General features: G+C 69.9%; 51 protein-coding genes (1 of these 51 running past the window's edge). 35 read left to right on the top strand and 16 right to left on the bottom strand.

What is annotated here, in order from left to right:
- The 11 genes from AB0M73_RS28880 to AB0M73_RS28830 form a co-directional block, all read left to right on the top strand.
- Positions 1-681: the 3' portion of a 3-dehydroquinate synthase II gene (locus AB0M73_RS28880; protein ID WP_363896761.1), read on the top strand. It extends 399 nt beyond the left edge of the window; only the last 681 of its 1,080 coding nucleotides appear in the window; its start codon lies off the left edge, out of view; its stop codon occupies positions 679-681.
- Positions 682-684: 3 nt separating this feature from the next.
- Positions 685-2,067: a class I adenylate-forming enzyme family protein gene (locus AB0M73_RS28875; RefSeq protein ID WP_363896758.1), complete on the top strand. Its 1,383-nt coding sequence runs from the start codon at positions 685-687 to the stop codon at positions 2,065-2,067.
- A 14-nt stretch (positions 2,068-2,081) separates the two neighbouring features.
- Positions 2,082-2,360 (top strand): phosphopantetheine-binding protein, encoded by a 279-nt coding sequence (locus tag AB0M73_RS28870; protein WP_363896755.1) that lies wholly within the window; start codon positions 2,082-2,084, stop codon positions 2,358-2,360.
- On the top strand, positions 2,357-2,587 hold the full coding sequence (locus AB0M73_RS28865) for a phosphopantetheine-binding protein (protein ID WP_052394443.1): 231 nt from the start codon (positions 2,357-2,359) through the stop codon (positions 2,585-2,587). The genes AB0M73_RS28870 and AB0M73_RS28865 overlap by 4 nt, the downstream gene beginning before the upstream one ends.
- Positions 2,584-3,702 (top strand): beta-ketoacyl-[acyl-carrier-protein] synthase family protein, encoded by a 1,119-nt coding sequence (locus AB0M73_RS28860; RefSeq protein WP_363896750.1) that lies wholly within the window; start codon positions 2,584-2,586, stop codon positions 3,700-3,702. The genes AB0M73_RS28865 and AB0M73_RS28860 overlap by 4 nt, the downstream gene beginning before the upstream one ends.
- Positions 3,699-4,199, top strand: coding sequence for a hypothetical protein (locus AB0M73_RS28855; protein WP_363896747.1), 501 nt, complete (start codon positions 3,699-3,701; stop codon positions 4,197-4,199). The genes AB0M73_RS28860 and AB0M73_RS28855 overlap by 4 nt, the downstream gene beginning before the upstream one ends.
- A complete protein-coding gene (locus AB0M73_RS28850; protein WP_363896744.1) occupies positions 4,196-5,863 on the top strand; it encodes a class I adenylate-forming enzyme family protein in 1,668 nt (555 codons plus the stop codon). The genes AB0M73_RS28855 and AB0M73_RS28850 overlap by 4 nt, the downstream gene beginning before the upstream one ends.
- Position 5,864: 1 nt before the next feature.
- Positions 5,865-6,353, top strand: a complete 489-nt coding sequence (locus AB0M73_RS28845; RefSeq protein WP_043717164.1) for a hypothetical protein — start codon at positions 5,865-5,867, stop codon at positions 6,351-6,353.
- Positions 6,354-6,355: 2 nt separating this feature from the next.
- A complete protein-coding gene (locus AB0M73_RS28840) occupies positions 6,356-7,303 on the top strand; it encodes an NAD(P)-dependent oxidoreductase (protein ID WP_363896740.1) in 948 nt (315 codons plus the stop codon).
- On the top strand, positions 7,300-8,640 hold the full coding sequence (gene pcaB, locus AB0M73_RS28835; RefSeq protein ID WP_363896737.1) for a 3-carboxy-cis,cis-muconate cycloisomerase: 1,341 nt from the start codon (positions 7,300-7,302) through the stop codon (positions 8,638-8,640). Before AB0M73_RS28840 ends, pcaB begins: the two co-directional genes overlap by 4 nt.
- A gap of 266 nt (positions 8,641-8,906) precedes the next feature.
- Entirely contained in the window at positions 8,907-12,947 is a 4,041-nt protein-coding gene (locus AB0M73_RS28830; RefSeq protein ID WP_363896734.1) for a carboxypeptidase regulatory-like domain-containing protein, read from the top strand.
- 57 nt (positions 12,948-13,004) lie between these two features.
- Here the strand turns inward: AB0M73_RS28830 and AB0M73_RS28825 are convergent, their stop codons facing one another.
- Positions 13,005-13,808 carry a lysozyme gene (locus AB0M73_RS28825; protein ID WP_363896731.1) on the bottom strand — a complete coding sequence of 268 codons (804 nt, stop codon included), beginning with the start codon at positions 13,806-13,808 and terminating at the stop codon, positions 13,005-13,007.
- A gap of 169 nt (positions 13,809-13,977) precedes the next feature.
- Here AB0M73_RS28825 and AB0M73_RS28820 point away from each other — a divergent pair, with 169 nt between their 5' ends.
- Positions 13,978-14,178 (top strand): hypothetical protein, encoded by a 201-nt coding sequence (locus tag AB0M73_RS28820; RefSeq protein ID WP_363896728.1) that lies wholly within the window; start codon positions 13,978-13,980, stop codon positions 14,176-14,178.
- Position 14,179: 1 nt separating this feature from the next.
- Here AB0M73_RS28820 and AB0M73_RS28815 read toward each other — a convergent pair whose 3' ends face one another.
- Positions 14,180-15,220: a hypothetical protein gene (locus AB0M73_RS28815; protein WP_363896725.1), complete on the bottom strand. Its 1,041-nt coding sequence runs from the start codon at positions 15,218-15,220 to the stop codon at positions 14,180-14,182.
- A gap of 163 nt (positions 15,221-15,383) precedes the next feature.
- Positions 15,384-19,385 carry a discoidin domain-containing protein gene (locus AB0M73_RS28810; protein ID WP_363896722.1) on the bottom strand — a complete coding sequence of 1,334 codons (4,002 nt, stop codon included), beginning with the start codon at positions 19,383-19,385 and terminating at the stop codon, positions 15,384-15,386.
- A 208-nt stretch (positions 19,386-19,593) separates the two neighbouring features.
- Between AB0M73_RS28810 and AB0M73_RS28805 the strand changes: the two genes are divergently transcribed.
- Positions 19,594-20,484, top strand: a complete 891-nt coding sequence (locus AB0M73_RS28805) for a patatin-like phospholipase family protein (protein WP_363896719.1) — start codon at positions 19,594-19,596, stop codon at positions 20,482-20,484.
- A gap of 70 nt (positions 20,485-20,554) precedes the next feature.
- Positions 20,555-21,463 (top strand): class I SAM-dependent methyltransferase, encoded by a 909-nt coding sequence (locus AB0M73_RS28800; protein WP_363896716.1) that lies wholly within the window; start codon positions 20,555-20,557, stop codon positions 21,461-21,463.
- Between the two features lie 6 nt (positions 21,464-21,469).
- Here the strand turns inward: AB0M73_RS28800 and AB0M73_RS28795 are convergent, their stop codons facing one another.
- From AB0M73_RS28795 to AB0M73_RS28780, 4 genes are all read right to left on the bottom strand, one after another.
- Positions 21,470-22,753 carry an alkaline phosphatase family protein gene (locus AB0M73_RS28795; RefSeq protein WP_363896713.1) on the bottom strand — a complete coding sequence of 428 codons (1,284 nt, stop codon included), beginning with the start codon at positions 22,751-22,753 and terminating at the stop codon, positions 21,470-21,472.
- Between the two features lie 140 nt (positions 22,754-22,893).
- A complete protein-coding gene (locus AB0M73_RS28790; RefSeq protein WP_363896710.1) occupies positions 22,894-24,741 on the bottom strand; it encodes a glycosyltransferase family 39 protein in 1,848 nt (615 codons plus the stop codon).
- A gap of 41 nt (positions 24,742-24,782) precedes the next feature.
- Positions 24,783-26,270, bottom strand: a complete 1,488-nt coding sequence (locus AB0M73_RS28785) for a HAMP domain-containing sensor histidine kinase (RefSeq protein WP_363896707.1) — start codon at positions 26,268-26,270, stop codon at positions 24,783-24,785.
- Positions 26,248-26,973, bottom strand: coding sequence for a response regulator transcription factor (locus AB0M73_RS28780; protein WP_363896704.1), 726 nt, complete (start codon positions 26,971-26,973; stop codon positions 26,248-26,250). The genes AB0M73_RS28785 and AB0M73_RS28780 overlap by 23 nt, the downstream gene beginning before the upstream one ends.
- Positions 26,974-27,123: 150 nt before the next feature.
- Here AB0M73_RS28780 and AB0M73_RS28775 point away from each other — a divergent pair, with 150 nt between their 5' ends.
- The gene (locus tag AB0M73_RS28775; RefSeq protein ID WP_363896701.1) at positions 27,124-27,717 is read left to right on the top strand and encodes a hypothetical protein; all 594 of its coding nucleotides are present in this window, start codon (positions 27,124-27,126) and stop codon (positions 27,715-27,717) included.
- Positions 27,718-27,769: 52 nt separating this feature from the next.
- Here the strand turns inward: AB0M73_RS28775 and AB0M73_RS28770 are convergent, their stop codons facing one another.
- Positions 27,770-29,263, bottom strand: coding sequence for a hypothetical protein (locus AB0M73_RS28770; protein ID WP_363896698.1), 1,494 nt, complete (start codon positions 29,261-29,263; stop codon positions 27,770-27,772).
- A gap of 259 nt (positions 29,264-29,522) precedes the next feature.
- Here AB0M73_RS28770 and AB0M73_RS28765 point away from each other — a divergent pair, with 259 nt between their 5' ends.
- The 4 genes from AB0M73_RS28765 to AB0M73_RS28750 all read left to right on the top strand — a co-directional run bounded on the left by AB0M73_RS28765 (position 29,523) and on the right by AB0M73_RS28750 (position 33,208).
- Positions 29,523-30,107 carry a hypothetical protein gene (locus AB0M73_RS28765; RefSeq protein WP_363896695.1) on the top strand — a complete coding sequence of 195 codons (585 nt, stop codon included), beginning with the start codon at positions 29,523-29,525 and terminating at the stop codon, positions 30,105-30,107.
- Positions 30,108-30,203: 96 nt separating this feature from the next.
- Positions 30,204-31,412: an FGGY family carbohydrate kinase gene (locus tag AB0M73_RS28760; RefSeq protein WP_363896692.1), complete on the top strand. Its 1,209-nt coding sequence runs from the start codon at positions 30,204-30,206 to the stop codon at positions 31,410-31,412.
- Between the two features lie 53 nt (positions 31,413-31,465).
- Positions 31,466-31,945, top strand: a complete 480-nt coding sequence (locus AB0M73_RS28755) for a GtrA family protein (RefSeq protein ID WP_363896689.1) — start codon at positions 31,466-31,468, stop codon at positions 31,943-31,945.
- 78 nt (positions 31,946-32,023) lie between these two features.
- Complete coding sequence (locus tag AB0M73_RS28750; RefSeq protein ID WP_363896686.1) at positions 32,024-33,208, top strand: alginate lyase family protein; 1,185 nt, start codon at positions 32,024-32,026, stop codon at positions 33,206-33,208.
- Between the two features lie 100 nt (positions 33,209-33,308).
- Here AB0M73_RS28750 and AB0M73_RS28745 read toward each other — a convergent pair whose 3' ends face one another.
- Complete coding sequence (locus AB0M73_RS28745) at positions 33,309-33,830, bottom strand: hypothetical protein (RefSeq protein WP_363896683.1); 522 nt, start codon at positions 33,828-33,830, stop codon at positions 33,309-33,311.
- 115 nt (positions 33,831-33,945) lie between these two features.
- Between AB0M73_RS28745 and AB0M73_RS28740 the strand changes: the two genes are divergently transcribed.
- Together AB0M73_RS28740 and AB0M73_RS28735 are read left to right on the top strand one after the other, a co-directional pair.
- Positions 33,946-34,695, top strand: a complete 750-nt coding sequence (locus tag AB0M73_RS28740) for a methyltransferase domain-containing protein (RefSeq protein WP_363896680.1) — start codon at positions 33,946-33,948, stop codon at positions 34,693-34,695.
- Positions 34,692-35,609, top strand: a complete 918-nt coding sequence (locus tag AB0M73_RS28735) for a DUF4037 domain-containing protein (RefSeq protein WP_363896677.1) — start codon at positions 34,692-34,694, stop codon at positions 35,607-35,609. The genes AB0M73_RS28740 and AB0M73_RS28735 overlap by 4 nt, the downstream gene beginning before the upstream one ends.
- On the opposite strand, the gene AB0M73_RS28730 is transcribed toward AB0M73_RS28735, so the two are convergent.
- Positions 35,606-36,442 carry a patatin-like phospholipase family protein gene (locus AB0M73_RS28730; RefSeq protein ID WP_363896674.1) on the bottom strand — a complete coding sequence of 279 codons (837 nt, stop codon included), beginning with the start codon at positions 36,440-36,442 and terminating at the stop codon, positions 35,606-35,608. The genes AB0M73_RS28735 and AB0M73_RS28730 overlap by 4 nt on opposite strands.
- 85 nt (positions 36,443-36,527) lie before the next feature.
- On the opposite strand from AB0M73_RS28730, the gene AB0M73_RS28725 reads away from it, so the two are divergent.
- Positions 36,528-37,382 carry a helix-turn-helix transcriptional regulator gene (locus AB0M73_RS28725; RefSeq protein ID WP_363896671.1) on the top strand — a complete coding sequence of 285 codons (855 nt, stop codon included), beginning with the start codon at positions 36,528-36,530 and terminating at the stop codon, positions 37,380-37,382.
- Here the strand turns inward: AB0M73_RS28725 and AB0M73_RS28720 are convergent.
- From AB0M73_RS28720 to AB0M73_RS28705, 4 genes are all read right to left on the bottom strand, one after another.
- On the bottom strand, positions 37,379-38,260 hold the full coding sequence (locus AB0M73_RS28720) for a DUF2157 domain-containing protein (RefSeq protein ID WP_363896668.1): 882 nt from the start codon (positions 38,258-38,260) through the stop codon (positions 37,379-37,381). The two genes, AB0M73_RS28725 and AB0M73_RS28720, sit on opposite strands and share 4 nt — an antisense overlap.
- The gene (locus AB0M73_RS28715; RefSeq protein WP_363896665.1) at positions 38,257-39,171 is read right to left on the bottom strand and encodes a sensor histidine kinase; all 915 of its coding nucleotides are present in this window, start codon (positions 39,169-39,171) and stop codon (positions 38,257-38,259) included. Before AB0M73_RS28715 ends, AB0M73_RS28720 begins: the two co-directional genes overlap by 4 nt.
- Before the next feature lie 43 nt (positions 39,172-39,214).
- Entirely contained in the window at positions 39,215-39,616 is a 402-nt protein-coding gene (locus tag AB0M73_RS28710; RefSeq protein ID WP_363896662.1) for a DUF6292 family protein, read from the bottom strand.
- Positions 39,617-39,692: 76 nt separating this feature from the next.
- Positions 39,693-40,121, bottom strand: a complete 429-nt coding sequence (locus tag AB0M73_RS28705) for an ATP-binding protein (protein WP_363896659.1) — start codon at positions 40,119-40,121, stop codon at positions 39,693-39,695.
- A 112-nt stretch (positions 40,122-40,233) separates the two neighbouring features.
- Here AB0M73_RS28705 and AB0M73_RS28700 point away from each other — a divergent pair, with 112 nt between their 5' ends.
- Positions 40,234-40,500: a DUF3040 domain-containing protein gene (locus AB0M73_RS28700; protein ID WP_198047144.1), complete on the top strand. Its 267-nt coding sequence runs from the start codon at positions 40,234-40,236 to the stop codon at positions 40,498-40,500.
- Positions 40,501-40,655: 155 nt separating this feature from the next.
- On the opposite strand, the gene AB0M73_RS28695 is transcribed toward AB0M73_RS28700, so the two are convergent.
- Positions 40,656-41,099, bottom strand: coding sequence for a YdeI/OmpD-associated family protein (locus AB0M73_RS28695; protein WP_363896655.1), 444 nt, complete (start codon positions 41,097-41,099; stop codon positions 40,656-40,658).
- A gap of 18 nt (positions 41,100-41,117) precedes the next feature.
- Between AB0M73_RS28695 and AB0M73_RS28690 the strand changes: the two genes are divergently transcribed.
- Positions 41,118-41,858: a nucleotidyltransferase domain-containing protein gene (locus AB0M73_RS28690; RefSeq protein ID WP_363896652.1), complete on the top strand. Its 741-nt coding sequence runs from the start codon at positions 41,118-41,120 to the stop codon at positions 41,856-41,858.
- 53 nt (positions 41,859-41,911) lie between these two features.
- Here the strand turns inward: AB0M73_RS28690 and AB0M73_RS28685 are convergent, their stop codons facing one another.
- On the bottom strand, positions 41,912-42,868 hold the full coding sequence (locus AB0M73_RS28685) for a helix-turn-helix domain-containing protein (protein WP_363896649.1): 957 nt from the start codon (positions 42,866-42,868) through the stop codon (positions 41,912-41,914).
- A 155-nt stretch (positions 42,869-43,023) separates the two neighbouring features.
- Between AB0M73_RS28685 and AB0M73_RS28680 the strand changes: the two genes are divergently transcribed.
- The 11 genes from AB0M73_RS28680 to AB0M73_RS28630 all read left to right on the top strand — a co-directional run bounded on the left by AB0M73_RS28680 (position 43,024) and on the right by AB0M73_RS28630 (position 57,623).
- A complete protein-coding gene (locus AB0M73_RS28680; protein ID WP_363896646.1) occupies positions 43,024-44,112 on the top strand; it encodes a mandelate racemase/muconate lactonizing enzyme family protein in 1,089 nt (362 codons plus the stop codon).
- Positions 44,113-44,165: 53 nt separating this feature from the next.
- On the top strand, positions 44,166-46,226 hold the full coding sequence (locus tag AB0M73_RS28675) for a fibronectin type III domain-containing protein (RefSeq protein ID WP_363896643.1): 2,061 nt from the start codon (positions 44,166-44,168) through the stop codon (positions 46,224-46,226).
- A gap of 36 nt (positions 46,227-46,262) precedes the next feature.
- Positions 46,263-47,216, top strand: coding sequence for a sugar ABC transporter permease (locus AB0M73_RS28670; RefSeq protein WP_363896640.1), 954 nt, complete (start codon positions 46,263-46,265; stop codon positions 47,214-47,216).
- Between the two features lie 17 nt (positions 47,217-47,233).
- A complete protein-coding gene (locus AB0M73_RS28665) occupies positions 47,234-48,130 on the top strand; it encodes a carbohydrate ABC transporter permease (RefSeq protein WP_363896637.1) in 897 nt (298 codons plus the stop codon).
- Positions 48,130-50,490 (top strand): glycoside hydrolase family 95 protein, encoded by a 2,361-nt coding sequence (locus AB0M73_RS28660; protein ID WP_363896634.1) that lies wholly within the window; start codon positions 48,130-48,132, stop codon positions 50,488-50,490. Before AB0M73_RS28665 ends, AB0M73_RS28660 begins: the two co-directional genes overlap by 1 nt.
- Positions 50,484-51,458 (top strand): acetylxylan esterase, encoded by a 975-nt coding sequence (locus AB0M73_RS28655; RefSeq protein ID WP_363896631.1) that lies wholly within the window; start codon positions 50,484-50,486, stop codon positions 51,456-51,458. Before AB0M73_RS28660 ends, AB0M73_RS28655 begins: the two co-directional genes overlap by 7 nt.
- Positions 51,458-52,819: a sugar ABC transporter substrate-binding protein gene (locus AB0M73_RS28650; protein ID WP_363896628.1), complete on the top strand. Its 1,362-nt coding sequence runs from the start codon at positions 51,458-51,460 to the stop codon at positions 52,817-52,819. The genes AB0M73_RS28655 and AB0M73_RS28650 overlap by 1 nt, the downstream gene beginning before the upstream one ends.
- 57 nt (positions 52,820-52,876) lie before the next feature.
- Complete coding sequence (locus AB0M73_RS28645; protein WP_363896625.1) at positions 52,877-55,009, top strand: alpha-galactosidase; 2,133 nt, start codon at positions 52,877-52,879, stop codon at positions 55,007-55,009.
- Positions 55,010-55,045: 36 nt separating this feature from the next.
- Positions 55,046-55,738 carry a GntR family transcriptional regulator gene (locus tag AB0M73_RS28640; RefSeq protein ID WP_363896622.1) on the top strand — a complete coding sequence of 231 codons (693 nt, stop codon included), beginning with the start codon at positions 55,046-55,048 and terminating at the stop codon, positions 55,736-55,738.
- 85 nt (positions 55,739-55,823) lie between these two features.
- Positions 55,824-57,272, top strand: a complete 1,449-nt coding sequence (locus tag AB0M73_RS28635) for an aldehyde dehydrogenase family protein (protein WP_363896619.1) — start codon at positions 55,824-55,826, stop codon at positions 57,270-57,272.
- 24 nt (positions 57,273-57,296) lie between these two features.
- Complete coding sequence (locus tag AB0M73_RS28630) at positions 57,297-57,623, top strand: NAD(P)H-dependent oxidoreductase (protein ID WP_363896616.1); 327 nt, start codon at positions 57,297-57,299, stop codon at positions 57,621-57,623.
- The last annotated feature ends 48 nt before the right edge of the window (positions 57,624-57,671 follow it).

Below are 57,671 nucleotides of genomic sequence, written 5' to 3'. Positions count from 1 at the left end.
GTGGTCGGCGACATCGAGGAAGCCACCATCGTGCTGGACGTCCTCGAACACGGCTCGGACGGCCTGCTGCTCGCGCCCCGCGACGCCAACGAGGTGTTCCAGCTGTCCCGGCTGCTGGAGGCCGGCAGCAACGACCTCCAGCTGTCCACGCTGACGGTCGAGCGCATCGACCACGTCGGCCTCGGCGACCGGGTGTGCGTCGACACCTGCTCGCACTTCGAGCAGGACGAGGGCATCCTGGTCGGCTCCTACTCGTCCGGCTTCATCCTGTGTGTGAGCGAGACGCACCCGCTGCCGTACATGCCGACCCGGCCGTTCCGCGTGAACGCCGGCGCGCTGCACTCGTACGTGCTGGGCCCGGACAACCGTACGAACTACCTGTCGGAGCTGCGTTCCGGCAGCACGGTGCTGGCCGTGAACACCGAGGGCAAGACCCGCCGGGTGGTGGTGGGCCGCTCGAAGCTGGAGTCCCGCCCGCTGCTGCAGATCACCGCGCACTCGCAGGACGGCGTGGAGGTGAGCCTGACCGTGCAGGACGACTGGCACGTGCGGGTGCTCGGCCCCGGCCCGAAGGTCCGCAACGTCACGGAGTTGCAGCAGGGCGACGAGCTCCTGGGCTACATCGCCACCGACAAGCGACACGTCGGCATCCCGATCGGCGAGTTCTGCAAGGAGAGCTGACCCATGCGGCTCGTCTCCGACCTGTTGGCCCAACACCACGACGACCTGCCCTACCTGATCGCGGATCACGTTGTGACGCACGGGGAACTGCGTGAGGCGGTGGAGCTGGAGGCGGCGCTGTTCGCCTCGGCCGGCGTGCGCGAGGGCAGCACCGTCGCCCTCCAGGTGCCGCCCAGTTTCACCCAGATCGAGGTGCTGCTGGCGCTGTGGCAGCTCGGCGCGCAGGTGATGGTGGTCGACCACCGCCTCAAGCCGGCCGAGGTCGAGCAGCTGCGGGCGCTGTGCCGGCCGCAGCACGTGGTCCGGGCCGGCGCGGCCGGCTGGTCCCGGCTGAGCTTCCGCTCGCGGCACGAGCTCGTCACCGAGAAGCGCTCCGACGGCCTGCCCGCCAGCAGCGATCACCGGCTGATCCAGTTCAGCTCGGGCTCGACCGGCCGGCCCAAGGTGGTCGGGCGCACCGAGGCCTCGATCGCCGCCGAGATCCGGCGGTTCAACCAGCTCACCGGCATGCCGGCGTTGGGGGAGCGGGTGCTGCTGCTGAGCTCCACGGCGCACAGCTTCGGCCTGATCGCCGGGCTGCTGCACTCGCTGTTCGCCGGCGTGGGCGTGGTGTTCGCGGCCAAGGTGGCCGCGAGCGACATCCTGCGGGCCGCCGCCGACCACGAGGTCAGCGCGGTGTTCGGGGTGCCGTTCCACTACGAACTCCTTGCCACGGCTGACAATCCGCCGCTGCTGCCGTCGCTGCGGTGCGCGGTGTCCGGCGGCGAGCTGATGCCGCCGGCCGTCGCCGACCGGTTCCACGAGGTGTACGGGGTGCGCGTCGGCGAGTCCTACGGCACCACCGAGACCGGCGTGATCGCGATGGACGTCAGCGGGCGGCTGCGGCCGTCGGTCGGCCCGGCGACCCCGGGCATCCTGCTGCGCATCCAGGACGGCGAGATCGAGGTGCGGCTGCCGGCGACGCCGTACCTCACGGCCGACGGGCAGGACCGCTACGTCGACGGCTGGCTGCGGACCCGGGACCGGGCCGAGCTGACCGTGGACGGCACGGTCCGGCTGCTCGGCCGCGGCGACTCGCTGGTGGTCATCGGCGGTCTCAAGGTCGACCTGACCGAGATCGAGGACGTGCTGACCCGGCACGGCTCGGTGGCCGAGGCGGTGCTGGTGCACGGCGACGTCATCGAGGCCTATGTGTCCACACAGGACACCGACCTGGCGGCCGAGGACCTCGTCCGCTGGTGCGCGTCCCAGCTGGCCGACTACAAGGTGCCGAAGCTGGTGCGGGTGCTGCCCACGCTGCCCCGCACCCCCAACGGGAAGCTCATCCGCGACCGCAGCGCGCTGCGCGCGGCCGCGCTGGTCTCCGGATCCGCCCTATCAGCCTGAGAGGAACCACCGACATGACTGCGTCCACAGTGGACGACGCGCGGGTGCGGGAGTTCGTGCTGAGCACGCTCGCCGTCGAGATGAACGTGCCCATCAACCGGGAGACCGTCACCGACGACAGTCCCATCGGCACCAACGGCATCGACCTGGAGTCACTGAGCCTGGTCGAGCTGACGCTGCGGCTGGAGCGCGAGTTCGAGGTGAAGATCCCGGACACCGACATCGAGGCCATCGGCGCCATGACCCTGGGCCAGCTGGCCGCCGACATCGTACGCCGCAAGGCGAACCAGTGACCGAGCAGGAGGTCCGCGAGTTGCTGGCCGACCGGCGGATCTTCCCGGACCTGCCGGCCGACCTGCCGGCCGACGCCGAGCTGGTGATCGACTCGATGGCCCTGGTGTGGCTGCTGCACCAGGTGAAGGCCCGCTTCGGCGTCGACGCCGACCCGGAGGACTCCGAGCTGGACGAGTTCACCTCGATCAGTCGGATCACGGCATACCTGAACCGGGTACGGGCATGACGGGCGGGGTCGTCGTCACGGGGTACGGCGTGTTCACGGCGTTCGGCTGGGGCGAGAAGGCGTTGCGGGACGGGGTGTTCACCGGCACCCAGGTGTTCGCGCCGGCCAAGCGCTTCGACCCGACGCCGTTCCGGACGCCGATGACCGCCGCCGCGGCCGGCGACCCCGACCTGGTCGACGTGCTCGGCGGCTGCGCCGACGACGCCGTGGACATGGCCGGCCTGCCGCCGGGCACGGCCGGGGCGACGCTGCTCGGCTCGGCCGGCGACTGGAAGTCGGTGACCCGCTACTCCCGCGGGCTGGTTTTTTCGCCCGGCGCCGGCGTTCCCGGCGTGCTGGCCGGCGCGGTGGCCGACCGGGTGGGCTTTCGTGGGCCACGGCTGGCGTTCACCAACGCCTGCGTGGCCTCGGCCTCGGCGCTGATCCACGGCTGGCGGTTGATCACCGCCGGCCGGCAGGACGTGGCGCTGTGCGCGGGGGCGTACCTGGTCGAAGAGGAGAACATGGCCAAGTTCGACTCCGGCCGCACCCTGTCCAAGGACGGCGTCATCCGGCCGTTCTCCCTGGACCGCAGCGGTTTGCTGCTGGGCGACGGCGTGGCGGCGATCGTGTTGGAGTCCGAGGAGCACGCGCTGGCCCGTGGCGCTCAGGTGCTGGCCCGGATGACCGGCTTCGGTGTCGCCTCCGACGCCTTCCACATCGCCAAGCCGCATCCCGAGGGCCGAGGCATCGCTTCCGCCGTCTCGCAGGCCTTTCGCCGGGCCGGAGTGTCCGGTGTGGACTACGTCAACGCGCACGGCACGGGGACCCCGGCCAACGACGGCGCGGAGACCAACGGCCTGCGGGCGGCGCTGGGGACCGACACGCCGATCAGCTCGACGAAGAGCACCACCGGGCACATGCTGGAGGCGTCCGGCGCGGTGGAGTTCGTGGTGTCCCTGCTGGCCCTGCTCGACGGCGCGGTGCCGCCCACGGCCGGACACACCACCCCGGATCCGGCCTGCGACCTCGACTACGTGACCGAGGGACCGCGACAGCTTGTGCTGCAACGGGTCCTGTCCCTGAACGCCGCGTTCGGCGGCATGAACACCGCGATCCTGTTGGAGCAGCCGTGATCACCGTGGCCGGCGCGGAACTGTCCGGGGCGCTGGAGCCGGTGCCCGGTTTCATCGAGTCCAACTTCAACCCGCTCGTGTACCACGCGGCGGCGGAAGTGCTGACCGGCCGGGAGTTCGACGGCTCCCGGCTGGCCGTGGTGGTGTGCAGCCTGATCGGCGACGCCACCACCACCGGCCTGGCCAGCCGGCTGCTGGCCGACGGGCAGGTGCACAACGCCATCCTGTTCATGCAGGCCACCGCCAACGCCGTGCTGGGCTACCTCAGCCGCGAGTTCGACCTCACCGGTCCGCTGCTCAGCGTGTCCACAGTGGACGATGATCCGCTGGACACCGCCGAGCTGCTGCTGGCCGACCCCGAGCTGGACGCCGTGCTGCTGCTCACCGTGGAGCTGGCCGCCGACGAGCGCACCGCCGCCGCGTACCGGCTGCTCGGGCGCACCCCACCGACCACCGACGGCGCGACAGCGCTCCTGTTGGAGAGGGACCCGCAGTGATTTCCAAAGAAGAGCGCGCCCGGATCAACGCGGACACCGAGCTCGGCGCCGGCAATGTGCTGCACCGCATCAAGGAGTACGGGCGGTCGCCCGACGAGCCGGTGCTGTGGACCGACGGCACCTGGCTGGCCCCCGACGGCAGCCGGCCCGAGGTGCTGACCTTCGGCCAGCTGTACGAGGCCGTGGAGACCTACGCCGGTTTCTACGCTGGCCTGGGCATCAAGCCACGGGACGTGGTCGGCGTGCTGACCGCGTCCAGCACCGAGTTCGCCGTCAACTTCATGGCGATCAACTCGCTGGGCGCGATCCCGTCCTTCGCTAATGCCAAGCTGCGCCCGGAGATCGCCCGCGAGTACATCCGCCGGCAGGGCGCGTCCGGGGCCGTCACCGACGCCGAGCGGCACGAGACCCTGGCCCAGAGTGGGGAACTGGGCTTCGTCATCACGGCCTCCGACGTGCGGCCGGAGCACCGGGAGCAGCTGCCGGCGACGGGCTGGCCGTACCGGCACGACAAGACCGACCCGATCATCATCTCGCACTCCTCCGGCACCACCGGCATGCCCAAAGCCGTGCCGCACACCCATGAGACCCTGCTCTACGCCCAGCTGCACCGGCTCAAGCTGTCGGTCGGCGGCTCCATGGGCCGGCTGCTGGTGGCCCTGCCGGGCAACCACAACGCCGCCATGTCGGTGATGATGTTCGGCCTGCTGCTGGGCTCGCCGGTGATGATGCTGTCCAGCCAGCGCGGCGAGGACGTGCTCGACGCCGTGCAGAAGTTCAAGCCCACCACGGTGTTCGGCTTCTCCGGCACCTACGCCCAGATGGCGACGGCCGATCTGTCCCGATGGGACACCTCCAGCATCGAGGCGTACTACAACACCGGCGACGCCGCCCACGAGGCGCACATCCGGGTGCTGGTCGGCCTGGGCAGCCACGAGGAGATCGGCGACGACTTCAAGCCGCACCGGGTGCCGGGCTCGGTGTTCACCGACGGCCTCGGCTCGTCCGAGACCGGATACTCCATCTTCCACAACGGGCACAAGCCCGGCAGCGCCTCCTTCGGCCGCTGCATCGGCAAGCCGATGAGCTTCGCCCAGGCCGCCGTGCTGTCCGAGGACGGCCGCCCGTTGCCGGCCGGCGAGGTCGGGCGGCTCGGCGTGAAGTCCCCGACGCTGACTCCCGGGTACTGGAACGACTCCATCACCTGGCACCGGTTGCGGCTGGGCGGCTACTGGCTCACCGGCGACCTGTCGTACCAGGACAAGGAGGGCAACTTCTACCACCTGGACCGGGTTCCCGACGCCATCCGCACCCGTGACGGCATCGTGTTCAGCACCCGTACCGAGGAGTTGTTGCTGGCCAACCGCCCGGAGCTGGTGGACTGCACCGTCACCGCGATCGTCGAGGACGGCGTGCAGGCGGACTGGGACGGCGACGGCATCGGCGACGCGTACGTGCTGCTGCAGTTCGCGGGCGCGCAGGACCCGGCCGAGGACCTGACCGTGTGGGTCAACGACGTGTTGTCGCAGCACGGATTTCCGCCGGTCACGCGGGCCCTGCGGATGGATTACACCGACGTGACCGTCGGCGTGACCGGTAAGGTGCTCAAGCGGGTGATGCGCGAACGGGCCAAGGAGCTGGTCGCGCGCGCCGAGGGGAAGTGACGTGGGGGCTCCGATGGAGGTGTACCGGCTGTGGTGGCTGCACGACGCCCGCTGGTACCAGGGGGTCGCCAGCCGCTTCGGCCAGGACGTCGCCAACGAGATCAACGCCGAGGCCATGCGTTTTGTGGCCACCCGCGTGGGAAAACAGGTCGCGAGGGCGCACGGTGAGCCGGTGGCCGACGCCGACTCGGCGACGCTGGCCAAGCTGTACGAGCGCTGCGCCGACATCATGTTCCCGAACGAGCTGCGGGACGGCGGCGTGACGGCGCTCGACGACGAGCTGCTGGAGCTGACCATGCGGCAGAACTTCGCCGTGGTCATGGTCCGGATGGCCGGCTCGCTGGACGGATACCGGTGCCCCTGCACCGAGATCCACGCCGGCTGGTCGGACGGGCTCGGGGTGACGCTGACGGAGAACAGGGCGACCGGTTGCCTGCGGCACGGGGATCCCGCGTGTCGCCTGCTGATGCGGGTCGGAGGGAGAGGCTGATCATGCGGGTGTTGCTGGCCGGTGCGACCGGGGTGCTCGGGCGGGAGCTGCTTCCGTTGCTGCGGAAGGCAGGCCACCACGTGACCGCGTTGGTGCGCGGTCCCGCCCAGGACCTGGACGCGGACGCCGTGGTCACCGGCGACCTGCTCGACGGGCCCGGGCTGGTGGCGGCCGTCGCCGCTGCGCGGCCCGAGGTCGTGGTGCACCAGGTGACCGCGTTGCGGCCGGTCAGCGGCGACACCCGCTGGGAGGTCTTCGAACGGACCGCGCACGTGCGCCGCGTCGGCACGGCCAACCTGGTCGACGCGGCCCGTGCCGCCGGCGCGCGGCGGATCGTGGCGCAGAGCATCGCCTTCGCCACGGCCCCGTGTGGCGATCCGGTGCTGGCCGAGGACGCGCCGTTGTACGTCGAGGCCCCGGACGCCACCTGGGCGTTGACCGTGCAGGCCGTTGCGGCATTGGAAAGAACCGTGCTCGACGCCGCGGACCTCGCGCCGATCGTGTTGCGGTACGGCAGTTTGTACGGCCAGTACACCCTGTACGACGCGTCCGGGGCCATCGGCCAGGCCGTGCACCTGGGTCGGTTGCCGCTGGTCGGCGACGGCGCGGGGCTGACCTCGTTCGTCACCGTCCGGGATGCCGCCCTGGCCACCGTGCTGGCGGTCGGGCACCCCGCCACCGGCGTGTTCAACATCGTCGACGACGCCCCCGCCCCGGCCCACTCCTGGCTGCCCGGCTACGCCGACCTGCTCGGCGCGCCGGAACCCAAGCGCATCCCCGTGGACCTGGGGGAGCGGCTGCTCGGCTGGTACGGGGCCTACCAGCAGACCCGCCAGCGCGGCGCCTCCAACGCCAAGGCCCGTCGCGAGCTCGGCTGGCGTCCGACCGTGCCGACCTGGGAAGACGGCATCTGCCAAGCGCACGCGGAGGCAGTACGGTCGCAGGCGTGACCAGTTTGGATTCCGGCCTGCTCGCCCCGACCTGGGCCGGCACGCCGGTGGCCGCCGAGACCGGCGACGAGGCGTGGCTGCGGGCCATGGTCGACGTCGAGGCCGCCCTGGCCCGGGCCCAGGCCCGGCTCGGGATCGTGCCCGACAGCGCGGCCAAGGCCATCTCCGCCGTCTCCGCCGATCAGCTCGACGTCGTCGCGTTGGCGGTCGCCTCTCGCGGTGCGGCCAACCCCGTTGTCGCCTTCGTGCCGGCACTGATGAAGCTCGTGCCCGCCGATGTCGCCGAGTACGTGCATCGGGGCTCCACCAGCCAGGACATCCTCGACAGTGCCACGATGCTCGTCGTGCAGCGGGTTCGGTCCCTGGTGCTGGCCGACCTCCGCCGCTGCGCCGAGGCCCTGGCCCGGCTCGCTTCGCAGCACCGCGAGACCTTGATGGCCGGCCGGACCCTCACCCAGCACGCCGTGCCCACCACGTTCGGGTTGAAGGCCGCCGGCTGGCTGTCGCTCGTACTGGACGCCATCGACCGGCTTGAGGCCTTGGTGCTGCCGGCGCAGCTGGCCGGCGCGGCCGGAACCCTTGCCGCCTATGCGGAGTACGGCCGCCTGGCCGGCGTTTCCGGTGGTGTGCCGCTGATCGCGCCGTTCGCCGAGGAACTGGGGCTGGCCGAGCCTCTCGTGCCGTGGCACACGCTTCGCACGCCGGTGGTCGATGCCGGGGCCGCCCTCCAGTTCACGGCCGGGGCCCTCGGCAAGATCGGCGTCGACGTGCAGGTCCTGTCCCGCACCGAGATCGGCGAGGTCGCCGAGCCCGCCGCCGACGGCCGTGGCGGATCGTCCGCCATGCCCCAGAAGCGCAATCCCGTGCTGGCCACGCTGATCGTCACCGCCGCCCGCCAGGTTCCCGCTTACGTTTCGGTGCTGGCGGCCAGCATGGTCGCCGAGGACGAGCGGCCCGGCGGGGCCTGGCACGCCGAGTGGCAGACCCTTCGCGAGGCCTTGCGGCTGGTCGGCGGCGCGGCCTGCACCGCCGCCGAGTTGCTGGAGGGGTTGGAGGTTTTTCCGTCGCGGATGGCCGCCAACCTGGCCCTTTCCAACGGCGCCATCGTGAGCGAGCGGCTCAACGTGGCCCTCGCGCCGGTGTTGGGCAAGGCCGCCGCGAAGAAGGTGCTGGCCGAGGCCGCCCGCGAGGCCGCCGCCACCGGCAAGTCCCTGCGCGAGGCCCTGGCCGGCCGCATCGAGATCGAGCTGCCGCTGGACGACCTGTTGGACCCGGCCCACTACATCGGCGACGCCCCGGCGCTGGTCGACCGGGTGCTCCGGCGCCACCGCGGCTAGCAGCGTGGGCCGCACGTGAGTGGCTCATTTCGCGTCCTGGCGCACCTAAGCCACTCACGTGGAAGCTTGGGCCGCACGTGAGTGGCTCATTTCGCGTCCTGGCGTACCTAAGCCACTCACGTAGCAGCCGGGCCTAGCCCGTTCGGCGGCTTTTTCTGTCAAGTATCAAAAAATTGCGAGAAGCCGTCCGCATCCTGTCCGGTTTCCGCAACGGCAGAGTGCGAAGATCCGATCGTTGGCCGCCACGCCAGCGAAAGGACACACAGTTGCCCGCACTACGAACGCTGCTCGCGGTGGTGGCGACAGCCGTTGCGGCCGCGCTGACGCCGGTCGCCGCGGCGGCCGCGGCGCCGGCCCCGCCGACGCCGCACGCCGCCGAGCACGTCTGTCCGCAGAAGCCGAGACCGGGCGAGGTCACCTGCTTCGCCCTCCAGCGCACCGATGTCAAGGGCGCGGCGGGAGTGCACGCGAACGCGGCCCCGGCCGGCTACGGCCCGAGCGACCTGGGAAGCGCTTACAACCTGCCGTCGGGGACGGCCGGCGACGGCCAGACCGTGGCCATCGTGGACGCCTACGACTACCCGAACGCCGAAGAGGAGCTGGCGATCTACCGCCAGCAGTACGGACTGCCCGCCTGCACCACGGCCAACGGCTGCTTCCGGCGCGTCGACCAGCGCGGCGGCACGGACTACCCGGCCCCGAACTCGTCCTGGCAGCACGAGGAAGCCCTGGACCTGGACATGGTGTCCGCGGTCTGCCCCAAGTGCCACATCATCCTGATCGAGGCCGACGACCCGCAGGTGCCGAACATGGGCGCGGCGGTCAACCAGGCCGTGGCCCTGGGCGCGAAGTTCGTCTCCAACAGCTACGGCGCCGACGAGGACCCGTCGGAGCTGGAGATCGACAGCGCCTACTACGACCACCCGGGCGTCGTGATGACGGTCAGCTCGGGCGACTACGGCTACGGCGTGGAGTTCCCGGCCTCGTCGCCGCACGTCACGGCGGTCGGCGGCACCTCTTTGCAGCGTGACGGCAGCACCCGTGGCTGGACCGAGTCGGCGTGGAACCGCGCCGGCAGCGGCTGCTCGGCGTACGAGGCGAAGCCGGCCTTCCAGCAGGATTCCGGCTGCGCCAACCGAACCGTCGCCGACGTCTCCGCGGTCGCCGACCTGAACACGCCGGTCGCGGTGTACGTGCAGGGTGGCTGGGTGGTCATGGGCGGCACCAGCGTGTCCTCGCCGATCATCGCCGGCGTGTACGCCCTCGCCGGCGCGCCACGTGAAGGCTCGTACCCGAACACCTTCCCGTACAAGGATTCTCGGGCGTTGAACGACGTCTCGGGCGGCGCCAACGGCCAGTGCACGCCGGCCTACCTGTGCCAGGGCGGCGCGGGCTACGACGGCCCGACCGGCCTCGGCTCGCCCAACGGCATCGCCGCCTTCACTGCCGGCGCAACGGGTTCCGTCACAGGAACGGTCACCGACAGCACCGGCAAGGCCCTGCCCGGGGCGCAGGTCAAGGTCGGCGACCTGGCGGCCAACAGCGACTCCGCCGGGCACTTCACGTTGGATGTGCCGGCCGGCGTCTACAGCGCCACGGCCAGCAAGTTCGGCTACCAGGCCGCCTCTGTCGACGGGGTCGCGGTCGGCGACGGCCAGACCGTGACGGAGGACTTCACGCTCACGGTCATCCCGACCACCACGATCTCCGGCGTCGTGCGGGACGGCTCCGGCCACGGTTGGCCGCTCGCGGCGCAGGTCCAGGTGGCCGGGCAGCCGACGACGGCCGTGCACACCGACCCGGTCAACGGCCGCTACGTGCTGTCGGTGCCGCAGGGTGCCGCCTACACCGTGCAGGTCGACCCGGCCTATCCGGGATATCTCCAGAATTCCCAACAGGTCCAGGTCGGCAAGGCGGCCGTCGGGCACGACGTCGGGATCAAGGTCGACCCGGTGACCTGCGGCGCCCCGGGCTACGGCAACAAGTTCAGCGGCCGGACGGAGCCGTTCGACGGATCGTCCACACCGGACGGTTGGACGGTGCGCAACGACGTGCCCGGCAGCCGGCCGTGGTCCTTCGACAACCCGGGTGGCCGCACCAACGCCACCGGCGGCAGCGGCAACTTCGCCATCGCCGAGAGCAATCTCGACGGTGGCGACCAGGACACCACGCTGACCAGCCCGGTGTACGACCTCAGCGGGGCCACGAACCCGACGCTGACGTTCGGCACCGACTTCGAGGCGTACGCCGACAGCATGAACGCCTCCGTCGAGTACACAGTGGACGACGGCGCGACCTGGACGCCGGTGTGGCGGCAGAACACCCAGGACGCGGCGGGCAGGCAGGTGCTGCCACTGCCGGCGGCAGTCGGCAGGTCCGCGGTCCAGGTGCGCTTCCACTACGTCGAGCGGAACTTCGGCTTCTGGTGGGAGGTCGACGACGTCTTCGTCGGCGACCACGCCTGCACGCTGACGCCCGGCGGCATCGTCACCGGCCACGTCACCGACAAGGTGGCTGACGTCCCCCTGTCCGGAGCCACCGTGACCAGCGTCGACGCCGCGGCCGACAAGACCACCACCGGCGTCGACGGCGAGTACTGGTTCTTCTCCACGCAGACCGGGACGCACCCGATCAGCGCGGCGGCGACCAACTACGTCACCGCCGCGAAGTCCGCCACCATCACGCCGGACAGCGTGACGCCGCAGGACTTCTCGCTCGACTCGGCCCGGCTGACCGTGAACACCACGGCCATCAGCAAGAGCGTTGCCTGGCAAGGAAATTCGACCGCCACGGTCAAGGTGACCAACACCGGCTCCGCGCCGGCCGACGTCCGCCTCGACCCTCGTCCCGGCGGCTACACGCCGGCGGCGCAGGTCTCCGCGCCGTTGCAGAAGGTCAAGGGCGACTTCAGCACCGGTCCTTTGCTGGGCAAGGCCTTGACCGCCGCGCCCAGGGACACCTCGCCGTCCGCCGCGTCCTGGTCGGCCGTGGCCGACTACCCGACGAAGATCATGGACAACGCGGCCGTCGCCGTGAACGGCAAGATCTACTCGTTCACGGGTCTGAACGGCACCGACCTGACCACCAAGAACTACGTCTACGACCAGGGCGCCCAGTCGTGGTCGCCGATCGCGGACCTCAAGGAGGCGCGCGAGAACCCGTTCGCCGTCGCCATCGGGACCAAGGTCTACCTGGCCGGCGGCTGGGGTGTCTCCGGGCCGCCCAACGGCGACCTGGAGATCTACGACACCGCCACCAACACGTGGACCACCGGCGCCCCGATGCCCAAGGCGTACTCGGCCATGGGCAGCGCGGTCGTCGGCGGCAAGGTCTACGTCATCGGCGGCTGCCTCCAGGACTCCTGTGGTGTCAAGGACGTGCAGGTCTACGACCCGGCCACCGACACCTGGTCGGCCGGCCCGTCGCTGCCGATGGCGTTGAGCTGGACCAACTGCGGCATCATCGCCGGCACGCTGTACTGCGCCGGCGGCGCGAGGGGCCTGGACTACGTCGGCGCCGGCTTCGGGCTGAACGTGAAGACCGGAACGTGGTCACCCATCGCCGGCCTGCCGGTGTCGGTGTTCGCGGCCTCCAGCACCGTCGCGAATGGACAGTTGCTGGTGTCGGGCGGTATCCAGGACGGCAGCCTCACCAATGCCGGCTACGCCTACGATCCGTCCACCAACGCGTGGAACCCGTTGCCCAACGCCAATGCCACGCTGTTCCGTGGCGGCAGCGCCTGCGGGTTCTACCGGGTCGGCGGTTCGGCCGGCGGCTTCAGCCCGACCACGCAGGACCAGTTGCTGCCCGGCTACGACCAGTGCGGCGAGTACGTGTCGATCCCGTGGATGTCCGTCACGCCAACGGATCCCGTGACGATCGCGCCCGGCAAGTCGGCCAGCTTCACCGTGAAGCTGGACGCCGCGTCGCTGACTCAGCCCGGTGCCTACACGGCGTCGCTTGAGGTGGCCGCCGTCGTGCCGCACCCGGTCGCGGCGATTCCGGTCACCTTCACGGTGAAACCGCCCTCGACCTGGGGCAAGATCACCGGCACGGTGACCTCGGCGGCGTGCAAGGGCGGGACGTCGCCGATCACCGGCGCCACCGTGCAGATCGACACCTGGGCGGCGTCGTACACGCTGAAGACCGACGCCAACGGGAATTATGTGCTGTGGCTGGACAACCGGAACAACCCGCTGACGTTGATCGTCGCGCGGGACGGCTGGCAGCCGCAGACCCGGCAGGTGAAGATCACCAAGGGTAAGTCGGTCACGGCCGACTTCGCCCTGAAACCGGTGTCCTGCTGATGTTTCCGTGAGGAAGGCCCCCGCTTCGCTTTCGGTGAGCGGGGGCCTTCCCCTGTGTCACGGGGTGTTGTTGGCCAGTGCCACCAGGCGCGTCGCCGAGCCGTTGAACTGGTCCTGGTCGCCGGGGAAGGTGCCGCTGTCGGCGAACTGCCAGAACGTCCAGGTGCCCCAGCCGGCGGGCAGGGTTCCCGGGCTGCTGCTGTAGCGGGCGATGAACAGCGGGTTGGTCTGGCTCAGCCCGCTCCAGTTGCCGGTGCACTTCGTCCACCAGTCGGTGGTCGTGTAGATCGTCGCCCAGCGGGTGGTCTTGGCGTGCAACTCGTTGTTGAACGAGGTGATCCAGCTGCGCATCGAGGCCTGGGACAGGCCGTAGCACTGGTCGCCGCTGGGGGCGTACTCGATGTCCAGCATGGGCGGCAGGGTCTTGCCGTCCTTGGACCAGCCGCCGCCGTGCGCGACGAAGTAGTCGGCCTGGGCCGCGCCGGTGGACGTGTTCGGGCGGGCGAAGTGGTAGGCGCCGCGGATCAGGCCCGCGCCGTAGCTGCCGTTGTACTGGTGGGCGAAGGTCGGGTCGGTGTAGGTGGTGCCTTCGGTGGCCTTGACGTAGGCGAACTTCGCGCCCTTGGACGCCACCGACGCCCAGTCCACGTTGCCCTGGTAGTGGCTGACGTCCAGGCCGGGCAGGCCGGCCAGCGGGGCGAAGCCGCCGCCGTCCCCGCCCTCGTGCTTGGCCACCTGCGAGCCCGCCCAGTGCATGGCCGGGTCGTCGGGGTCCGTGGCCGCGTTCGCGGTGACCGCTGTGGCGGCCGTGGTGACGAGTAGCAGGCCGGCCAACACGCCGGCGATTCGACTGGTGCGCATGTGCGACTCCCCAGGTCCGGCGCGGCCGGCAGGGGTGTGCGGCCGCGTTGATCGCATGGTGGCCGATCAGCAACCGCAGGACCAGAGTTTCGGTGAATTAGTCACCTTTCGGGGAAGGTGATATCTACATGCTAGAGTGGGAGTATCACTCGTCAGCAGAGGGGGTGTCGTGGCCGAGCGCAAGGGCGTGCTGCTCAGGCTGGATCCCGCCGTCCACGACGCGCTGGCCCGCTGGGCCGCCGACGAGCTGCGCAGCACCAACGCCCAGATCGAGTTCCTGCTCCGCAAGGCCCTCGTCGACGCCGGCCGCATGCCGTCCGGCGTGGGCGGCATCCCGCGCCGCGGCCGCCCGCCCAAGGAACAGCCGTGAGTCAGAGGTCCTCGGGATACCGGGCCCGGCTGGCGTCCTGACGGAACCGCCGGTAGAAGTCCGTCATCGCCACGGCCACCGGCGCGTGCCGGGTGAGGATGGCCTTGATCCCTGACGGGGTGTTTTCCGGCGGGTTTCCTTCGGCGCACGCCCGCATGCACGCCGTGAAGTCGTCTCCCCGGTAGCCGTACAGGGCGACGATGAGCCACATCACCAGATGTGTGGCGGCGTAGCTCCGGTCGTAGCTCTGGTGCTCGGCGACGAAGTCCGCCTCGTCCTTCGCCAGATCGAACCGTGACGAGATGGCCAGTCCGTAGTCCGCGAAGTACAGCCGCTCGCCGTCGGTCAGGATGTTCTGGAAGTGGGCGTCGAAGTGCAGCAGCCCTTGGCTGTTCATGAATTCGATGCCCGCCTCGAGCTCCTTCTCCACCATCGCGCAGGCCTGCTCCACCGCTTCGGTATTCACCTGCTCGTCCAGCCAGTTGTGCAGGTTGTGCGGGATGTGCTCCAGGAACAGCGCGATGCTCGCCGTCGAGTCCCGTACCGCCTCGGTCCGGCTCCGCACCTCCGGCGCGCCTCCCCAGTGGGCGACCACCCGGTCCACGTCGGCCAGCTCTTCCGGCAGCTCCTGTTCGGGGTGTGTCAGCACTCGCCAGTGGTACATCATCGGGAAGCCTTCGTACTCCCGCGCGAGCACCCAGTTCGTCGTCATGACCTGAACCGCCAGCTCCCGCCAGGCCCCGAACCCCGTGCTGCCGACGAGCCCCACCCCGTAGTGGCAGAAATCCGGCAGCTGGAACAGGTTCGCCGTCGACCGGCGGTTCTCCGGCTCCCTCTCCAACTCCGTCAGCCGCACCCGCTTCACGAACACCGGCGTGCCGTCGACCTCCAGCAGCGCCGTCGGCCCCCCGACGCCCGCCCCCAGCGGCTCCGCCGCGTCCACCATCTCCCGCAGCTGCTGGTCACTGCACAGCGCCAGCGCCGTCGACACCCCGCTGTAGGCCGCCAGCCTCGCTTTTCGCGCCGGGTCAAATCCCTCCACCCGCGCCCCCTTCGCCGTCGGTGATCGCACCCGCCCGCCGACTCTACGTGAAAGATCGACACCCAACCCGCCCGTATGGGCAGGCCCCCGGGGCCTGGGGGCGCCGGGGGCCTGCCTGAAAACGTGTTTCGGTGTGCCGGAGAGCGGGACTCGCCGGGGTGGGTTAGTTGCGGGTTATGGTGAAGGTGCTGGTGGTGTTCTTGATGTCGATGAAGTTGTTGGACAGCTTGAGGTTGGTGAAGGTCACCGATCCCACCGCGGGGCCCTGGCCGGCTTCGGGGAGCTCGTTGGCCCAGATGCCGAAGCCGGACTTGGCGTTGAAGGCGTCACCGGACTGCTGGGCGCCGCTGATGGAGACGTTGGTCAGCACGGTGTCGGTGATGGGTTGCAGCGGCGATCCGCCGACGTAGTCGGTCTGGAACATGATGCCGCTGTAGGTGGGGCTGACGATGTCGACGTCGCTGATCCGGATGCCCTGGTATTTCTGGTTGGCGGAGAACATCCAGATGCCGGGGAAGGTCTGCGCGCCCCAGAAGTGGCCGCCGGCCCGGACTATGGAGACGTTCTGGATGGTGGTCGGGTCGGGGCCGAAGTCCTTCATCGGATAGCCGAAGTTCAGCGAACTCACGGTGATGCCGGCGTAGGTCAGCATGTCGGCCACGTAGAGGTTGCGGAACGTGTTGTCCTCACCGCCGTAGACGGCGAAGCCGGCGGCCCGCCAGGTGAGCACGGCCGAGAGGTTCTCGAACACGTTGCCGGTCTCGTTGCCGCCGCCGGCGTCGGTGGCGGCGAACATGGCGAAGCTGTCGTCGCCGGTGGACCGGGCCTCGTCGTTGACGATGTGGTTGTTGGAACTGCCGTTGGTCATGTTGACGCCGTCGGCGAAGGTGTCGCGGATCCGGGAGTTGGAGATGGTGATGTTCTGGACGTTCTGGCCCCAGAACAGGCACATCTGGTGCTCGATCCAGATGTTGTCCAGCGTCACGTTGCTGACGTTGGTCATGTTGAACACCTTGCCCGGGCCGTCCTGCCGGCTGTTCCAGTTGCCGAAGAAGGCGAGGCCGGACACCTTGGACCCGTTGGCGCTGCTCTGGATGTCGATGCCGACGTCGGTGTTGGTCTGGCCGCTCGGCGAGTTGAACCGGGTGTACCAGGGGCCGGCGCCGACGACGGTGACGGCCTTGCCGTAGAGCGTCAGCTTGGAGCTGATCGAGTAGTCCCCGGCCGGCAGGTAGACGCCGGTCAGCGTGGTGCTCTGCCGCGCGGTGTCGAACGCGGCCTGCACGTCCTGCTGGGTGAAGCCGGCCGGCACGGCGTAGTGCGCCGGGTCGGGGTTCGCCTGTGCGGTGGCCAGTTCCAGGTTGATGAAGTCGATCGCGAAGGTGCCGGAGTTCGACGCGTCCTTCTGCAGCCGGATCTTGTGCCCGGCCGGCACGGTGGTGCCGAGCAGGACGTTGGCCTCGTCGTAGATGTGTCGCGGCGCGCCGGCGCCGGGGTCGTTGCCCGGCCCCGCCTCCGCGCCGTACAGCCACGCGTACTGCGAGGTCAGGCTGATCGGCTTGAGCAGGGTGCCGTCGACGTAGATGTCCAAAGTGGACGTCGTGCCGTCGGGGATGGAGAAGCGGGTGACGAGGGTGTTGGTGGCCTCGCGGGTGGTGAACTCGACCGAGGAGCCGGTGGAGTTCAGCGTGACGGCCTGCCGGCCGGACGCCTCGCCGGCGAGGTCGCCGATCGTCCGATTAGGACTCAGCACCGCCGCGCCACCGCCGAGCACGCCGCTTTCCGCCTCGTACGAGTCGTACGGCATGTTGGCGCCGCGACCGACGAACAGGTTGCTGGTGCTGGTGTTGTTGGCCTGCTTCACCGGCAACTCGTTGGCGTCGTTGGCCACCGTGGTGGTCACGGTGTAGTTGCCGTTGGCCGCCGTCCAACTGCCCACGCTCACCGGGCTGGCCGTCGCGCCGGCGTTGATCACGCCGCTGAACGAGCCGGTCAGGGTGGCCACGGTGGATCCGCTGGAGGCGTTGGCGACCTTGACGGTGATGCCGTGCGCGCCGCCGGCCGATGCGACCGTGCCCTGGTTCTTCAAGGTCACCGAGAACTGCACCGGGTTGCCCGTGGACGGGTTGCTCGGCGTCCAGTTCGTGGTGGCCACCAGGTCACTGCTCTGCACCGGCGTCACCACGAGCGCGGTGGGATTGGTGTAGGAGTTGTTGTTGTCGTTCTGCTCCACGACCTTGTTGGACTCGTCGACCTTGGCCGTCAGCTGGTACGACCCGGCGTCGCGGGTGCCGATGGACGCCGACACGGTGCTGGACGCGCCCGCGGCCAGCGCACCGACCTGCGCGGTGCCGACCTTGGTGGTGCCGAGGTAGAAGTTGACGTCCGTGGCCCCGGCGGCCAGCGGGCCGACGTTCTTCACGGTCGCGCTGGCGGTGATCGAGTCGGTCTCCACCGGAGACGCGGGCGTCCACGCCGAGCCGGTGATCGTCAGGTCCGGGTTGGGCGCGGGCACGCCGAACACCTGGAACTCGGCCGCCTGGCCGCCGCCCGCGCCGGAGTTCGCCGTGAACTTCAGCTGCACGTCGGCGACGCGCGCGGACACCGGGATGCTGACGGAGTTGCCGGAAGCCGGGTCGAACGAGTACGAGCGAGCCGCCACCAGGCTGGTGAAGCCGCTGGCGCTCTGCTCGCGGCCCAGCACCTCGATGGTCTGCGTGCGCGGACCCCAGATGCTGGCCGGATTCAGCTTCACCACCACGGAACTGGTGTCCGCATTGGACCCGAGCTGGGTGGTCAGGGTCTGCGGGTAGGTGCCGCCCGCGCCTTCCCAGTACGTGGTGGTGTCGTTGTCGTTGGCGTTGGTGGCCACGAAGTTCAGCGTCGTCGACGAGGCGGTGATCGGCTTGCCGACGGCCAGGTTGGTGCCCGGGTCGCCGGTGCCGGTCCCGGTGCGGGTAACGCTGTTGCTGTTACCCGACTGGTTGCCGGCGGCATCGTGCGCCCGCACGAAGTAGGTGACGGTCGCGGTGTCCGGCTGGCTGTCGGTGTAGGTCAGCGTGGTGCCGGAAACGCTGGTACGCAACGAGTTGTTGGCGTAGACGTCATAGCCGGTGACGGCCGTGTTGTCGGTCGAGGCGTTCCAGGTGAGCTTGATCTGCCCGGACGCCGGCTGCGTGTACGCGAGCCCGGTGGGCGCGGTCGGCGGCTGCGTGTCGCCGCCCGCCGGGCCGTACACCTCGAACTCCGAGATCTGGCCGGCCGGCCAGCCGGTGTTGCCGGTGATGTTCAGCCGCAGGTACCGGGTGGTGACCGGGGTGTAGTTGATCGTCACGGTGTTGTTGGACGCCGGGTCGAAGGTGTAGCCGGCGGACGCGACGATCTGCGAGAAGTTGGCGCCGTCGGTGCTGCCCTGCACGGCCAGCGTCTCGGTGCGGGCGCCCCAGCCGGAGGTCGGCAGCTTGAGCACGATCTGCGTGCTGCTGACCGAGGCCCCGAGGTCGACCTGCAGCCACTGCGGGAAGGCGTTGTTGGTGCTTTCCCAGTAGCTGCCCTGGTTGCCGTCGTTGGTGTTGCCGGGCGTGTAGTTCTGCACGGAGCCGCTGGCGGTCATCGCCTTGCCGGTGGCCAGGTTGGTGGCGTCGACCGCGGCCGGCACGACCTCGAGGTCGGACAGCTGGGCCTGTGAGCCGGCGGAGTTGCCGGTGATCTCGACGCGGACGAAACGTGAGAGCTGGGTGCCGAAATCGACCCGGACCGTGTTGTCGGACTGCGGGTCGAACTTGTACGGCTTGGCGCCGACGAGGGTGCTGTAGCCCTGGCCGTCGTCGCTGCCCTGCACGGCGAGGGTCTCGGTGCGGCTGCTCCAGCCGGCCGGGACCTTCATGACCACGCCGCCGATGCGGGTGATCCTGCCCAGGTCGACCTGCGCCCACTGCGGGAACGCGGCGCCGGAGCTCTGCCAGTAGGAGTTGCGGTCGGCGTCGGCGATCTTGCTGGCCGCCTGACCGGTGGTGGCGCTGCTCGCCGTGACGGTCGGGGACGTCGCGGCGGTGCCTGAGGCGGTGGTCGGCGCGCTCGCGGCGAGCGCCGGCCCTCCCATCGCGAGCAGGGCGAGACCGAGCAGCGCGGCTGCCAGTCTCGGCGCAGGTCGGGGTGCGCGCATCGGGTGGTCTACCTCTCGTCCGGCGGCAGGGGTGATGGCGAGAAGGCCGGTTCTTCCGAGCTGATGCCAGGAATTAACGGCAGTCTGTTAAGTTTTTGCGTGACAGGGTTCACACTGTTACAGACCGGTGTCGACTCCGTCAACGGCCAGTTGGGGCCGGGCGCGGGTGCTCCCGGCGGCCGGGCGGGTGAACTGGCACGATGCGGCGGTGGATCGGATCCTGTTGCCCGCCCCGGTCGGGTTCGTGCTCGGCGGCGGCGGCAGTCTCGGCGCGATCCAGGTCGGCATGCTGCGGGCGCTCGCGGACCGCGGCATCGCCCCCGACCTGGTCACCGGCACGTCCGTCGGCTCGGTGAACGGCTCGCTGGTGGCGCTGGACCCCGAGCACGCCGCCGACCGGCTGACCGAGATGTGGGCCGGCATGACCCGGGCCCGCGTGTTCCCCGGCGGCCCGCTGGCCCAGCTGCGCACGCTGCGCCGCGAGCGGACGTACCTGTTCCCCAACACCGGGCTGGTCGACGTGCTGACCGAAGGCCTCAAGGGCGCCAAGGACTTCGCCGAGTTGACGCTGCCGTTCGGGGCCGTCGCGGTCGACGCCGTGACCGGTCTGCCGGTGCTCATGACCTCCGGCGAGCTCGTGCCGGCCATCGTCGCCTCGGCGGCGATCCCGGGCATCTATCCGCCGGTGCGCCGCGAGGACCGGGTGCTCTACGACGGCGGCGTGCTGGCCAACGTGCCGATCCGGCAGGCGCTCGCGATGGGCGCGAAGTCGTTGGTGGTGCTGGATTGCACGTTCCCCGGGCACCTGCCGGAGGTGCCCGGCACGCTGGCCGAGACCCTGTTGTTCTGGGCGACGCTGGGCATGCGCAACCAGGCAGTGCTGGAGGCGGATCTTGCCGCCGCGGCGGTGCCGGTGGTGTATCTACCCGGCGCCCCGGTCCAGGCCGTCACGCCGCTGGACTTCGGGCACACCGCCGACCTGATCGAGTCGTCCTACCAGGCGTCGACGGAATTCCTGGCCGGGCTGGAGATCATCGGCCCCGGCCTCTACGGCGGGCCCGCCGGCGCCGTCGAATCCACGTCGATCGACTCCGGGTGATCACCGTCGACATCCACGACGTGGTCGTCCGACCGCTCGCGGGTGATCCACTCGGTGGCATAGTCATGGCGTGACTTCCAGCAGGCATGACGGTGACACCTGGGATCTGGCGTCCAGCGTCGGCGCGACGGCGACCATGGCCGCGGCGGCCCGGGCGGTCGCGAGCCGCGATGACGGGTCGCCGTTCAAGGATCCCTTCGCGGAACCGCTGGTCCGGGCCGTCGGCGTCGACCTCCTGACCCGGCTGGCCGGCGGCGAGGAGTCGCCCGGCGAGCTGGTCGGCACGGTGTGGACCGACATGGCCAAGATCCGGGGCCGCTTCTACGACGAGTTCTTTCTCGACGCGGCGGCCGCGGGCGTCACGCAGGCCGTGATCCTGGCCTCGGGGCTGGATTCCCGCGCGTACCGACTGGCCTGGCCGGCCGGGACCGTCGTGTACGAGGTCGACCAGCCGCCGGTGGTCGAGTTCAAGACCCGCACGCTGGCCGAGCTGGGCGCCGCCCCCACCGCCGACCGCCGGGTGGCCGCGGTCGATCTGCGTGACGACTGGCCGGGTGCCCTGCGCGCTGTCGGTTTCGACCCGGCCCGGCCGACCGCGTGGAGCGCCGAAGGCCTGCTGAGCTACCTGCCGCCCGAGGCACAGGACCGCTTGCTGGACACCATCACCGAGCTCAGCGCGCCGGGCAGCCGGGTGGCCACCGAGAACCGGTCCAACCCGCGTCCGGGCGACGAGGAGAAGACCCGCGCCCGCCTGAACGCCATCTCCGCGCAGTGGCGGGAGCAGAGCTTCGACACCGATATGGCGAAGCTGCGCTACTTCGGCGAACGCAACGAGGCCGAGCCCTACCTGGCCGGCCTGGGCTGGACGCTGACCGGGGCCAGCGTCCAGCACCTGCTCGCCGCCAACGGACTTCCACCGCTGGTGGACGACGACCTGCGCATGGGCGATCTGCGCTACGTCAGCGGCGTCCTCGGATGAGCGGGCTCAGCCCCAGATGTCGGTGATGGGGGTGGCGTTGGCGGCCGCGCCGGCGTGGGGGAGGCCGTAGGCGTCCTCGATGGTGCGCAGGACGCTGTAGTGGTTGATGTTCTCCCCGAAGTTGCCGGTCTTCACGCCGGCGCCGGTGATGATCGTGGGGATGATGTTGGCGGTGGTGTTGTCGTCCTCGTCGAACGTCAGCACGAAGACGCTGTTGTGGGTCTTGGCCCACTGGATGTAGCCGTCGAGGTGCTGCTTGAGCCAGGTGTCGCCCTGTTTGACCGTTCCGTCGTGCATGTCGTCCTGGAGGTTGGGCACCACGAACGACACCGCCGGCAACTTCGTGTAGTCGGTGGGGAAGCCGGTGAAGCGCAGGTTGGACGACGCGGGCACGTCGGCGAAGTCGACCCACGGGTTGTGCTTGCGGGCGTAGGTGCCGGACGTGCAGCCGGTGTAGCCGTCGCTGGGCATGCTCTCGGAGTAGCCGGCGAAGCCGATGCCGGCGGCGAGGGCCTGGCCGCCGAGGTCGGCGGTGGTGAAGGCCTTCTTCGGGCAGGTGTCGCTGGTGACGCCCTGCATGCTGCCGGAGAACAGCGCCAGGTAGTTGGGCTGGCTCGGGTGCGAGATGGCGTGCGAGTTGGTGAAGTTCGCGCCGCTCTTGGACAAACCCGTGATGTACGGCGCGTTCGCGTTGCCGACGATCTCACCCTGGGCGTGGTTCTCGTCGATCACGACCAGGATGTGGTCCGGGCGGGGCACGGCGGCCGCGGGGGCGAAGGCGGAGGTGATGCCCAGCACGGACTCGGCGGTCATCCAGTTGGCGGCGACCGCCTTCTGCGCGGGCGCCAGCGCGACCTCGCCGTCGCAGACGGCCTTCTTCAGCCGGTTCTCGACGGCGTCCTTGCTGTAGGCGTTCTTCGCGCCGGCGTGCGGCTCGGGCCACAGGTTGTGCGGATCCCGTGGCGCGCCGCCGAGTTCGAGGGGGATGAGGTGGTCCTCCTCGTAGTCCGACATGTTCGTGTCGCTGTAGCCGTAGTCGCTGATGCCCTGCTTCTTCAAGGCGTTGGTGTACGAGGTCGGCGGCCGCACGGTGGCGGTCCAGCCGGAGACGCAGATGGTCTTGTCGATGGTCGACGGCGTGACGTCGGGATTGGTCGCGCCCGGCGTGCAGGCGGCGTCAGGTAAGGGAAGCTTTGCCGTGGAACAGGAAGCGGCCTGAGCGGTGCCCGGCAGGGACAGCCCCGCGGCGACAAGTGCCGCGATCAGGACGAGCGGGGAGAATCGGGACATCGAGAGCTCCTCGGGTCGACTCCCGGGAACGGTAGGCAGGTCACGGGTCGGCTGGGAACCGCCTGTTGTTCACAGAACGGTCCCCAGCCTGTGAATCGAGCCGCTCTCGCTGTCCACTGTGGACCGAGTTAACGCACTGTTCAGGAGCCGGTCCGCAGGTCGTACACCGTGGTGCCGCCGACCGTCTGGGCCTTGTAGTGGGCGGCGACCCAGGTGGCGATGTCGCTGGAGCCGCCGAAGCCACCGCCGCCGCCCCGGCCGCCGGAGACGTAGTAGCCGATCTTGCCTTCGGCGACGTACTGCTGGAACCGGGCCAGGGTGGGGGCGGGGTCGCCGCCGTTGAAGCCACCGATGGCCATCACCGACTTGCCGCTGGCCAGGGCGAGCGGGGCCGAGGACATCGAGCCGTCGGTCGCGGCGGCCCACTCGGTGGTCGTGGCCTGGAGCAGGGTGACGAGGGCGGAGTCGGCCTGGTCGGAACCGCCGCCGAATCCGCCGCCACCACCGCCGCCGCTACTGGTGGGGCCGGAGACGGGGATGGAACCGGTGTGGGGCGTGGCCGCGGTGGCGATGCCGAAGGCGCCGACGCCGAGCAGGCCGGTGATCGTCGCGACGAGGATGAGGCGGCGGAATTGGTTGCCCTGCAACAGGACCAGCGCGGCCACGGCGACGCCGGCGACGAGGACCACCCAGCGCAGCCAGGGCAGCCAGGTGGAGTTCTCGGACAGGAGCACGAAGTCCCACGCGCCGGTGACGGCGATCATGGCCGACAGCCAGGCCCGCACCGAGAACTTGGCCCGGCCGCGCCAGAGTTGGCGGCCGCCGATGCCGATGAGGGCGCCGATGGCCGGGGCCAGGGCGACCGAGTAGTACGGGTGGATCGTGCCGCTCATGAAGCTGAACACCAGCCCGGTGACGAGAAGCCAGCCGCCCCACAGGATCAGGGCCGCCCGGGTCTGGTCGGTGCGGGGCGCCCGGCGCGTGAACCACAGGCCGGCGACCAGGGCGAGGAGGGCGGCGGGCAGCAGCCAGGAGACCTCGGTGCCGAAGGCCTGCCCGAACATGCGGGTGATGCCGGCGGTGCCGCCGAACGACAGGTTCCCGCCACCGGCCCCGCCACCGCCGCCGCCGAAACCGCCGCCGCCCCCGTTGCCGGAGCCGCCGAAGATCCGGCCGAGGCCGTTGTAGCCCAACGCCAACTCCAGCAGGCTGTTGCCGGTCGACCCGCCGATGTACGGCCGCGAGGACGCCGGCCACAGGTCGACCAGCGCCACGTACCACCCGGCCGACACGATCACCGCCAGCAGCGCGCCGCCGAGGTGCACCACCCGACGCCACAACGTCGTCGGGGCGGCGACGAGGTACATCAGGCCGAAGGCCGGCAGCACCACGAAGCCCTGCAACATCTTGGTCAGGAAGGCGAAGCCGATCGCCACCCCGGCCAACGCCAGCCACCGGAAGCTGGCCTTCTCCGTCGCCCGCACCACGCAGTAGGCGCCGGCGGTCATCAGCAGCACCAGCAACGCGTCCGGGTTGTCGAAGCGGAACATCAGCACGGCGACGGGCGTCAGGGCCAGCGCCGCGCCGGCGGTCAGACCGGCCCCGGCGCCGAACCGGCGGCGCACGGCGGCGTACAGCAGCCACACCGACAGCACGCCCTCGACGGCCTGCGGCGCAAGCAGGCTCCACGAGCTGAAGCCGAAGATCCGGGCCGACAGCCCCATGATCCACAGCGCCGCGGGCGGCTTGTCGACGGTGATGATGTTGCCGGGGTCCAGCGACCCGAACAGCAGCGCCTCCCAGTTCTGGCTGCCGGCCAGCGCCGCCTGGGCGTAGAAGTCGTTGGCGTAGCCCGAGGCGCTGAGGTCCCACAGGTACAGCACGGCGGTGCCCAGCAGCAGCAACACCAGCGCCGGCCGCTGCCAGCCGGGCCTTCCGGGAGCGTCGGCCGCCGGCGTGGCCACCGGCCGGGTCATCGTCGAAGTCATGGCCTCAGCCTCCGGGGAGGCGCTGTGCCGCCTGTGTGGGATCACTGTGCGGCAGCTGTGAGCCGCACCGTGAACACCGTCCGTCCCGACCGGCTGTCCAGGGCGACCTCGCCGCCGTGCGCGGAGACGATGGCGGCGACGATCGACAGTCCGAGCCCGGTTCCCCCGGACGCCCGGGACCGCGAGCCGTCGCCACGGGCGAACCGCTCGAACACTTCCGGTTGCAGCGCAACGGGAATCCCCGGACCATCGTCGGAAACGGTGAGCACCACCTCGCCGGGGTCGCCCGCCACGATGCCCGTGACAACGGTCGTTCCCGGCGGCGTGTGGGCCCGGGCGTTGCCCAGCAGGTTGAGCAGAACCTGGTGCAGCGCCTGGCCATCGCCCAGCACGGTCACGGGCTCACCGGGAATCTCCAGCTGCCACCGGTGATCCCGGCTCGTCACCCGGGCATCGCTGACGGCGTCGACCACCAACCGCGACAGGTCGACGGGTTCGGACGCCAACGGCCGTCCCGCGTCCAACCGGGCCAGCAGCAACAGTTCCTCGACCAGCGAGGTCATTCGGATCGACTCGGACTGGATCCGCCGCATCGCGTGCGACACGTCCGGCGGCACCTCGCCCGAATACCGCCCGGCCAGTTCGGCGTAACCGCGAATGGAGGCCAGGGGAGTGCGCAGTTCGTGGCTGGCGTCGGCGACGAACTGCCGGACCCGGGTCTCGCTGTCCTGGCGGACGTTCAGCGCCGAGGCGACGTGCCCGAGCATCCGGTTCAGCGCCGCGCCGACCTTGCCCACCTCGGTGCGGGGATCGGTGTCCTCGTCGGGAACCCGTACCGACAAGGCGACTTCGCCGCGATCCAGCGGCAGGTCGCCGACCCGGGTCGCGGTCGCGGCCACCCGGTCCAGCGGCCGCAGCGCGGCCCGGATGATCACCGCGCCGGCGGTGGCCGCGACCACCAGCCCGGTGGCCGCGATGGCCAGCAGCGCGATGTTGATGCTGTCCAGCGTGCTGTCCACATTGGACAGCGGAAGGCCGGTGACCGTGGTGCGGCCCTGTGACGTGGACGAGATCAGCTGGTAGTCGCCGCGACCGGGCAGGCTCATCGTGACCGGCAGGCCGTTGGCCGGCACGTGCGCCAGCACGGCCAAGGTGTCGGAATCCAGCGCCTGCGGGCAGATGTCCTTGTCCAGCACGATGCCGTGGCCCGAGAACCCGCCGCCGGTGATCGCGCCGATCGAGCCGGGACCCAGCCCCGGCGGCAGCACGTCCGGCGGCGAGCCCTTGCCGCACCGGTCCTGGTTCTGGGCCGGGCCGCCGAAGGGACCGCCGTGGTCGTCCGGGGCGTGGCTGCGGCTGGCGGCGTCCCTGAGCTGGTTGTCGAGCTGGGCCACCAGGGTCTGCCGGATGAACACCTCGCCGATCAGGCCGATGGCCAGCGACACCACCGTGAGCAGCAGGACGACCGCCACGACCAGCTTGCGTCGCAGCGTCCAGCGTCTGCGGTCAGCCCGTGGGGCGGAGGACATAACCGGCGCCGCGCATGGTGTGGATCATCGGTTCCCGGCCGGCGTCGATCTTCTTGCGCAGGTAGGAGATGTACAGCTCGACGATGTTGGCTTGGCCGCCGAAGTCGTACTCCCACACCCGGTCCAGGATCTGGGCCTTGCTCAGCACGCGGCGCGGGTTGCGCATCAGGTAGCGCAGCAGCTCGAACTCGGTCGCCGTCAGCTGGATCTCCGTGCCGCCCCGGCGCACCTCGCGGCTGTCCTCGTCCAGGGTCAGCTCGCCCACCACCAGCTGCGAGCTCGTCGCCGAGGCCACCGAGTTGGAGCGGCGCAGCAGCGACCGCACCCGCAGCACCAGCTCCTCCACGCTGAACGGCTTGGTCACGTAGTCGTCGCCGCCCACGGTCAGCCCGGCGATGCGGTCCTCGACGGCGTCCTTGGCCGTCAGGAACAACACCGGCACCTCGGGCTGCTCCAGCCGCACCCGGCGCAGCACCTCGAGGCCGTCCATGTCGGGCAGCATGATGTCCAGCACCACGGCGTCCGGGCGGAACTGCTTGGCCTCACGGACGGCACTGACCCCGTCCGCGGCGCAGCGCACCGCCCACCCCTCGTAGCGCAGAGCCATGCTCACCAGTTCCGCGAGGGCCGTCTCGTCGTCCACCACGAGCACCCGCAGCTGGCTGCCGTCCGCGCGCCTGAGTTCGCCGTTCATGGCCTCCATCCTGTGGCCGGCTTCTTTGCGTCTCCTGAGCGGTTCCTGTGTATCACCTGTGCGGCTTGCTCACAGGATGTGCGCACAGTGCGCACAGCTGGTGCACAGGGCCGGTGGTCAGGGTGGCAGTCACACCAGCCCGAACGCAGGAGGACGACGATGGACACCCAACAGCCCGCCGAAGGCGGCCCCGAGCCGGTCTGGGGTGCCGCGCCGCAGCCGGCCCCCGAGCAGCCCAAGCGGTGGTCGGCCGGCAAGACCGCAGCCGTGGTCGCGGTCGCCGTCGTGGTGGCCGCGGGCGGCGGCTACGGCATCTCCCAGCTGGTCGGCACCGCCAGCGCCTCCACGCAAGGAGCCGGCGGCTTCGGGGCCGGTGGCGGCGGCGGTTTCGGCGGCGGCGGCGCCCGTGGCGGCGGTCCCGGCGGCATGGGCGGGCTGTTCTCCGCCCTGCACGGCGACTTCACGGTCCAGGACAACGGCAGCTACGTCACGGAGCGCATGCAGACCGGGCAGATCACGGCCGTCAGCGCCACCTCGATCACCGCCAAGAGCGTCGACGGCTACACGCAGACGTACACGATCGACTCGTCCACGGTGGTCGACCAGGGCAGCGAGCAGGTCAGCGACCTCAAGACCGGGACCACGGTGACGATCATCGCCAAGCTGTCCGGCGACACCGGGGCCGCGACGTCGATCAGCGACCAGCAGGCCATGGGCGGCCGCGCCGGTGGCGCGCCGCCACAGCAGGGCTGAGCGGCTCGGGGCGGAAGCCGGTCCCCCTCCCGGCTTCCGCCCCGTCTCGGCGTCAGAGGAACTCGACCAGCGGAAACGCGCGGTGGCGGCGCGGTGGGATCAGGAAGTTCTGCCGCCGGGTCGAGGTGATGAACCGCTCCAGCCCGTGGTCCTCCTCCTCGAGGTCGTATTTCTCCAGCAGGTCGACGGCCGACTGGTTGGACCGCATCGTGGCGAAGAAGTCCGCGCTGGGGAAGAAGCCGGAGAACTGCAGCTTCGGCGTGTTGCGGCCGGTGGTGGTGTCCATGGCGTCGAAGCCGGGGCCGTCGATGCGCTGGTGGATCGGCCGTCCGTCGGCGGTGCGGCCGGAGCGCTGCAACGACGACAGGTGCCCGATCCGCTGGAACTGCTGCGCGCTGCGCTCGGCGTAGTCGGCCCCGTGGAACTGGTTGGGCAGCACGGCTCCCCGCATGTCCAGGTTGGTCGGACCGCCGCCGTTGAAGAACGGGTCGTTCGGGTTCTGCTCGACGACCGGCGGCGAGTGGAACATGTACTGCACGCGCTCGTCGAACGGCTCGCGGTGGTCGGCGTCGGGCTCGTCGGCGTTGTTGCCGTTGAGGTAGAACTGCTCCAGGTCCATCAGGTTGTGCGACAGGTGCTGCACGGAGCCGTTGTCGAAGTACGCCCCGGCCTTGGCGTTGCTCAGGTGTATGCCGCCGCCGCCCACGAAGGTCACGTTCTGCGCGGGCGCGCTCGCGTCGACCTGCTGGTCGAGGAAGCCCATCCACATCGACGAGTCCGAGTTGACGAACGACTGGTACTTGAAGCCCGCGTTGGCCGCGACGTAGCGGGGCAGCCCGATCTGCACGAACATCGCCCGCGACGAGGTGATCCGCATGCCGGCGTCGAACCGGGGTGAGGCGATGGACCGGCCGACCAGCTTGTTGCTGCCGGACAGCCAGTTCACCACGTCCGCGACGTACGACGAGTCGTCGCCGCTGACCGTGAACAGGACGTCGTTGTTCTCCAACCGCAGGGGCACGTTGAACTCCGGCCGGCGCAGCTCCAACACGTGCGCGCCGGGGGCGACGTCGGTGGGGGAGGCCACCGCGCGTTTCAACACGGGCTGGTTGCCGGACAACGTGCGCGGCATGTTGGCGTCGACCAGACTTCCGGGCAGCCGGGCGAAGTAGTTGTCGCTGTAGGACACGTGCGTGAAAACGCCGCCGGGGGCGTACGGGTAGTTCGACTCGATGGTGCGCAGCGCCGATTCCATCCGCGACTGGTCGGCGCGGGACGGGGTGCGTGACAGTGTGGCGGTGAGAAAAACCGTGTGCACCGGCGGCATGCCGACCGGAATGCCGTCGTAGGTCACGGCCGGCGGCATGAACGGGCCCAGGTCGAACTGCACGTCCGGAAACGGTGTCGCGGGGTCGGCCAGCGCCAGCCGCTGCGGGACGATCGCGCCGTCCTGGAGCAGTGCCAGCGTGCCGACCGCGCCGGTGATCGCCCCCGCGGTGCGCAGCAGGGAACGCCTCGAAACGGGTTTGCCTAGTATCGGAGCCATGGGCGTCGCCTGCGCCGCGGATCTCGGGTGGCGCATGGGACAACGGGCGGGAGCGATTTCTTCTGGCACAGGAAAACCTCCGTGAAGGAGTGTGAGAACACATACTTCCCGGTTGTGGAAACAGGGCGGGAAATGCACCGCCGAGTCTACGCCCGCGGCAGTGGCGGACAAACGCCCGAAAGGCCCGTCGAATGCGTCCGTTCAGGCTGGCGGCAATTACTTAGGCACAGGTTCTCGAATACTAGGTAAGGTGTGGATTATGCCTGTCACCGCCGAAGACCTTGACGCCGCGGCCGCTGTGCTGAACGCCGCTTTCGAGCCCGTGATCGACCGGGACTGGTCCACCGTGACCGGCACCGGCGAGCTGAACGCGTACCGCACAGCGGAGCACATCGGGGACTGCCTGCTCGCCTACGCGGCTCAGCTGCTCAGCTGCGTGACCGACCGCTACGTCGGCTACGAGACGGCGCTGCTGCCCGACGCCACCGCCGTCGACGCCCTGGACTTCATCGTCACCAGCGCGGGCATGCTCGCGGCCATCGTGCACCGGCTGGGCCCGGAAGCCCGAGGCTGGCATCCGTCGGGTGTCGCCGACCCGGAGGGCTTCGCCGGCATGGGCGTCGTCGAGATCCTCGTGCACGGCGAGGACATGGCCCGCGGCCTCGGCGTGCGGCTCGATCCGCCGGCCGACGTGTGCGCGCGGGCGCTGGAAAGGATGTTCCCGGACGTCACCGTGGACGCCGAGCCGTGGACGGCGCTGCTCTGGGCCACGGACCGCGTCGAGTTGCCGGGACGGCCGAACCAGGCAGGCTGGCGGTGGCGCGGCGCGCCTGCCGGGGAGTGACCCGGACAGTTCGCCCATGGCTGTCAACTCGTCCACTACGCAGCGTAGAAGACCGCCATGATGGGGAGTGCAGCGAGCGACTCGGGAGGTGCGTCGATGGCGGCAGGTGCGGTCTTCGGGGTCGAGGTCGGCGCCGAATCGGTCCGGGTGGCCGTGCTCGGTGACGGGCTGGCCGTGCTCGACCACGTGCAGCTGCGCTATCCACGCGGCACGCTCGATCCGTACGCGGCGCTGGACGTGGTGTTCGCGGCGATCGACCGCTGCGTGCAGCTGTGCGCCACCAGACAGCTGTCGGTGCGCGGCATGGCGCTGGCCGGCTCCGGCGACACCCTGGTCGGCCTGGACGAGCTGGACCGGCCGATGACGCCGGTGTTCACCGGGCCGGATCCGCAGACCAACGCGCTGGCCAGCCGGATCGGGTCCACGCTGCGTCACGCCACCGGCGCCGCCCCGCACGGCGGATCGCCGCTGGTCCGGCTGGCGTGGTTCGCCGAGCACGGGCCCGACCTGCTCACCCGTGTCGCCCGTTGGTGTGAACTCAAGGATTTTGTGCTCTCCCGGCTGACGGCCCGCGTGCTCGCCGACACCTCGTGCGCCTCGGCCGGCGGCCTGCTGGCGGTCGCCGAGCCCGAGTGGTCGGCCAAGGCGCTCGAACTGGCCGGCATCGGCGCCGCCCAGCTGCCGCCGCTGGTGGACCCCACGTCCCAGGTCCCGCTCGTCACGGAGGCGGCCCAGCTGCTGGCGCTGCCGGCCCTCCTGCCGCTGGTCGTCGGCGCCGCCGGGCTGCCGCTAGCGGCGCTGGGCATGGGCGTCACGGCCCCCGGCACGGCGGCGCTGTGGCTGGGCTCGCGGCTCGTGCTGGTGGTGCTGAGCCGACAGCCCGTGGCCGATGAGGTGCTGTTCACGCAGCGCCTCGCCGACGGCATGTGGGTCGTGGGCGTCGACCTGACCGACGGCCACACGCCGCCGGCCGTGCGCATCGACGGCCTCGGACGGCTGCTCGTGGCCGCCGGGGAGGCGTTGACCGCCGCCGGCGCACGGATCGACCGCGTGCGGGTCGACCCGGCCGTGCTGAAGGTGCCCATGGCGGCCGAGATCGTCGCCGCCGCGCTGGGCGTGCCGGTGGAGATCGCCCCCGACGAGCCGCCGGCCGCCGTCGGCGCCGCCCTGCTCGCCGCCCGTGCCCTTGGTCTGACGGCCGGCATCGAAGAGGCGGCCCGAACTCGTCACCCGGTGCGGACCGTGGCGCCGGATCCGCTGCTCAGCGCGGCCGACATGGAGCGGATGAGCGGGTCCAGCCGCTGAACCTTTGGCGAACCCCCGGCGGCGGGGGCCGCGGACTTGGCAGGATGGACAGCGTGCCGACACAGATCACCCCGCCTCAGACGCGCGCGGAGCGCTTCGGGACCTGGCTCACCTCGTGGGCGACCAGGCTGCCGACGTGGCTGCGATTCCTCACGCCCGAGTTCGTGGGATTCGCGATCCTCGGCAGCTTCACGTTCCTCATCGACATGGGCATCCTGGCGCTGCTGAAGACCCAGACCGATCTGCCGCTGCCGGTCGACGTGGCCATCGGCTATCTCGCCGCCTTCGGCCTCAACTACGCGCTCAACCGCACCGTGAACTTCCGGTCGCACGCCCCGGTCGGCGGCCAGGTCGCCAAGTTCACCGTGATCACCCTGCTCGATCTCGGCTTCACCACGCTGGTCACCACCGGTCTGGCCGCGGCCGGTGTGCCCTTCGCCGTGGCGCGGGTCGGGGCGGCCTGTTGCGTCGGCCTGTTCACATATGTGGGTGCTCGCTTCTGGGTTTTCCGGAAAGAGAATGCGAAAGATTGACACAAGTGGTCTGGACCTCTAAGACTGACATTCCCCTGCTAGTTCTCGGTCAGGCACCGCCGCCATCCGAGGAGTGTCATGTCGAAACGAGTGTCCACATCCCTGCTCGTGGTTCTCTCGGTGCTCGCGTCCCTGCTGGTCGTCGGATCCGTTAGCCAGCAAGCGGGTGCGGCCCCGGCCGCGTTCGTCCATCCCGGCGTTCTGGTCAGCCGTGCTCAACTCGACTACGTGCGGTCGCAGGTCAATTCCGGCGCGCAGCCGCAGACCTCGGCGTACCAGGCGATGATGCGGGACGGACTGTTGTCGCAGAGCCGGACCGCCCATCCCCGTTCGGTCGTGGAATGCGGGCCGTACTCGCAGCCCAACAACGGCTGCACCGACGAACGCCAGGACGCGCTCGCGGCCTACGGCAACGCGTTGGCCTGGTACGTCACCCAGAACGCCACGTACGCCAAGAAGGCGATCTCCCTGATGGACGCCTGGTCCGGGGTGATCACCAATCACACCAACAGCAACGCCCCGCTGCAGACCGGCTGGGCCGGCTCGGTGTGGCCGCGCGCGGCGGAGATCATCCGCTACACCTACAGCGGCGGCTGGGCCAACATGGCCCGGTTCCAGACGATGCTGCGCACCGTGTACCTGCCGACGCTGCTCAAGGGCAGTCAGAGCAACGGAAACTGGGAACTGACCATGATGGAGGCCGCGGTCGGCATCTCGGTCTTCCTCGACGACAAGGTCTCCTACGACAAGGCCATGGCCAAGTACATGCTGCGCGTGCCGGCGTATGTGTACCTGTCGACCGACGGCGCCCTGCCCAAGACCGTGCCCGGCGGGCCGTCCGGCAGCTCCGCGATCATCAGCTACTGGCAGGGCCAGAGCACCTTCGTCAACGGCCTGACCCAGGAGACCTGCCGGGACTTCGTGCACACCGGCTACGGCATCGCGTCCATCTCGGACGTCGCCGAGACCTCCCGGATCCAGGGCAACGACCTGTACACCGGCGACATCGGCACCCGCCTGCGCTACGCGCTGGGCTTCCAGGCCCAGTACGAGCTCGGCGCGGCCGTCCCGTCCTGGCTGTGCGGCGGCCACGTCAACAAGGGCCTCGGCCCGGTGACCGAGGTCGGCTACAACGCCATGGGCAACCGGCTGGGCAACGTCATGACCAACACCAAGACGTTGGTCACCAACAACCGCCCCGCCGGGGACAACATCCTGTTCGTCGCCTGGGAGACCCTGACCCACGGCGACCAGCCCAACTAACGCCCTGCGTCACGTGAGTGGCTCATTTTCGCCTGCGGCCCCACGTGAGTGGCTCAAGTGCCGTCAGAACGAACATGAGCCACTCACGTGCGTCGGGGTCCTAGCGGGCCGGCACCGGCGGGGCGCCGCCACCGGGCGCGGCCGGCGTCGGCGTGGTGGGCTTGGTCGGCTTCGTCGGGGCGCTCGGATCGCTCGGGTCCGTGGGCTTGGTCGGCGACGCGCCGGCTCCGCCGAGGATCGACTGCAGCAGCTGCTTGATCTGGTCCATCAGCTTCTGGATCATCTGCTTGATCGAGTCGAAGATGTCGTCCTTCTGCGCCAACGCGGTCCGCAGGTCGGCGTTCTGTTGCTCGGCGGCGGCCAGCGGATCGGCGGCCGATCGTGGCGCGAGGCCGCGGTCGAGATCCTGGTGCACGGCCGCGAGCACCGGGACCAGGTCGTCGGACGCGGACCGCACGGCGGCGACGTCCTGGTTGCGGGACGCGGTGTCGAGACGGGCCTGGATCTGCGTGAGCTGTTCGGCGGTCGTGTGGTTGTCGGCGGGTGCGGCGGTGGCGGCGGCGAAGCCGATGGCGACGAACACCGCGCCGGCCAGCACGCCCGCGCAAAGCTTCTTGAACACGGTTGACCTCCCAGTCGCTGTTTCCCGCTGATCGGGGTACCCGCCCGCAGTCCACTTCGGCCGAACTCCACCCGATCGTGGAAAACGGCTTGCCCGGCATGTGAGGCTGGAGGGCGTGGCCACTTTCGATGAGCTCGTCGCCGAGGGCGCGTCGGCGCCGGTGGACGGCTGGGACTTCTCCTGGTTCGAGGGCCGGGCGACCGAACAGCGCCCGTCCTGGGGTTATGCCAGGCTGATCGCCTCTCGCATGGCCACCGTGGAGTCCGTTGTGGACGTTCAGACCGGCGGTGGCGAGGTGCTCAACACCGTCACGAAACTGCCCCCGCGCACCGCCGCCACCGAGGGCTGGCCGCCCAGCCTCGCGGTCGCCCGGAGGCTGCTGGAGCCCCGTGGCGTCGAGGTGGTCGAGGCCGGCAACCTGGATCCGCTGCCCTTCGAGGATTCCTCATTTGAGTTGGTGGTCAGCCGGCACCCGGCCGAGATCCGCTGGGACGAGATCGCCCGCGTGCTGCGTCCCGGTGGCTCCTATCTGTCGCAGCAGGTCGGCTCCGGCTCCATGCACGACGTCTCCGAGGCCATGATGGGTCCGTTGGAGATCGACGACTCCCGTGATCCGGAGCTGGCCGCTCACCAGGCCGCCGAGGCGGGGCTGGAGCTGGTCACGGTCAAGCCGGAGTCGCTGCGGGCCGAGTTCCACGACATCGCCGCCGTGATCGTCTTCCTGCGCAAGGTGATCTGGATCGTGCCGGGATTCACCGTGGACGGCTACCTGCCGCAGCTGCGGGCCCTGCACGAGCGGATCGAGTCCGAAGGCCCGTTCGTCGCCCACACCAAGCGTTTCCTCATCGAGGTCCGCAAGCCGTGAACGGCCTGGCCGAGTCTCGCGCGTACTACGAGGCGGAGCTGGCGCCCAAGCTGCACGGCGTCCCGCATGCCGCCGCCCGCATCGGCCACGGCTCGGAGGTGCTAGGTTTCGATACTGACCGCTCGCGGGATCACGACTGGGGGCCGTTCGTCCCGATCTTCGTGCCGGATCCTGCTGCCGTGCCGATCGAGGCGTTCACGCCGGGGGACTGGCTGCGTGGGCACCTGGGCTTCGATCCCCTGGCCGGCATCACGCTCTTCGACTGGCTGGCCACCTCGTCCCAGGGGTTGGCCGAGGTCACCGCCGGCGCGGTCTTCCATGACGACCTGGGCGACCTGACCCGGGCCCGGGCCGCGCTGGCCTGGTATCCCGACGAGGTGTGGCGATACCTGTTGGCCTGCCAGTGGAAACGCCTCAGCCAGGAGGAGGCGTTCGTCGGCCGGTGCGGCGAGGTCGGCGACGAGTTGGGCTCCGCTGTAGTCGCCGCACGTCAGGTTCGAGACGTCATGCGGCTCTGTTTCCTGATGTCGCGTCGCTATGCCCCGTACAGCAAATGGTTCGGCAGTGCCTTCGCCCAGTTACCTTGCGCGGCAACGCTGACACCCATGCTGCGGGGTTCCCTCGCCGCCACGGAATGGAACGACCGCGAGGAGCACCTGGCCGCCGCCTACCGGACCGTCGCGGCGATGCACAACGGACTCGGCCTCACCGAGCCCGTCGACCCCGCCACCCGGCCGTACCACACGCGGCCCTACCAGGTGCTGCACGCCGAACGCTTCGCCGACGCCCTCTTCGCCACGATCACCGACCCGGAGATCCGCCGGCTTCCCCCGTACGGCAACGTCGATCAGGCCTTCGACAGCACGGATGCGTTGTCCTCAAGGGATGACGCCCGCGCCCTCTATCGAACCTAGTTCCACCAGGCCAGGAGGTCCGCCGCCAGGTCGCGAGCCTGGGTCGTGCCGGCGGTCACCCCGGCGTCGATGAAGCGCGGGTTGAGCATGTCGGCCGGCGAGTCGGTGAAGGGTGTCGCGGTGATGACCCGGACCCGGTGCCCGTGCTCGGTCAGGATGGCCTCCTCGTGCCGGACGCGGTCGGATGCCATGGGAGACACCACAAGCACGCGGCCCGGGGCGATGTCGACCAGGTCGGCATTGGTGCCGGAGCGCACGCCGCCGTCGACCCAGACCGAACCGGCCACCTCGACCGGCGGCGCGGCGCCCGGAGCGGCCGTGGAGCACGAAACCCCCACTGTCAAAGGAATATCGTCCTTCGCCGACCACACCCTGGCCTCGCCGGTGTTGGCATCCACCGCGGCCATGCCGAGCTGCGACGGCCACGGGCCCTTGGGCAGCATCGGCTTCCACATCAACTCGGCGTCGTGCACGGAAATCGGTGGTATCGCGGCGATCGCGGCCTGGCCGACACCTCGCGCCGACTCGGGGTCCACCTTCTCGAAGCCCAGCTTCTGCCGGATGCCCGGGTCGAAAGCGGTGGTCCGGGAGGCGGCGTTGCGCGCATGCCACTGGGCCCGCTCACGCATCAGGTTCGGCACGGTCGCGACGCCGTCCGGCTCGATCGTCAGCCAGGCCCCGACCACCGAGCCGGCCGAGGTGCCCAGCACGACATCCGACTCGCCCAGCGGCACGCCGTTGGCCACCAGCTCGTGCACCAGGGCCGCCATCCAGGACGCCCCCACCGGCCCGCCGCCACCCAGGACGAGTGCGGTCTGCTGACTGTTGCTCATCGCCACGATCCTGTCCTTTTTCGGTCGAACAAGGTTCAGGTTAGGCTGGTGTGCAGGCCGGGAGCTGGTCCATCGGAGACACGATATGACGAAAAACGGACAGCAGTCGATCACCGCGCTGCCCTACCGGGCGGGCGTCGGGGTGCCGCCCGGCGTCGAGGTCATCGACTTCCGCGACCTGACGGCACGGGCCTCCGGGCACGGCGTCGACCCGTACGGCCGGCAACGACCGGAGTTCCACAAGCTGATCGCCGTGCGGTCCGGGACGCTGCGCTGCTCGCTGGACTTCACCGAGCACGAGCTGGACCCCGGCAGCTGGCTGTGGGCCCGGCCGGGGCAGGTGCACCGCTACGACTCCGACCTCGCCGCCGCCGACGGGCGGATCATCGTGTTCCTGCCCAACTTCCTCGACCGCACCACGGCCGAGATCGCCGGCGTCGACCGCGTGCACCGGCAGCCGACCGCCGGCAGCGACACCCTGTGGCCGGTGCTGGACCTGCTGGAGGACGCCTACGCCCAGTGGGGCCAGCAGCCGTCCGAGCTCCAGGTCGAGCTGCTGCGGCACCTGCTGGCCGTGCTGGTGCTGCGGTTGGCCGCCGAGCACGGCATCGAGCAGGAGCCGATCGAGGGCGACGCGTTCCCACGCTTCCAGGCCGCCGTCGAGGAGGGTTTCGCCCGTAGCCACCGCGTCGTCGACTACGCCGCGCAGCTCGGCTACAGCGTGCGCACGCTGACCCGGGCCAGCCAGGCGGCGGTCGGGGTCGGGGCCAAGCGCTTCATCGACGACCGGATCCTGTTGGAGGCCAAGCGCCTGCTCATCCACACCGACCTGACGGCGGCGTCCATCGGCGTCCGTGTCGGCTTCGCCCGGGCCACGGCGTTCACGAAGTTCTTCCGCCAGCACACGGGCCGGACGCCGAGCGAGTTCCGCGCGCCTTAGGGACGGTGGACGCGCAGCCCGACCCCGCCGGCCAGCAGCAGCACCGCGCCGGCGATCAGCACCAGCACCGCCGCGTTGACCGCGCCGCCCGTCCAGTCCCAGATGGCCTCCGGCACGGCGATCGTCACGCCGATCACGCCGCCGATGAGCAGGATCGGCATCCGATCGGCCAGGTAGCAGCCGAAGCACACCAGGGCCACGACCAGTGTCGTCGTGTACTGGATGAACGCGTGCTCCGGGAACTGCGCGCCGATCAGGGCCAGCGCGGCGGCGACGCCGGCGCCGACCGCGCGGTGCCGGATGGCGTCGTAAAAGACGAGGACGCCCCAGACGGCCGCGAGCAGCAGCAGCCCACCGCCGGTCCACGACGGCGTGAAGCCGACCAGGTCGACCAGCCCGACCACCACGGAGCCGCTGGCGATGCCGGCCACCGGCAGCGCGAACACCGCGGGCCAGGCGGCATACCCGGCAGCCGCGAGCACCAGCGCGGCGATCCCGCCGGCCAGCGCCGGATGGGTGTCGAAGGCGACGGAGCCGGCCAGGCCGGCCGTGACGGCGCCCAGGGCCAACAGCACACCCGTGACCTGATTGCGCAGGGCCACCGCGGCGCCGACCAGCACCACCGTGACGCCGATCAGCAGCCCCACGCGGCCGGCGTGCGAGAACGAGTCCCATGAGGTGCCGACGACCAGCGCCGCACCGGCCACCAGCAGGGCACCGCCGACATAGCCGACGACCTCGGCGATGCGGCGACGCACCGGCGTCTCCTCGGCGTCGGTCAAGGCGTTCCGTACGGCGTCGGCCTCCTGCTTCGAGAGCGTTCCGGCCGTCACCAACTGACCCAGAGCGCGTTCCTGACCGTGCGCGAGCCTCGTCATGCCTGGCGGGTACCCGTTCCGGTGATGCGCAATCGCACCACCGTGCCGAACGAGGCGGACGAGCGCACCTGGACCAGGTCGCACAGCTGGTTGACCATCCACATGCCACGGCCGCGCGGCTGCGCCAGGGTGGGACGGCGGCGGCCGACGAACGGATCGGTGATCACGCCCTCGTCCCGCACCTCGCACACCAGGTCGTCGTCCTCGGTCCACAGCCGCACCATGCCGCCGCCACCGCCGTGGTCCACGCTGTTGACCATCACCTCGTGCACGGCCAGCGTGAACCGCTCCACGGAGTCGGCGTCCAGGCCGAACCGCCGCGCCTTGCCGGCCGCGTTCTCCCGCACGCCGGTGACGCTGTCCAGGTCGAAGCGCACGAACGTGGTGGAGCCGAACGGTTCCGGCAGGGGTTGGGCCAGTGTGGAGCCGTCCTCGCGATCGTCGAAGTCCGGATTCGGCTCGTCCTCCCACCACGGGTGGTTGGCGCGGGCCCTGGCCAGCACGGACTCCGGCAGCGTCGCCGCGTACGGGCACAGCAGGCGCCACTCCACCTTGGCGAACGCCAGGTTCAGCAGCGTCTCGTGCTGGTGGCACTCGGCGATCGCCGGCGCCGTGCGCTCCTCGTGCACCGGCTCGCCCACGCCACGGCAGGGTCTGCCCTCGTTGCGGTCGAGGAAGGCCTGCCAGAGCGGCAGGATCCGCGCCGGATTGCGGCCCTCGGACACCGTGTCCACGAACTGGACCCCGTCGCCGTCCGCGCCGAGAATGTCGCGCACCGGCTCCAGCCGGGCCGTCGGGACGATGACGGTCACCGCGGCGTCCTCGGCGAGCCCGACGCGCACGAAGTCCGTCACCCTGGTGGCGAAGTCGTCCACGCTGTCGTAGCTGAACGCCTCGTGCCGGAAAACCACCGCGCAACCGTATGCCTACCGAGGAGCGACCCGCATCCAGGCCTCAGGCCGTGACGAACTTGGCCAGGCGGTCCGCCAGCCGTTCCCGGGACCGGCAGTACGGGGGATCGGGCTGGCCCGGGCAGTTGCCGACGACGACCTCGTCCACGAAGTGCCGGATGCGGCCCGGCGTGGGCAGCGGATCGGGGCCGAGATAGCTCAGCACCACCGGGCCGTCCAGGGTGTCGATCTCCAGGCCCACCGACCAGCCGTGGCGCTCGTCCCAGACCAGCATCAGGTCGTGCTCGGCGAACAGGGGGTGGCGGGTGGGCAGGGCGATGTACGCCGAGGCCAGGTCGCCCACCTCGTGGTACATGGCGTCCGCGGGGACGCCCAGCAGGCGCGCGACGGCGGCGACGTATCTGCCGAGGCCAAGGGCTGCCTCGCTGTTCGGTGCGACGTTCATGGCTCGCCCCCCGTCCGGTGCTAAGACAATCGTGGGTACCCGGACGAGTGATAACCTAACCGTGATGTGACCCGGCTCACATCGCAGGCATGGTGAAGGCGACCTCGGTGCCGTCCGACCTGCGGTGAAGGCTCATCTGCGCCGCCAGCGCCCGGATCAGCGCCAGCCCTCGGCCCCGATCCCCGGGGTCCTCGGGCTGCTGTCGCCACGTTCCGTAGTCGCGGACCCGGCCGTGCACCGTGCCGGCCTCGTCCCGCTCCAGCCACACGTCCACCGAGCCCGGCTCGCCCCGGCGGTAGCCGTGCTCGACCGCGTTGGCCGCGGCCTCGCCCACCACCAGCTGGAGATCCTCCAGCAGCTCGCCGGACAGGCCCACGGCCGCCGCCCAGTCCCGGACCACCTTGCGCATGCCGGCCAGCTCGCCTGCCAGGCCGCTGAAGCGCAGGGTCAGCGGGACGGTGTTCGTCCGCGCCCCGTCCGCGCCTTCGTGTCTCGACCCGTTCACCAGACCTCCGGTGATCAGGCTATCCAGCACCGGGTGTCGTTGCCAGTGAACCGGGGGCGCGCCGGGCCGGTATATGGGTGCGCAGTTCGCCATCGCCACGAGTGGAGCCCTCATGCTCAGTCAGCACGAACGCCGTCAGCTGGACGCGATCGAGCGTGGCCTCGCCGCCCAGTACCCGGCGCTCGCCACCCGCCTGTCGGGCAGCGTGCTCGACCGCTACCGGTGGGCCCTGGAGGCCATGTGGGTCTTCGGCCTCGGCTGCTTCGTGCTCGGCATCGTGGTCAACAGCGGCGAACTCGGCATGTCCGGCCTCGCTCTCCTCATCTCCGGCCTCCTACTCCGCCACCGCAAATACCTCCACACCCTCTTCACCACCTAACCGCGAGTCCCGCTCCCCAGCACCCATGTGTCGACTTCCGCACCCGTGAGAGCGCTCTCTCAACCCCCGCGAGTCCCGCCCAGCGTCACACCGAAACCCGGTTCCGCGCACACACTCCCGGCGAGTCACGCTCTCGGACCCATTGAAACCCGGTGTCAGGCACCGTCCTTCAGCTGGCTCAGCGTCTTGGCCACCCGGGTCTGCCGGGTCTCCGCCTTCTTCGCCTCCTCGATCCACCGCACGTACTCCTTGCGGTGCGTGAAGGGCAGGCCGTCGAAGATCTTGCGCGCCGCCGGATCCGTGGCCAGGGCCTCGGTCAGATCCGCCGGCACCTCGACCTCGCGGGGAGCCGTGTCCAGCGTGACGTCCACGTCGACCTCGTCGCCGGCGGTGACCCCGGCCGCGGTGCGGTTCTCGGCGCTGAGCGGGATCAGGAACTGCCCGCCGCGCACGGCCACCGTGCTCCGGTACGTGTGGCCGCCGATCGTCACGTTCACCTTGGGCTGCCGGCCCGCCTGGAGCCCTTCGACCACTTCCGCCGGCACCGGCAGGCCCGTCGCCGTCTTGCCGCCCAGCAGCACCGTCGTCCGGAATCGCATGGCGGCAGTATGAACCGCATGGCCGTCTTCACGCCCTCCGAGCGCGACCAGCTCCTGACGTCCCTCATCGACCGCGCTCGGGGCGACGCCCGCATCACCGGCGCCGCCGTCACCGGTTCCGGGGCCCTGGACCACACCGACCGATGGTCCGACATCGACTTCGCCCTCGGCATCGCCGGCGCCCGCGACGAGGTCATGGCCGACTGGACCGCCTACCTCTACGCGGAGCACGGTGCCGTCCACCACCTGGACGTCCCCTTCCGCTCCGCGATCTACCGCGTCTTCCTGCTGCCCCATACCCTCCAGGTCGACATCGCCTTCGTGCCCGCCGCCGAGTTCGGCGCCACCGCGCCCACCTTCCGCCTCCTCTTCGGCACCGCCGTCGACCAGCCGTCCACATCCCCGCTCGACCCCCGTGCCGAGATCGACATGGCCTGGCTCTACGCCCTTCACGTCCGCTCCAGCATTGAGCGCCACCGCTTCTGGCAGGCCGAACACATGCTCGGCGGCCTCCGCAACGCCGTGTTGAGCCTCATGTGTCTCCGTCACGGCGTCCCCGCCGGGCAGGGACGAGGTCTGCATCTACTTCCGCCCAGCGCCACCAATCCCGCCTTGGCCACGCTCGTCGGCGCCCTCGACGAGACCAACCTCCGCCGGGCCTTCCGCGCCGCGGTGGAGTTGTTGTTGGCCGAGACCGCTCACGTCGACGTGAAGTTGGCGAAGGTGCTCAGCACCCCGTTGTTAGCAATGCTCGGTTAGGGGCTCTGCCGGAAACCGTATTTCGGTATGACGCTGAGCGGGACTCGCGGGGGTCAGCGGGCCAGGTTGAGGCGTTGGTCGCGGGTGTCGGTGGGGGTGCAGCCGAAGCGGGCCTTGTACTGGCGGGAGAAGTGGGCGATGTCCGTGATGCCCCACTTCGCGCAGATCGCCCCGATCATCAGGTCCGGACGGGCCAGCAGGTCGGCGTGGCAGCCGTCGAGGCGGCGGTTCTTGATGTGCGTGGAGACGGTCTCGCCGCGCTGCTGGAAGACCCGGTGCAGGGTGCGCACGGAGATGTGGTGGGCGGCGGCGATGCGCTCGACGGTGAGCTCGGGGTCGCCCAGCCAGCTGTCGATGTAGGCGCTGATCTGGGCTTCGAGGGCGGGGGAGACGGGCTGCGCCCGGCGGGACAGCGTGCCGACGAGCAGATCCGACACGGCCTCGGAGGCGGCGGCGAGGCCGGCCGGGTCGAGGCCGGCGGCGACCTTCATGGTGGCCAGCATGTGCTGCACGAGCAGCTCCCCGACCCCCTCGACGGCCAGCGAGGTGCCCAGCAGCCGGTTGACGCCGGGAATCTGGCTCTCCAGGCGCAGCGTGTCGACGTACACGGTGAGCAGCCGGTTCTGGGTTGAGTGCCGGGCTTCCAACGGGTTCACGGTGGAGCAGAGGGCGGCCCGGCCCGGCTTGAGCAGGAGTTCGGCCCCGCGGTGGCGCAGGCGGGTGCTGCCCTCGACGCACACGCAGAGGTAGGTCAAGCCGTTGGGGGACAGCCGGATCAGGGACTCGGTGCGTTCCATGTGCGCGCCGGAGCCCTGATAGGTCCAGTCGAAGGTGGTGACGCCGCCGATCAACAGCCGGGTGACGGTCCGGTAGCCGCTGCCGGGCCGGCCGAGCGTGCCCGCGTACTGGAGGCTCTGCCCGCCGACGGGGAGCGCGAATGTCTGACGGGGACTGCCCTTCTCGACGACTCCCTCGTCTACCCGGTGGTGGAAGGCGGCTGCCGGCGGCATGGCGCGAGTGTACGCGCGTACCGATCTTGGGCTCGCGACACGGGCCGATAACGGCTGAAACACGACCCATTGACACCTGGGTTAATCCAAGTCAAGAATCCAGTACCACCGATCGTATAGGATCCATGAAGACCGAACCCGATGGAGGGCGAGGCGTGGCCAGAGTCAGCGGGGCCGAGGCGTTCCTGGTGGACATCGCCGTGGAGCAGGTCCGCACGGACGCGGTCCAGGCCTTTCTGTCCCAGGAGACGGTCTTCGTCGAGCTGACCACGGACGACGGCGCCACCGGCCTCGGCTACACCTACACGATCGGCACCGGCGGCACGGCCGTGCTGGCCCTGCTCCGCGACCACCTGCTGCCCCGCCTGCTGGGAGCGGACGCGACCCGGATCGAAGCGGTCTGGCACGACCTGTTCGCCTCGACCAGGGCGACCACGGTCGGCGCGATCACCTCCCTGGCCCTGGCCGCCGTCGACACCGCCCTCTGGGACCTGCGCTGCCTGCGTGCCGACGAGCCGCTGTGGCGGGTCGCCGGCGGCTTCCAGCAGACGGTTCCCTTGTACGACACCGAGACGGGATGGCTGCACCTCACCACCGACGAGCTCGTGGCCGGCGCCCTCAAGGCCCAGAACGCGGGCTGGCGCGGGATCAAGGTCAAGGTGGGCAAGCCGAGCGGGGCCGAGGACGCGGCCCGGCTGGCGGCCGTGCGCGAGGCGGTGGGACCGCACTTCCCGGTCATGGTCGACGCCAACCAGTCCATGACGCTGGCCGAGGCGCTGCGCCGGGCCGACCTGTTCGCGCCGCTGGGCCTGACCTGGCTGGAAGAGCCGCTGCCGGCCGACGACGTGGCGGCGCACGAGCGCCTGGCCCACGCCACCAACATCCCGATCGCGGTCGGCGAGTCGCTGTACTCGGTCGCCCAGTTCCGCGAGTACCTCCAGCGCGGCGCGGCCTCGGTCGTGCAGGTGGACGTGGCCCGGATCGGCGGCATCACGCCGTGGCTGAAGGTCGCGCACACCGCCGAGACGTTCAACGCGGAGGTCTGTCCGCACTTCCTGATGGAGCTGCACGTGAGCCTGGCGGCCGCCGTCCCGAACGGCCGGTTCGTCGAGCACATCCCGCAGCTGCGCGCCATCACCACTGGGGAAATGTCCGTTGTGGACGGCCAGGCCGTCCCGCCGGACGCACCGGGACTGGGCATCGCCTGGGACCGGGACGCCATGGACGACCTCAGGGTCTCCTGACAGTGATGTCCTCATTGGACAGTCAGCAACGGTGCGACTGAGATGGAGTTTCGATGAGTCGGAGAACGACGCGGCTGCTGACGGCGGCAGCCGCGGCCCTGCTCGCGATCACGGTGGCCCAGGTGCCACTGGCCGACGCGGCGCCCGCCGCCAAGCCGACCAAGGCCGACAGCGCCGCGACGCCCTACATGGGCTGGAGCAGCTGGAGCCTGGAATCCACGAACTACCCGGGTGTCAACCCGATCGGTCCGGCCAGCTGGCTGACCGAGGCCAACGTGATCAAGCAGACCGACGTGGTGGCCGGCAAGCTCAAGTCGCACGGTTACAACTACGTCAACGTGGACGCCGGCTGGCTGGGCGGCTTCGACGGCAACGCCCGCCCGCTGTCCAACGCCACCACCTTCCCGCACGGCATGAAGTACCTCGGTGACTACATCCACCGCAAGGGCCTGAAGTTCGGCGCGTACCTGGCCGTGGGCCTGGACATCCGCGCCTACAACAACGGCAACACGCCCATCGCCGGCGTCAAGAACTGCTTCACGCGCAACGTGGTGTACTCCGACCTGCGCACCACCAACGGCTGGAACAGCTCCTACAAGATCGACTTCACGAATCCCTGCTCCCAGGCCTACATCAACTCCATCGCCGCCGAGCTGGCCGGCTGGGGCGTCGACTTCCTGAAGCTGGACGGCGTCGGCCCCGGCTCCTTCCAGGGCGGCGCCAACTACGACAACACCTCGGACGTCAAGGCCTGGAACACCGCGCTGGCCAAGACCGGCCGCAAGATCCAGTTCGTCATCTCCTGGGGCCTGAGCCACCGCCAGGCCGACGTGTGGAAGGCCAACTCCAACGGCGCCCGCGTCGAGACCGACGTCGAGTGCTACTGCGACACCATCGTCACCTGGAACAACTCGGTCAAGCAGCGCTTCACCGATGTGGTGCAGTGGATCCCGGACGCCGGCCCCGGCTACTGGAACAACCTGGACTCCCTCGACGTCGGCAACGGCCAGATGGACGGCATCTCCGAGGCCGAGCGCCAGAGCTACGCCACGCTGTGGGCCATCGAGGCGGCCCCGCTCTACGTGGGCGACGACCTGACCAAGCTCGACCCGTACGGCCTTTCCCTGCTGACCAACGACGAGGTCATCGCGGTCGACCAGGCCGGCATCGCGGCCAAGCCGGTGGACCAGTCCAGCCAGCAGCAGGTCTGGTACGCCCGACAGAAGGACGGCAGCTACACGGTCGCGCTGTTCAACCTCGGCGACGCCACCGCCACCGTCACGGCGAACCTGGCCCAGCTGGGCATCAACGGCACCGCCAAGGTGCGGGACCTGTGGAGCCACAAGGATCTCGCCGCGGCCAACGGCACGGTCTCCGCGTCGCTGCCCACCCACGGCTCGCAGCTGCTGAAGATCACCCCGAACGCCAAGGACAACGCGCCGAACCCGCCCGGCGACCTGCACGCCGTCGCCGCTTCCGGCACGACCGCCGCGGGCAACAGCGTGACGCTGGCCTGGGATCCGTCGTTCAGCGGCAACAGCGCCGTGAAGAGCTATGAGGTCTACAACGGCACCAGCCGTCTGCTGACCACCGCCGGAACCTCGGTCACCGTGGCCAGCCTGGCCCCGTCGAGCACCTTCGACTTCACCGTCGTCGCGGTGACCAAGGACGGCAAGAAGTCCTTGCCCAGCACCAAGCTGAACGTGTCCACCGCGGACAAGAACGGCTCGATCAACTACGAGGGCGAGGCGGCGGTCAACCTCGTCACCGGCGGCGCCTCGGTCAACGACTGCGGCCCGTGCTCGGGCGGCAAGAAGGTCGGCAACCTCGGCGGCACCGGCCACCTGTCGTTCCCGAACGTCTGGGCCCCCAAGGACGGCACCTACCTGATGACCGTCTCCTATGTGGACGGTGACTCGGGCCGCACCGCGCAGGTCACGGTGAACGGCGTGCCGTTCCGGCTGCCGATGGCCGGCAGCAACGACAACGACTGGGGCACACCGCAGACCGTGGTCGTGCCGGTCACGCTGAAGGCCGGCGGCAACAACCTGGTCGAGTTCAACGGTCCCACGCCGAACGACTACGTGGCCGACATCGACAAGATCACCATCTGAAGCACCTGAACCAGCTGATCTGAGAGGGGACATGCCGTGGTGACCGCGACACAGGACACGAAGACACCGCCGGTGGCGCCGGTCGCCACGGCACGTCGCCGCCGTGGGATCAGGCCGGGGACCCGGCGGGGACACCTGCCGCTGGCCATGCTGCTCATCGCGCCGGCCGTCATCGGCTTCCTGGTGTTCTTCGCCTACCCGACGGTGCAGGGCATCTACTACAGCTTCACCGACTTCCACGTGCTCAGCCCGCCCAACTGGGTGGGGTTGGCCAACTTCCAGCAACTGCTCGGCGACGACGTCTTCTGGCACTCGCTGTGGGTGACCGTCTACTTCGTCCTGTTGTCGGTGTTCTTCGGGATCCTGATCTCGTTGATCACCGCTGTGATCATGCACCGGCTGACCAAGTCCACGCTGATCCGCGGCATCGTGCTGCTGCCGTTCCTGATCTCCGGCGTGGTGGCGGCGATGACCTGGTCGTGGATGCTCGACCCGGGGCTGGGCATCATCAACTCGTTCATCATCAAGCTCACCGGCCACCCGATGCTGTTCTTCGGCGACAGCGCGCTCGCGGTGCCCTCGCTGGCCGCGATCAGCGTGTGGAAGTCCATGGGCTACAACGCGATCCTCATCTTCGCCGGCCTGCAGACCATTCCGGCCACCATCTACGAGGCCGGCCGGGTCGACGGCGCCACCGAGCTGCAGATGTTCCGCCGGCTCACCGTGCCGCTGCTGCGCAACATCCTGGTCATGGTCGTCATCCTGACGGTGATCGGCTCGTTCCAGGTGTTCGACATCGTGCAGGTGACAACCAAGGGCGGCCCGCAGAACGCGTCGCTGGTGCTGCAGATGTACATCTACAACAAGGCCTTCAGCCAGTTCGACTTCGGTTACGCGGCAACGATGTCGCTGGCCCTGTTCGCCATGCTGATCGCGATCACCTTCACCCAGCTGAAGATGACCCGCGCCGGCGAGTCCGACCTGACCTGACGAGAGGAGAAGCAGCCGTGGCGAACCGTTCCGTCACCGCCCGACCCTCGGTCGGCCGGGTGCTGGCCTGGATCTACCTGGCCGTGATCGTCGTGATCACCCAGTTTCCGTTCTACTGGATCCTGCGCACCGCGCTGTCCAACAACTTCGCGCTGCACACCGATGCGGGATCCCTGCTGCCGGTGGATTTCACCCTCGGCGCGTTCAAGCGTGCGCTCGGGCTGGCCACGGTGGCCGAGGCCCAGGCCGAGGGCGGCTCCGGTGCCTCCCTGAACACCGCGCTCTACCTGCGCAACTCGGTGATCTACGCGGGTGTGCAGACCGCGCTGGTGGTGTTCTGCTCGGCCACCGCCGCCTACGCCTTCTCCCGGCTGCGCTGGAAGGGCCGCGAGGTGGTGTTCTCGGTCCTGCTGTGCGCGCTGATGGTGCCGGCGATCTTCACCCTGATCCCCAACTTCGTCACGGTGAAGAACCTGGGGCTGACCAACAGTTTCGCCGGCATGATCCTGCCCGGCGCGTTCTTCTCCGCGTTCAACATCTTCTTCCTGCGGCAGTTCATGCTGGGTCTGAGCAGCGAGGTGGAGGAGGCCGCCACCATCGACGGCGCCGGTCCGCTGCGGGTGTTCTTCCGGATCGTGCTGCCGATGTGCGCGGCGCCGATCGCCACCCTGTGCCTGCTGACGTTCATCAACACCTGGAACGACTACTTCTGGCCGCTCATGGTCACCAGCGACGAGAGCGTGCGGCCGCTGACCCTGGCGCTGGCGGTGTTCAAGCAGTCCTCGCCCAACACCGCGGTGGACTGGGCCGGCCTGATGGCGGCCACGCTGATCGCCGCGCTGCCGATGTTGCTGCTCTTCGTGGTGTTCGGCCGGCGCATCGTCAACTCCATCGGCTTCACCGGGATCAAATGATGCGACACGACGACTTGGTGCTCTCCTGGCCGCGGCCGGCGGGGGAGTGGATCGAGGCCGCGCCGGTCGGCAACGGCCGCCTGGGTGCCATGGTCTTCGGTGGTCCGGGCCGGACCCGCTTGCAGGTCAACGACTCCACGGTCTGGTCCGGCACCCCGCACGGCCCGGCCGACGCCTTGGCCGACGTGCTGGCCACGGGTGCGGGGCCGGAGCGCCTGGCCGAGGTGCGCGCGGCGATCATGGCCGGCGACTATCGGACCGCGGATCGGCTGCTGATGTCGTTCGAGGGCCCTTACAGCCAAGAGTTTCTGCCGTTCGCCGACCTCTGGATGACGCTGGGAAAGGGCAGCCTCCAGGGCCGAACCCTCAACCTGGACAACGGTGTCGCGCACGAGTTTCTCACCGTCGACGGCCACGAGGTAGAGCGCTCGGTGTGGGCCAGCCACCCGGCCGGCGTGCTGTGCGTGAGCATCACCGGGCGCACGGATCTCCGGCTGGAGCTGGAGTCGCCGCTCAGGACCGTGCACAAGCTGCTGCGGGACAACGGGTTCGAGTTCGGCGTGGAGATCCCGGTCGACGGCGCGCCGCAGCACGAGCCGCAGGTCGAGGAACCGCTGCGCTACGTTGACGCCCCGATCGACGACTACGACCCGTTCGGCGCGGTCGTCGTCCGGATCGACACCGACGGCAAAGTGTCCACAACGGACTCTGAACTGATCGTCACCGGCTCGACCCGCGCATTGATCGTGCTCGGCACGTCGACGGCCGCTCGGGACTTCTGGGAAGAACGCGCGCCCAGGACCCGCACGGAGCACCTGAGCACCGCCAGCGGGCGGGTTTCCGGCGCGCTTACCCAGGGCACCGAAACCCTGCTGCGCGAGCACGACGCCGACCTCCGTCGGCTGCTCGGCGGCACCTCGCTGCGCATCGGCCGGCAGGTCAACGGCCCGATCGACGTGGCCGAGGACGTGCTCTCCGGCCGGGACGAACGGCTCGCCGCGACCGTGATGTTCCAATACGGGCGGTACCTGCTGGCGTCCTCCTCGCGCCCGGGCAGCGGCCCGCCGGCCAACCTTCAGGGCGTGTGGAACGCGGACCTCCGGCCGGCCTGGTCGTCCAACTACACGGTGAACATCAACACCGAGATGAACTACTGGCCGGCCGAGGTGACCGGGCTGGCCGAGTGTCACCTGCCGCTGATCGACCTGCTGGACAAGATGGCCGCGAACGGCGCCGACGTGGCCCGCGAGCTGTACGGCGCGCGCGGCTGGGTGACCCACCACAACACCGACATGTGGGGCTGGTCGCTGCCGGTCGGCATGGGCCATGGCGCCCCGTCCTGGGCGATCTGGCAGATGGGCGGCGCCTGGCTCGTCCAACACGCCTGGGACCACTACGAATTCACCGGCGACACGGCGTTTCTCCGGGACCGGGCCTGGCCGCTGCTGCGCGGGTGTGCCCTGTTCGGCCTGGACTGGCTGGTCGAGCACGACGGTCAGCTGGACACCATCCCGTCCACCTCGCCGGAGAACTGGTTCCTGGTCGACGGAAAGCCCGAGTCGCTGTCCTGGTCGTCCACAATGGATATCGCCCTGCTCAGGGCGGTGTTCACCCGTTGCCTGGACGCGGCCCGAATCACGAGCGTCGACGACCCCGTGCTGGCCGAGATCGAGAAGGCGCTGCCGCGGCTGCGGCCGCCGGCCGTGACCGCGGGTGGCTGGCTCCAGGAGTGGGTCGAGGACCTGCCGGAGGAGGACCCGAAGCACCGGCACATGTCCCAGCTTGTGACCGTGTATCCGTTGGGGCAGATCGATCCCGGGATTACGCCGGAGCTGGCCGAGGCGGCGGTGAACCTGATGGACCGCCGGGGCAACGGGGCCATGGGCTGGTCGTGGGCGTGGAAGATCGCGCTGCGGGCCCGGCTGGGTGACGGCGAGACCGCGCGATCCCTGCTGCTGGAGGCCACCCGGCCGTTGGGCTTCGACTGGGACCTCGACGCCCCGACGGACGGCTCGCAGTGGGGCGGCCTGCTGCCCAACCTGTTCAGCTCGCACCCGCCGTTCCAGATCGACGGCAACTACGGCTTCCCGGCCGGCATAGCGGAAATGCTGGTGCAGAGCCACAACAGCGTGATCCGCGTGCTGCCGGCGCTACCGAGCAGCTGGCCCAGCGGCGCGCTGACCGGAGTTCGCTGCCGGGGAGGCCTGTCGGCCGACCTCACGTGGCGCAACGGCTCCCTGGCCGCGCTGAGCATCCGCCGGCTGACCGGCGATCCACTTCGGACGGTCACCGTGCTCTTCGACGGCCAGCGCCAGGAGTTCACGCTCGCGGTCGGCGAGGAGAGGCGGCTGGCGTGCTGAACCTCTGGGAGTACCGCAGCTCCTACAAGGAGCCGGAGGACTTCGACGACTTCTGGACCTCGACCATAGCCGAGGCCCGGCAGTTCCCCCTGGACGTCACCGTCACCCCGGTCGAGACGCACCTGGTCACGGTCGAGGTGTTCGACGTGACGTACCCGGGCTTCGGCGGCCACCCGATCCGGGCCTGGCTGCGGCTTCCCAAGCAGCGCACGGGAAAGCTGCCGGCGGTTGTGCAGTTCCACGGCTACTCCAGCGGTCGCGGCGCGGCCGTGGAGGATCTGCTGTGGTCGTCGGCCGGCTACGCCCACCTGTTCATGGACGTCCGTGGGCAGGGCGGCGACTGGGCGGGCGGCGACACGCCCGACCCGGTCGGCAGCGGCCCGGCCTACCCGGGTTTTCTCACCAGAGGGATTGAAAACCGCGACGAGTACTTCTACCGTCGCGTCTACACCGACGCGGTGCGGGCCGTGGACACGGTGCGCGCCTTCGACTTCGTCGACCCGGAGCGGGTCGCGGTGATCGGCAACAGCCAGGGCGCCGGCATCGCGCTGGCCGCCGCCGGCCTGGTGCCGGACATCGCGGCCGGGCATTTCCAGGCACCGTTCCTGGCCGACATCCAGCAGTCGACGCGTCTGGTGCGCACCTTCCCGTACGAGGAAATCACCAAATACCTGGCCATCCACCGCGCAAGTGTGGACCGGGTGTGGCACACGCTGGCCTACTTCGACGCCATCGCCTTCGCCCGCCGGGCCGAGGCGCCGGCGTGGTTCTCGGCCGGCCAGCTCGACGATGTCGTGCCGGCGCAGTCGGTTCTCGGCGCCTACCACGAGTACTGGGGACCCAAGCAGTTCCGGTTGTGGGAGCACAACGGACACGAGGCAGGCGGCGCCGAGGACTCGGCCATCGCACTGTCCGCGTTCGCGAGCGTCCTGCGCCCGGGCCGTCCCACCGAAACGAGGAATAGCTGATGATGAGAAAGCTGCTCGCGGTCGCGTTGGCGTCCGCGTCCGTCGTCGCCCTGTCGGCCTGCGGCAGCTCCGGCTCCGGCTCCGCCACCGGCACGGTCAACTGGTGGACCTGGGACGACAAGCAGGCCGCGGCCTACCAGTCGTGCGCGACGGCGTTCGAGAAGGCCAATCCCGGCGTCACCGTGAAGATCTCGCAGTACGCGGTGGACGACTACTTCACCAAGCTCACCGCGGGTTTCGTGGCCGGCACCGCGCCGGACGCCTTCCAGAACTCGGTGCAGTTCTTCCAGGCCTACGCCTCGCAGCACCAGCTGCTGCCGCTGGACGATCTGATCAGCAAGACCAACTTCGACCTGAAGAAGTTCTCGGTCGGCGTCGGCGCCTGGAAGTTCACCGACGGCAAGCAGTACGCGCTGCCGCTGGACTGGGCCGCGGCGGCGATGTTCTACAACACCGACGCGATCACCAAGGCCGGCTACACGGCCAAGGACGTCGAGAACCTGAACTGGAACCCGGACAACGGCGGCACCTTCGACAAGATGGTGGCCCACCTGACCGTGGACGCCAGCGGCAAGCGCGGTGACGAGGCGGGCTTCGACAAGGCCCACGTCGCCACGTACGGCATGGGCCAGTTGGCGGCCAAGGACTTCATCGGCCAGACCACCTGGAACTCGTTCCTGGCCACCACCGGCTGGCGGCAGGGCGACAAGTCGCAGTGGCCGACCAAGTTCAACTACGACGACCCGAACTTCGCCAAGACCATGCGCTACATCAAGTCGCTGACCGACCGCGGCTTCGCGCCGAAGATCAACAGCTTCAGCGCCGGCGGCGGCACCGCGACCATCAGCGACGTGGACCTGTTGGGCACCAACAAGATCGCCATGGAGACCGCGGGCTCGTGGGAGGCGGCGACCTTCGAGAAGCTGCCGGGCGTCAAGGTGGGCATCGCGCCGACCGTGCTCGGCCCGGACGGCAAGACGCGCTCGCAGCTGTCCAACTCCAACGGCAACAACATCTGGGCCGGCACCAAGAACCCCGACCTGACCTGGAAGTGGGTCTCGTACATGGGCTCGCAGGAGTGCCAGTCGATGGCCGGCGCCTCCGGCTCGTTCTTCCCGTCCATCCCGGCGGCGATGGACTCGGCGGCGGCCGCGGTGGCCAAGCAGGGCGTCGACCTGTCGGTGTTCACCAAGGCGCTCAAGGACGGCACGCTCTACGGCGCGCCGGCCTACGCCAACGGCGCCGACCTCCAGCAGACGCTGGAGCCGCTGTTCGAGGGCTACTTCAGCGGCAGCCGCGGCGACGACGTGTTCGCCGAGATGACGCAGAAGGCCAAGGACATCCTCAACAAGCAGAACTGAACCGGTATCTCGCCTGCTGGAGAGCGGACTCGCGGTTTCCCTGGGAAGGTGGCGTGGATGGGGCGGTTCGCGAGGCTGCGGGCGGCGGGGGTCGGGTTCGTGGTCGATCTGGCCGCACAGCCGGTTCCGGTGGTCGTGCACTGGGGTCGCGACCTCGGCGAGCTGGACGAGTCGGGCCTGGCGGCGCTGGCCTTCGTCGGCGAACCCGCCGTGCTCAACAACTCCGTGGACGTGCCACGCCGGTGTTCGGTGTGGCCCACGGAGTTCGAGGGCTGGGCCGGCACGCCGGCGCTGGAAGGGCATCGCGGCGGCATCGCCACCACCCCGCGGCCTCGTCTGGTCGAGCACACGCTGGCCGACAACCGGCTCGAACTCGTGCTGGACGACGAGATCACCGGCCTCCGCGTCACCTTGGTGTACACAATGGACAGCAGTGGTGTGCTGTCCGCACGGGCAACGCTGTGCGCCAAGAAATCGGACACTGCAGAGCCGTACGAGGTCGCCGGCGTCTCCACCTTGCTGCCGTTGCCGAGCCGGGCCGTCGAGGTCCTGGACTTCACCGGGAAGTGGTGCCGCGAGCGGTCGCCGCAGCGGACCCGGCTCGGCCACGGCGCGCACGTCCGCGGGTCCCGGCGGGGCAAGCCCGGTCAGGATTCGGCGTTCCTGATGACGGTCGGCACACCCGGTTTCTCGTTCGGCGAGGGCGAAGTGTGGGCGCTGCACGTGGCGTGGAGCGGTGATCAGCGCTACGTGGTCGAGCAGCTGCCGGAGACGCCGCCGGTGCTGGGCGGCGGCGAGTTGCTGCGGGCCGGCGAAGTCCGCCTGGCCGCCGGGGAAAGCTATGACACCCCGATCACCTATTTCGCCTGGTCCGATGAGGGCCTGGACGGGCTGGCCGCCCGGTTCCACGCCTTGCAGCGCAAGCAGTCCCGGCCGCCACGGCCGCTGGTTCTCAACACGTGGGAAGCCGTCTACTTCAACCACGACCTCGACCGCCTGCTGGCGCTGGCCGACGCGGCGGCCAAGGTCGGCGTCGAACGGGTGGTGCTGGACGACGGCTGGTTCCGCGGCCGCCGCGACGACACCGCCGGCCTCGGCGACTGGCAGGTCGACATCACCGTGTGGCCGCGGGGACTGAGTCCCTTCGTCGACCACGTCAAGAGCCTGGGCATGCAGTTCGGTCTGTGGTTCGAGCCGGAGATGGTCAACCTCGACTCGGACCTGGCCCGGCAGCACCCGGAGTGGCTCCTCGGCGTGCCGGGGGAGCCCGGGCCGCCCTCGCGTAACCAGTACGTCGTCGACCTGGCCAATCCCGAGGCGTGGACGTACCTGCTGACCTCGATCGACGGCCTGGTCGCTGAGTACGGCATCGACTACGTCAAGTGGGACCACAACCGGGACCTGCACGAGGCCGTGGACCACACGGGACGGCCGGTCGTGCACAACCAGACCCTCGCGCTGTACCGGCTGATCGACGAGCTCAAGCGCCGTCACCCCGGCCTGGAGATCGAGTCCTGCGCCAGCGGCGGCGGCCGGGTGGACCTGGGGATTCTGGCCCGCACCGACCGGGTGTGGGCCTCGGACTGCAACGACCCCGTTGAGCGCCAGTCGATCCAGCGCTGGACCGCGCAGCTGCTGCCGCCCGAGTTGATCGGCTCGCACGTGGGGCCGGAACGTAGCCACACGACCAGTCGGCGCACCGACGACTCGTTCCGTCTGGCCACGGCTTTGTTCGGCCACGCCGGCATCGAGCAGGACCTGACCGCCTGCTCGCCGGCGGAGATCGACAAGCTGACGGCCTGGGCGGCGATGTACAAGGAGCTGCGGCCGTTACTGCATTCGGGTCGAGTGGTGCGGGCCGAGCTGCCCGACGACGGACTTTTTTTCCACGGTGTCATTTCTAATGAGCATGGATTGTTCAGCCTCGCCCGGATTTCGACCTCCCCTGCGGGACAATCGTGGCGGGTCCGGCTGCCGGGCCTGTCGCGGGGGCGTGACTACCGGCTGCGGATCCGAGCTGACCTCGGCCTGCCGTCAATGCGCCAGGTCAGGGCCCCGGAGTGGGTCACGGCGGCGATCGACGGCTGGGTGCGCGTGCCGGGTTCGGTGCTCGTGGACGCGGGCGTGGCGATGCCCACGCTGGACCCCGGTCAGGCGTTACTCTTGGAGGTAATCGTCGATCGTGCATGATCCACCAGATCCGGTAAGGTATTCGGGGAGGATGTGGTGCGGGTGAACAACGTGACCAATGGCGGTGGTCCGCGCCTGTCGGCGCTCAAGGGCCGGCAGGTGTTGGCCGACGGCGTCTACGAGCAGATCCGGACGCTGATCATGAACGACGGCATCGCGCCGGGCGACCGGGTCAACATCGACGAGGTCGCGCGCGAGCTCGACGTGTCGGGCACGCCGGTGCGGGAAGCGTTGGCACGACTGGAGTCCGAGGGCCTCGTCGTGCGGCTGCCGCTGCGCGGCTACCGGGTCACCGAGCTGCTCACCCGTGACGAGGTCGAGGACATGTACGGGCTGCGGCTGCTGCTGGAGCCGCCGAGCGCGGCCAAGGCGGCGTCGCTGATGACCGACGAGTGGGCCGCCGCGCTCGAGGCCGAGATGCTGAGCTGCCCGGTCGCGCCGGACGACGACAGCTACGAGGACTACAAGGCGCTGTCCGCGCACGACAACCGGCTGCACCAGCTGATCCTGCACATCGCCGGCAACGTCGCGGTGGAGCAGGCGTTCGACCGCACGCACTGCCATCTGCACTTCTTCCGGTTGACGTACAACCAGACCTCGGGCGTCGCCGCGCTGGCCGAGCACCGCGAGATCGTGGACGCGATGATCTCCGGCAAGGCCGCGCAGGCCCGCAAGGCGATGGTCAGCCACCTCGAGACCGCGCGGGACCGGCTGCTGGTCAAGATGTGACCACCGGCGCATAGCCGTCATGCTTTGTTCGCATACTGTCGAACATCCGTTGACCGTGTGAGTCCCGCGCGGCGATGGTGTGGGCATGACCGAATATCGCCACTACCGCAACGGAATCTGGGCCGAGCACACGGCCACGTTCGACGTGCACGAGCCCTACAGCGGCAAGCCGTTCGCCCGGGTCGCCGCGTGCGGCCGGGCCGACGCCAAGGCCGCCGTCGACGCCGCGGCCGCCGCGTTCGACCAGTGGGCGGCGCTGTCGCCGTCCAAGAAGTCCGCGCTGTTCCTGCGGGCGGCCGAGATCGCCGAGAGCCGCCGCGAGGAGATCGCCGATCTGCTGGCCCGCGAGACCGGCACGAGCATCTACTTCGCCAACTTCCAGCAGGACCTGGTCAAGCAGACGCTGTTGCAGGCCGCCCAGTGGGTGTACCAGCCGACCGGCGAGGTGCTGGCCACCGACCATCCCGGCACGCATTCCGTCGCAGTGCGCAAGCCGCTCGGCGTGGTCGCGAGCTTCACGCCGTGGAATGGCGCGAACATCCTGTCCTGGCGCGCGGTTCTGCAGCCCCTGGCGGCCGGCAACACCGTCGTCGTCAAGCCGTCCGAGCTGGCCCCGGTGTCGGCCGGCCTGATCGTCGCCGAAATCTGCGAGGCGGCCGGTTTTCCGCGCGGTGTGGTCAATGTCGTCACCCACGCGCCGGGCGAGGCCGGGCCCATCGCCGACGAGTTCTTCGAGAACCCCGATGTGCGCTGCATCAACTTCATCGGCAGCGTGCAGACCGCGCGCATGCTGTCCGAGCGGGCCGGCCGGACGTTGAAGCGCACCGTCATGGAGCTCGGCGGCTACAACCCCATGGTCGTGCTCGACGACGTCGACCTCGACTACGCCGTGCGGTGCGCCACCTTCAGCGCCTTCTTCCACCAGGGCCAGATCTGCATGAACGCCCGCAAGATCTACGTGCAGCGCGGCATCTACGACGAGTTTCTGTCGCGTTTCGTGGCCAAGACCAGGACTTTGAAGCTCGGCGACCCGGGCGACCCGAAGACCGTGGTCGGCCCGCTCATCACCGAGGCCGCCGTGAAGTCCGTGCACGACCGCGTGAACGAGGCGCTCGACCACGGCGCCCAGTTGCTGACCGGCGGCGCCCACCACGGCCAGGTCTACGAGCCGACGATCCTCGTCGACGTGCCCGACGAATGCACGGTGTCCACTGTGGAGACTTTCGGGCCCGTCGTCATCGTGCAGCCGATCGGCACCGCCGAGGAGGCCATCGAGCAGATCAACGGCTCGCTGTACGGGCTCACCTCCTCGATCCTCACCGGCGACACCTATCGCGGCTTCGAGCTGGCCGGCAAGGTCAAGGCCGGCGCCGTGCACGTCAACATCCCCACCATCGACGAGGAGGTCCAGGCCCCCATCGGCGGCGTGCGGGACAGCGGCTGGGGCCGCACCGGCGCCTACTCGATGGCCGACTTCACCGACCTGGTCTGGATCAACGTCGAGAGCGGGCAGCGCACGCTGCCCATCGCCTGAACCCGTCACCGAGGGAGTTTCACCGTGCCAGTCCTCCAGATCATCATCGGCAGCACCCGCCCGGTCCGCAGCGGTGAGCCCGTCGCCCAGTGGTTCGCCGACCTCGCCCGTGCCGACGGCCGCTTCGAGGTCGAGCTCGTCGACCTGAAGGAGGTGGGCCTGCCCCTGCTCGACGAGCCCAACCATCCGCGGTTGCAGCAGTACACCCAGCCCCACACCCACCGCTGGAGCGAGATCGTCAGCCGGGCCGACGCTGTGCCTATGCCGCGCGTTCCGCGCGGGGCTCGGCCCCCGGGTAGCCGGTGCTGTGCCTATGCCGCGCGTTCCGCGCGGGGCTCGGCCCCCGGGTAGCCGGTGCTGTGCCTATGCCGCGCGTTCCGCGCGGGGCTCGGCCCCCGG

The sequence above is a fragment of the Kutzneria sp. NPDC051319 genome (assembly GCF_040682195.1).
In the GTDB taxonomy this organism is placed as follows: domain Bacteria; phylum Actinomycetota; class Actinomycetes; order Mycobacteriales; family Pseudonocardiaceae; genus Kutzneria.
The sequence above is the reverse complement of the archived record's forward strand: the minus strand, read 5'-3'. Positions and strand labels throughout refer to the sequence as shown.

What these genes read in the sequence shown, in the direction of transcription:
- AB0M73_RS28660 (WP_363896634.1), top strand. Translation starts at nt 48,130, where the DNA reads ATGCGACACGACGACTTGGTGCTCTCCTGGCCGCGGCCGGCGGGGGAG.
- AB0M73_RS28635 (WP_363896619.1), top strand. Translation starts at nt 55,824, where the DNA reads ATGACCGAATATCGCCACTACCGCAACGGAATCTGGGCCGAGCACACG.
- AB0M73_RS28685 (WP_363896649.1), bottom strand. Translation starts at nt 42,868, where the DNA reads ATGCCGCCGGCAGCCGCCTTCCACCACCGGGTAGACGAGGGAGTCGTC.
- AB0M73_RS28695 (WP_363896655.1), bottom strand. Translation starts at nt 41,099, where the DNA reads ATGCGATTCCGGACGACGGTGCTGCTGGGCGGCAAGACGGCGACGGGC.
- AB0M73_RS28725 (WP_363896671.1), top strand. Translation starts at nt 36,528, where the DNA reads ATGACGAAAAACGGACAGCAGTCGATCACCGCGCTGCCCTACCGGGCG.
- AB0M73_RS28810 (WP_363896722.1), bottom strand. Translation starts at nt 19,385, where the DNA reads ATGCGCGCACCCCGACCTGCGCCGAGACTGGCAGCCGCGCTGCTCGGT.
- AB0M73_RS28765 (WP_363896695.1), top strand. Translation starts at nt 29,523, where the DNA reads ATGCCTGTCACCGCCGAAGACCTTGACGCCGCGGCCGCTGTGCTGAAC.
- AB0M73_RS28645 (WP_363896625.1), top strand. Translation starts at nt 52,877, where the DNA reads ATGGGGCGGTTCGCGAGGCTGCGGGCGGCGGGGGTCGGGTTCGTGGTC.
- AB0M73_RS28700 (WP_198047144.1), top strand. Translation starts at nt 40,234, where the DNA reads ATGCTCAGTCAGCACGAACGCCGTCAGCTGGACGCGATCGAGCGTGGC.
- AB0M73_RS28690 (WP_363896652.1), top strand. Translation starts at nt 41,118, where the DNA reads ATGGCCGTCTTCACGCCCTCCGAGCGCGACCAGCTCCTGACGTCCCTC.
- AB0M73_RS28860 (WP_363896750.1), top strand. Translation starts at nt 2,584, where the DNA reads ATGACGGGCGGGGTCGTCGTCACGGGGTACGGCGTGTTCACGGCGTTC.
- AB0M73_RS28825 (WP_363896731.1), bottom strand. Translation starts at nt 13,808, where the DNA reads ATGCGCACCAGTCGAATCGCCGGCGTGTTGGCCGGCCTGCTACTCGTC.
- AB0M73_RS28675 (WP_363896643.1), top strand. Translation starts at nt 44,166, where the DNA reads ATGAGTCGGAGAACGACGCGGCTGCTGACGGCGGCAGCCGCGGCCCTG.
- AB0M73_RS28720 (WP_363896668.1), bottom strand. Translation starts at nt 38,260, where the DNA reads ATGACGAGGCTCGCGCACGGTCAGGAACGCGCTCTGGGTCAGTTGGTG.
- AB0M73_RS28795 (WP_363896713.1), bottom strand. Translation starts at nt 22,753, where the DNA reads ATGTCCCGATTCTCCCCGCTCGTCCTGATCGCGGCACTTGTCGCCGCG.
- AB0M73_RS28840 (WP_363896740.1), top strand. Translation starts at nt 6,356, where the DNA reads ATGCGGGTGTTGCTGGCCGGTGCGACCGGGGTGCTCGGGCGGGAGCTG.
- AB0M73_RS28785 (WP_363896707.1), bottom strand. Translation starts at nt 26,270, where the DNA reads ATGTCCTCCGCCCCACGGGCTGACCGCAGACGCTGGACGCTGCGACGC.
- AB0M73_RS28870 (WP_363896755.1), top strand. Translation starts at nt 2,082, where the DNA reads ATGACTGCGTCCACAGTGGACGACGCGCGGGTGCGGGAGTTCGTGCTG.
- AB0M73_RS28775 (WP_363896701.1), top strand. Translation starts at nt 27,124, where the DNA reads ATGGACACCCAACAGCCCGCCGAAGGCGGCCCCGAGCCGGTCTGGGGT.
- AB0M73_RS28790 (WP_363896710.1), bottom strand. Translation starts at nt 24,741, where the DNA reads ATGACTTCGACGATGACCCGGCCGGTGGCCACGCCGGCGGCCGACGCT.
- AB0M73_RS28760 (WP_363896692.1), top strand. Translation starts at nt 30,204, where the DNA reads ATGGCGGCAGGTGCGGTCTTCGGGGTCGAGGTCGGCGCCGAATCGGTC.
- AB0M73_RS28750 (WP_363896686.1), top strand. Translation starts at nt 32,024, where the DNA reads ATGTCGAAACGAGTGTCCACATCCCTGCTCGTGGTTCTCTCGGTGCTC.
- AB0M73_RS28875 (WP_363896758.1), top strand. Translation starts at nt 685, where the DNA reads ATGCGGCTCGTCTCCGACCTGTTGGCCCAACACCACGACGACCTGCCC.
- AB0M73_RS28730 (WP_363896674.1), bottom strand. Translation starts at nt 36,442, where the DNA reads ATGAGCAACAGTCAGCAGACCGCACTCGTCCTGGGTGGCGGCGGGCCG.
- AB0M73_RS28710 (WP_363896662.1), bottom strand. Translation starts at nt 39,616, where the DNA reads ATGAACGTCGCACCGAACAGCGAGGCAGCCCTTGGCCTCGGCAGATAC.
- AB0M73_RS28780 (WP_363896704.1), bottom strand. Translation starts at nt 26,973, where the DNA reads ATGGAGGCCATGAACGGCGAACTCAGGCGCGCGGACGGCAGCCAGCTG.
- AB0M73_RS28650 (WP_363896628.1), top strand. Translation starts at nt 51,458, where the DNA reads ATGATGAGAAAGCTGCTCGCGGTCGCGTTGGCGTCCGCGTCCGTCGTC.
- AB0M73_RS28770 (WP_363896698.1), bottom strand. Translation starts at nt 29,263, where the DNA reads ATGGCTCCGATACTAGGCAAACCCGTTTCGAGGCGTTCCCTGCTGCGC.